Origin of the sequence: Salipiger pentaromativorans (genome assembly GCF_024721115.1) — a bacterium.
Classification (GTDB): Bacteria; Pseudomonadota; Alphaproteobacteria; order Rhodobacterales; family Rhodobacteraceae; genus Salipiger; species Salipiger pentaromativorans.
In genome coordinates this window covers 480,701-534,728 of the sequence record NZ_JAMDHK010000001.1, presented here as the reverse complement: position 1 = coordinate 534,728, position 54,028 = coordinate 480,701, and the positions used below count along the sequence as shown (strand labels likewise).

Annotated in this window: 60 protein-coding genes and 1 riboswitch (2 of these 61 cut by a window edge); of the genes, 34 read left to right on the top strand and 26 right to left on the bottom strand. The window is 66.7% G+C overall.

Going from position 1 to position 54,028, the window contains the following annotated elements; translation table 11 throughout:
- The 5 genes from M4578_RS02550 to ruvC form a co-directional block, all read right to left on the bottom strand.
- Positions 1–588, bottom strand: partial view of an O-acetylhomoserine aminocarboxypropyltransferase/cysteine synthase family protein gene (locus M4578_RS02550; RefSeq protein WP_258091862.1) — the 5' end (the start) only. 690 nt of this gene lie to the left of the window's left edge; only the first 588 of its 1,278 coding nucleotides appear in the window; the start codon lies at positions 586–588; its stop codon lies off the left edge, out of view.
- 168 nt (positions 589–756) lie between these two features.
- On the bottom strand, positions 757–1,899 hold the full coding sequence (locus M4578_RS02545; protein ID WP_258091861.1) for a sialidase family protein: 1,143 nt from the start codon (positions 1,897–1,899) through the stop codon (positions 757–759).
- Between the two features lie 76 nt (positions 1,900–1,975).
- Positions 1,976–3,001, bottom strand: a complete 1,026-nt coding sequence (gene ruvB, locus M4578_RS02540) for a Holliday junction branch migration DNA helicase RuvB (protein ID WP_258091860.1) — start codon at positions 2,999–3,001, stop codon at positions 1,976–1,978.
- 17 nt (positions 3,002–3,018) lie between these two features.
- Positions 3,019–3,687: a Holliday junction branch migration protein RuvA gene (gene ruvA, locus M4578_RS02535; RefSeq protein ID WP_258091859.1), complete on the bottom strand. Its 669-nt coding sequence runs from the start codon at positions 3,685–3,687 to the stop codon at positions 3,019–3,021.
- Complete coding sequence (gene ruvC / locus M4578_RS02530) at positions 3,684–4,172, bottom strand: crossover junction endodeoxyribonuclease RuvC (protein ID WP_258091858.1); 489 nt, start codon at positions 4,170–4,172, stop codon at positions 3,684–3,686. Before ruvC ends, ruvA begins: the two co-directional genes overlap by 4 nt.
- Positions 4,173–4,491: 319 nt before the next feature.
- Between ruvC and M4578_RS02525 the strand changes: the two genes are divergently transcribed.
- Complete coding sequence (locus M4578_RS02525) at positions 4,492–4,779, top strand: DUF1127 domain-containing protein (protein WP_258091857.1); 288 nt, start codon at positions 4,492–4,494, stop codon at positions 4,777–4,779.
- 158 nt (positions 4,780–4,937) lie between these two features.
- Here M4578_RS02525 and M4578_RS02520 read toward each other — a convergent pair whose 3' ends face one another.
- The 4 genes from M4578_RS02520 to M4578_RS02505 form a co-directional block, all read right to left on the bottom strand.
- The gene (locus M4578_RS02520) at positions 4,938–5,282 is read right to left on the bottom strand and encodes a hypothetical protein (protein ID WP_258091856.1); all 345 of its coding nucleotides are present in this window, start codon (positions 5,280–5,282) and stop codon (positions 4,938–4,940) included.
- Between the two features lie 105 nt (positions 5,283–5,387).
- The gene (locus M4578_RS02515) at positions 5,388–6,263 is read right to left on the bottom strand and encodes a 50S ribosomal protein L11 methyltransferase (protein ID WP_258091855.1); all 876 of its coding nucleotides are present in this window, start codon (positions 6,261–6,263) and stop codon (positions 5,388–5,390) included.
- Between the two features lie 130 nt (positions 6,264–6,393).
- Positions 6,394–7,629, bottom strand: a complete 1,236-nt coding sequence (locus M4578_RS02510) for an MFS transporter (RefSeq protein WP_258091854.1) — start codon at positions 7,627–7,629, stop codon at positions 6,394–6,396.
- Between the two features lie 72 nt (positions 7,630–7,701).
- On the bottom strand, positions 7,702–8,136 hold the full coding sequence (locus M4578_RS02505) for a cupin domain-containing protein (RefSeq protein WP_258091853.1): 435 nt from the start codon (positions 8,134–8,136) through the stop codon (positions 7,702–7,704).
- Between the two features lie 163 nt (positions 8,137–8,299).
- Between M4578_RS02505 and M4578_RS02500 the strand changes: the two genes are divergently transcribed.
- The 4 genes from M4578_RS02500 to M4578_RS02485 all read left to right on the top strand — a co-directional run bounded on the left by M4578_RS02500 (position 8,300) and on the right by M4578_RS02485 (position 12,119).
- Positions 8,300–9,361 carry a YeeE/YedE family protein gene (locus M4578_RS02500; RefSeq protein WP_258091852.1) on the top strand — a complete coding sequence of 354 codons (1,062 nt, stop codon included), beginning with the start codon at positions 8,300–8,302 and terminating at the stop codon, positions 9,359–9,361.
- 47 nt (positions 9,362–9,408) lie between these two features.
- Positions 9,409–10,383 (top strand): DMT family transporter, encoded by a 975-nt coding sequence (locus M4578_RS02495; protein ID WP_258091851.1) that lies wholly within the window; start codon positions 9,409–9,411, stop codon positions 10,381–10,383.
- A gap of 77 nt (positions 10,384–10,460) precedes the next feature.
- On the top strand, positions 10,461–11,087 hold the full coding sequence (locus M4578_RS02490; RefSeq protein ID WP_258091850.1) for a hypothetical protein: 627 nt from the start codon (positions 10,461–10,463) through the stop codon (positions 11,085–11,087).
- A gap of 51 nt (positions 11,088–11,138) precedes the next feature.
- Complete coding sequence (locus M4578_RS02485; protein WP_338054481.1) at positions 11,139–12,119, top strand: D-alanyl-D-alanine carboxypeptidase family protein; 981 nt, start codon at positions 11,139–11,141, stop codon at positions 12,117–12,119.
- 9 nt (positions 12,120–12,128) lie between these two features.
- On the opposite strand, the gene trpS is transcribed toward M4578_RS02485, so the two are convergent.
- Complete coding sequence (trpS, locus tag M4578_RS02480) at positions 12,129–13,169, bottom strand: tryptophan--tRNA ligase (protein WP_258091848.1); 1,041 nt, start codon at positions 13,167–13,169, stop codon at positions 12,129–12,131.
- A 76-nt stretch (positions 13,170–13,245) separates the two neighbouring features.
- On the opposite strand from trpS, the gene M4578_RS02475 reads away from it, so the two are divergent.
- Positions 13,246–13,932 (top strand): rhomboid family intramembrane serine protease, encoded by a 687-nt coding sequence (locus tag M4578_RS02475; RefSeq protein WP_258091971.1) that lies wholly within the window; start codon positions 13,246–13,248, stop codon positions 13,930–13,932.
- Positions 13,933–13,939: 7 nt separating this feature from the next.
- Here the strand turns inward: M4578_RS02475 and M4578_RS02470 are convergent, their stop codons facing one another.
- The 8 genes from M4578_RS02470 to M4578_RS02435 form a co-directional block, all read right to left on the bottom strand.
- Positions 13,940–14,941: a hypothetical protein gene (locus M4578_RS02470; protein WP_258091847.1), complete on the bottom strand. Its 1,002-nt coding sequence runs from the start codon at positions 14,939–14,941 to the stop codon at positions 13,940–13,942.
- A gap of 78 nt (positions 14,942–15,019) precedes the next feature.
- A complete protein-coding gene (locus M4578_RS02465; RefSeq protein ID WP_258091846.1) occupies positions 15,020–15,712 on the bottom strand; it encodes a metal-dependent hydrolase in 693 nt (230 codons plus the stop codon).
- 134 nt (positions 15,713–15,846) lie between these two features.
- The gene (locus M4578_RS02460) at positions 15,847–16,542 is read right to left on the bottom strand and encodes an N-acetylmuramoyl-L-alanine amidase (protein WP_258091970.1); all 696 of its coding nucleotides are present in this window, start codon (positions 16,540–16,542) and stop codon (positions 15,847–15,849) included.
- Positions 16,503–17,195: a hypothetical protein gene (locus M4578_RS02455; protein ID WP_258091845.1), complete on the bottom strand. Its 693-nt coding sequence runs from the start codon at positions 17,193–17,195 to the stop codon at positions 16,503–16,505. Before M4578_RS02455 ends, M4578_RS02460 begins: the two co-directional genes overlap by 40 nt.
- Positions 17,196–17,232: 37 nt before the next feature.
- Positions 17,233–18,720 carry an Asp-tRNA(Asn)/Glu-tRNA(Gln) amidotransferase subunit GatA gene (gene gatA / locus M4578_RS02450; RefSeq protein WP_258091844.1) on the bottom strand — a complete coding sequence of 496 codons (1,488 nt, stop codon included), beginning with the start codon at positions 18,718–18,720 and terminating at the stop codon, positions 17,233–17,235.
- Positions 18,717–19,004, bottom strand: a complete 288-nt coding sequence (gene gatC, locus M4578_RS02445; RefSeq protein WP_076696397.1) for an Asp-tRNA(Asn)/Glu-tRNA(Gln) amidotransferase subunit GatC — start codon at positions 19,002–19,004, stop codon at positions 18,717–18,719. Before gatC ends, gatA begins: the two co-directional genes overlap by 4 nt.
- A gap of 251 nt (positions 19,005–19,255) precedes the next feature.
- Positions 19,256–20,647, bottom strand: coding sequence for a helix-turn-helix domain-containing protein (locus M4578_RS02440; protein WP_258091843.1), 1,392 nt, complete (start codon positions 20,645–20,647; stop codon positions 19,256–19,258).
- 91 nt (positions 20,648–20,738) lie between these two features.
- The gene (locus M4578_RS02435; protein WP_258091842.1) at positions 20,739–21,965 is read right to left on the bottom strand and encodes a multidrug effflux MFS transporter; all 1,227 of its coding nucleotides are present in this window, start codon (positions 21,963–21,965) and stop codon (positions 20,739–20,741) included.
- A 174-nt stretch (positions 21,966–22,139) separates the two neighbouring features.
- Between M4578_RS02435 and M4578_RS02430 the strand changes: the two genes are divergently transcribed.
- The 8 genes from M4578_RS02430 to M4578_RS02395 all read left to right on the top strand — a co-directional run bounded on the left by M4578_RS02430 (position 22,140) and on the right by M4578_RS02395 (position 28,511).
- Positions 22,140–23,672: an acyl-CoA carboxylase subunit beta gene (locus M4578_RS02430; protein ID WP_258091841.1), complete on the top strand. Its 1,533-nt coding sequence runs from the start codon at positions 22,140–22,142 to the stop codon at positions 23,670–23,672.
- Between the two features lie 40 nt (positions 23,673–23,712).
- Positions 23,713–24,030 carry a hypothetical protein gene (locus M4578_RS02425; protein WP_258091840.1) on the top strand — a complete coding sequence of 106 codons (318 nt, stop codon included), beginning with the start codon at positions 23,713–23,715 and terminating at the stop codon, positions 24,028–24,030.
- Entirely contained in the window at positions 24,027–24,443 is a 417-nt protein-coding gene (locus M4578_RS02420) for a DUF6497 family protein (RefSeq protein ID WP_258091839.1), read from the top strand. The genes M4578_RS02425 and M4578_RS02420 overlap by 4 nt, the downstream gene beginning before the upstream one ends.
- 214 nt (positions 24,444–24,657) lie before the next feature.
- Positions 24,658–24,801, top strand: a complete 144-nt coding sequence (locus M4578_RS02415; RefSeq protein WP_258091838.1) for a hypothetical protein — start codon at positions 24,658–24,660, stop codon at positions 24,799–24,801.
- A 213-nt stretch (positions 24,802–25,014) separates the two neighbouring features.
- The gene (locus M4578_RS02410; protein WP_258091837.1) at positions 25,015–25,392 is read left to right on the top strand and encodes a hypothetical protein; all 378 of its coding nucleotides are present in this window, start codon (positions 25,015–25,017) and stop codon (positions 25,390–25,392) included.
- A 69-nt stretch (positions 25,393–25,461) separates the two neighbouring features.
- Entirely contained in the window at positions 25,462–25,824 is a 363-nt protein-coding gene (locus tag M4578_RS02405; RefSeq protein WP_258091836.1) for a hypothetical protein, read from the top strand.
- Positions 25,825–26,161: 337 nt separating this feature from the next.
- Positions 26,162–26,365: a hypothetical protein gene (locus M4578_RS02400; protein WP_258091835.1), complete on the top strand. Its 204-nt coding sequence runs from the start codon at positions 26,162–26,164 to the stop codon at positions 26,363–26,365.
- A 145-nt stretch (positions 26,366–26,510) separates the two neighbouring features.
- Positions 26,511–28,511 carry an acetyl-CoA carboxylase biotin carboxylase subunit gene (locus tag M4578_RS02395; protein ID WP_258091834.1) on the top strand — a complete coding sequence of 667 codons (2,001 nt, stop codon included), beginning with the start codon at positions 26,511–26,513 and terminating at the stop codon, positions 28,509–28,511.
- A 96-nt stretch (positions 28,512–28,607) separates the two neighbouring features.
- On the opposite strand, the gene M4578_RS02390 is transcribed toward M4578_RS02395, so the two are convergent.
- A complete protein-coding gene (locus tag M4578_RS02390) occupies positions 28,608–29,066 on the bottom strand; it encodes a DUF4174 domain-containing protein (RefSeq protein ID WP_258091833.1) in 459 nt (152 codons plus the stop codon).
- A 136-nt stretch (positions 29,067–29,202) separates the two neighbouring features.
- On the opposite strand from M4578_RS02390, the gene M4578_RS02385 reads away from it, so the two are divergent.
- The 6 genes from M4578_RS02385 to M4578_RS02360 all read left to right on the top strand — a co-directional run bounded on the left by M4578_RS02385 (position 29,203) and on the right by M4578_RS02360 (position 35,285).
- Positions 29,203–30,138, top strand: coding sequence for a hypothetical protein (locus M4578_RS02385; RefSeq protein ID WP_258091832.1), 936 nt, complete (start codon positions 29,203–29,205; stop codon positions 30,136–30,138).
- Positions 30,101–32,230: a methylmalonyl-CoA mutase gene (scpA, locus tag M4578_RS02380; protein ID WP_258091831.1), complete on the top strand. Its 2,130-nt coding sequence runs from the start codon at positions 30,101–30,103 to the stop codon at positions 32,228–32,230. Before M4578_RS02385 ends, scpA begins: the two co-directional genes overlap by 38 nt.
- Positions 32,231–32,446: 216 nt before the next feature.
- Positions 32,447–33,064, top strand: a complete 618-nt coding sequence (locus M4578_RS02375) for a VOC family protein (protein WP_258091830.1) — start codon at positions 32,447–32,449, stop codon at positions 33,062–33,064.
- A complete protein-coding gene (locus M4578_RS02370; protein ID WP_258091829.1) occupies positions 33,061–33,540 on the top strand; it encodes a GNAT family N-acetyltransferase in 480 nt (159 codons plus the stop codon). The genes M4578_RS02375 and M4578_RS02370 overlap by 4 nt, the downstream gene beginning before the upstream one ends.
- A gap of 41 nt (positions 33,541–33,581) precedes the next feature.
- Complete coding sequence (locus M4578_RS02365; protein WP_258091828.1) at positions 33,582–34,265, top strand: molecular chaperone DjiA; 684 nt, start codon at positions 33,582–33,584, stop codon at positions 34,263–34,265.
- 9 nt (positions 34,266–34,274) lie between these two features.
- Positions 34,275–35,285, top strand: a complete 1,011-nt coding sequence (locus M4578_RS02360) for an endonuclease/exonuclease/phosphatase family protein (RefSeq protein WP_258091827.1) — start codon at positions 34,275–34,277, stop codon at positions 35,283–35,285.
- A gap of 42 nt (positions 35,286–35,327) precedes the next feature.
- Here the strand turns inward: M4578_RS02360 and hisA are convergent, their stop codons facing one another.
- The 5 genes from hisA to fabA all read right to left on the bottom strand — a co-directional run bounded on the left by hisA (position 35,328) and on the right by fabA (position 39,529).
- Positions 35,328–36,050 carry a 1-(5-phosphoribosyl)-5-[(5-phosphoribosylamino)methylideneamino]imidazole-4-carboxamide isomerase gene (hisA, locus tag M4578_RS02355; RefSeq protein ID WP_258091826.1) on the bottom strand — a complete coding sequence of 241 codons (723 nt, stop codon included), beginning with the start codon at positions 36,048–36,050 and terminating at the stop codon, positions 35,328–35,330.
- Between the two features lie 203 nt (positions 36,051–36,253).
- On the bottom strand, positions 36,254–36,889 hold the full coding sequence (hisH, locus tag M4578_RS02350; protein ID WP_258091825.1) for an imidazole glycerol phosphate synthase subunit HisH: 636 nt from the start codon (positions 36,887–36,889) through the stop codon (positions 36,254–36,256).
- A 63-nt stretch (positions 36,890–36,952) separates the two neighbouring features.
- Positions 36,953–37,744, bottom strand: a complete 792-nt coding sequence (locus M4578_RS02345) for an enoyl-ACP reductase FabI (RefSeq protein ID WP_258091824.1) — start codon at positions 37,742–37,744, stop codon at positions 36,953–36,955.
- A 30-nt stretch (positions 37,745–37,774) separates the two neighbouring features.
- A complete protein-coding gene (gene fabB / locus M4578_RS02340; RefSeq protein WP_258091823.1) occupies positions 37,775–39,004 on the bottom strand; it encodes a beta-ketoacyl-ACP synthase I in 1,230 nt (409 codons plus the stop codon).
- A 15-nt stretch (positions 39,005–39,019) separates the two neighbouring features.
- Entirely contained in the window at positions 39,020–39,529 is a 510-nt protein-coding gene (gene fabA, locus M4578_RS02335; RefSeq protein ID WP_258091822.1) for a bifunctional 3-hydroxydecanoyl-ACP dehydratase/trans-2-decenoyl-ACP isomerase, read from the bottom strand.
- A gap of 178 nt (positions 39,530–39,707) precedes the next feature.
- Here fabA and irrA point away from each other — a divergent pair, with 178 nt between their 5' ends.
- Positions 39,708–40,127: an iron response transcriptional regulator IrrA gene (gene irrA / locus M4578_RS02330; protein ID WP_258091821.1), complete on the top strand. Its 420-nt coding sequence runs from the start codon at positions 39,708–39,710 to the stop codon at positions 40,125–40,127.
- Between the two features lie 197 nt (positions 40,128–40,324).
- Here the strand turns inward: irrA and M4578_RS02325 are convergent, their stop codons facing one another.
- Together M4578_RS02325 and M4578_RS02320 are read right to left on the bottom strand one after the other, a co-directional pair.
- A complete protein-coding gene (locus tag M4578_RS02325; RefSeq protein ID WP_258091820.1) occupies positions 40,325–40,825 on the bottom strand; it encodes a GNAT family N-acetyltransferase in 501 nt (166 codons plus the stop codon).
- Positions 40,816–41,685, bottom strand: coding sequence for a hypothetical protein (locus tag M4578_RS02320; RefSeq protein WP_258091819.1), 870 nt, complete (start codon positions 41,683–41,685; stop codon positions 40,816–40,818). Before M4578_RS02320 ends, M4578_RS02325 begins: the two co-directional genes overlap by 10 nt.
- Positions 41,686–41,890: 205 nt before the next feature.
- On the opposite strand from M4578_RS02320, the gene miaB reads away from it, so the two are divergent.
- The 13 genes from miaB to M4578_RS02255 form a co-directional block, all read left to right on the top strand.
- Entirely contained in the window at positions 41,891–43,198 is a 1,308-nt protein-coding gene (miaB, locus tag M4578_RS02315) for a tRNA (N6-isopentenyl adenosine(37)-C2)-methylthiotransferase MiaB (protein WP_258091818.1), read from the top strand.
- 240 nt (positions 43,199–43,438) lie between these two features.
- Positions 43,439–44,050, top strand: a complete 612-nt coding sequence (locus M4578_RS02310) for an OmpA family protein (protein ID WP_258091817.1) — start codon at positions 43,439–43,441, stop codon at positions 44,048–44,050.
- 10 nt (positions 44,051–44,060) lie between these two features.
- Positions 44,061–44,378, top strand: a complete 318-nt coding sequence (locus M4578_RS02305) for a hypothetical protein (RefSeq protein ID WP_258091816.1) — start codon at positions 44,061–44,063, stop codon at positions 44,376–44,378.
- Between the two features lie 149 nt (positions 44,379–44,527).
- Positions 44,528–45,505, top strand: a complete 978-nt coding sequence (locus M4578_RS02300) for a PhoH family protein (protein ID WP_258091815.1) — start codon at positions 44,528–44,530, stop codon at positions 45,503–45,505.
- A gap of 318 nt (positions 45,506–45,823) precedes the next feature.
- On the top strand, positions 45,824–46,312 hold the full coding sequence (ybeY, locus tag M4578_RS02295) for an rRNA maturation RNase YbeY (RefSeq protein ID WP_258091814.1): 489 nt from the start codon (positions 45,824–45,826) through the stop codon (positions 46,310–46,312).
- Positions 46,313–46,342: 30 nt separating this feature from the next.
- Positions 46,343–47,293 (top strand): hemolysin family protein, encoded by a 951-nt coding sequence (locus M4578_RS02290; RefSeq protein WP_258091813.1) that lies wholly within the window; start codon positions 46,343–46,345, stop codon positions 47,291–47,293.
- Entirely contained in the window at positions 47,283–48,815 is a 1,533-nt protein-coding gene (gene lnt / locus M4578_RS02285; RefSeq protein WP_258091812.1) for an apolipoprotein N-acyltransferase, read from the top strand. The genes M4578_RS02290 and lnt overlap by 11 nt, the downstream gene beginning before the upstream one ends.
- A 37-nt stretch (positions 48,816–48,852) precedes the next feature.
- Positions 48,853–48,901, top strand: a riboswitch (SAM-SAH riboswitch).
- Between the two features lie 3 nt (positions 48,902–48,904).
- Positions 48,905–50,086 carry a methionine adenosyltransferase gene (gene metK, locus M4578_RS02280; RefSeq protein WP_258091811.1) on the top strand — a complete coding sequence of 394 codons (1,182 nt, stop codon included), beginning with the start codon at positions 48,905–48,907 and terminating at the stop codon, positions 50,084–50,086.
- 138 nt (positions 50,087–50,224) lie between these two features.
- Positions 50,225–50,938 carry a tRNA (guanosine(46)-N7)-methyltransferase TrmB gene (gene trmB / locus M4578_RS02275; protein ID WP_258091810.1) on the top strand — a complete coding sequence of 238 codons (714 nt, stop codon included), beginning with the start codon at positions 50,225–50,227 and terminating at the stop codon, positions 50,936–50,938.
- 158 nt (positions 50,939–51,096) lie between these two features.
- A complete protein-coding gene (gene aroA, locus M4578_RS02270; protein ID WP_258091809.1) occupies positions 51,097–52,443 on the top strand; it encodes a 3-phosphoshikimate 1-carboxyvinyltransferase in 1,347 nt (448 codons plus the stop codon).
- The gene (locus tag M4578_RS02265) at positions 52,440–52,946 is read left to right on the top strand and encodes a hypothetical protein (RefSeq protein WP_258091808.1); all 507 of its coding nucleotides are present in this window, start codon (positions 52,440–52,442) and stop codon (positions 52,944–52,946) included. Before aroA ends, M4578_RS02265 begins: the two co-directional genes overlap by 4 nt.
- Before the next feature lie 61 nt (positions 52,947–53,007).
- Complete coding sequence (locus tag M4578_RS02260) at positions 53,008–53,613, top strand: (d)CMP kinase (protein WP_258091807.1); 606 nt, start codon at positions 53,008–53,010, stop codon at positions 53,611–53,613.
- Positions 53,614–53,820: 207 nt separating this feature from the next.
- Positions 53,821–54,028, top strand: the beginning of a protein-coding gene (locus M4578_RS02255) for an aldo/keto reductase (RefSeq protein ID WP_258091806.1). The gene runs 785 nt beyond the window's last position; only the first 208 of its 993 coding nucleotides appear in the window; the start codon lies at positions 53,821–53,823; the stop codon falls past the right edge of the window.

Below are 54,028 nucleotides of genomic sequence, written 5' to 3'. Positions count from 1 at the left end.
GCCATGCTCGATGGGCTTGCAGAGATAGGGCGTGGCCGAGGTGTTATCGACGATGAGCGGGATGCCGGCCTTGTCGGAGATCGCCGCGATGGCGTCGAGATCGGTCACATAGCCGCCCGGGTTGGCGATGCTTTCGCAGAACACCGCGCGGGTGTCGTCGTCGATGGCGGCCTCGACGGCGTCCAGATCGTCGAAATCGACAAAGGTGCAGGACCAGCCGAAGCGTTTGATCGTCTGGCTGAACTGGGTGATCGTGCCGCCGTAAAGCCGCGTCGAGGCGACGATATTGCGCCCCGGTGCCATCAGCGGGAACAGCGCCATGATTTGCGCCGCATGGCCCGAGGAACAGCAGACCGCGCCCGCGCCGCCCTCGAGCGTCGCCACCCGCTCTTGCAGCGCGGCGACGGTGGGGTTGGTCAGGCGGGAATAGATATAGCCCACTTCCTGGAGGTTGAAGAGCGCGGCGGCATGATCGGCGTCGCGGAAGACATAGGCGGTGGTCTGGTAGATCGGCACCTGCCGCGCGCCGGTGGCCGGATCGGGCCGGGCGCCGGCGTGCACCTGCAATGTGTCAAAGCCGTGTGTCATGGGATCCTCCCTGTTCGTGCAATTGGCCATAGGGGTATGTCATTGCGCGAGCGCTCACAACAGGCAGGGCGCGGGCGCGCGACAGGTTCGGATCGTGGAATGTATGCGCGGCGGGCCGGCGAAACCGCCGCGCGGGGGCGCCGCCATGCGCGGGGGAGGGGCGCGCGCTCAGGCGGGCTCCAGCACTTCCACGCAGAGGATCGTCGGCAGGTGCCGGGCAACCTCGCGCCAGCTCTCGCCCTCGTCGGCGCTGGCGAAGACCGAGCCGGAATTGGTGCCGAAATAGACCCCGGCCGGATCCCGCCGGTCGGTCGCCATCGCATGGCGCAGCACGGTGAAATAACAGCTCTCCTGCGGCAGCCCGTTGCGGCACTCCTCCCAGCTCTCGCCGCCATCGCGCGAGCGCCAGACCGCGGCGCGGGCCTCCGGCGGATAGCGCCCCGCCATGTCGCCGTTCAGTGGCAGCGTCCAGATCGTCTGCGGGTCGTGCGGATGCACCGCGATGGGGAAGCCGAAGGTCGAGGGCAGCCCCTCGGTGATGTCGTCCCAGCTTCGCCCGCCATCGCGCGAGCGATACACCCCGTGGTGGTTCTGCTGATATAGCAGATCGCCGTCGCCCGGCGCGCGCTGCATGTTGTGCACGCAATGCCCGGTCTCGACCCCGTCGCCCGCCGCCGGATGCGCGCAGGGCGTCGCTGGCGCGTTCGAGCGGCGGTTGCGCCGCTCCCAGCTCTGACCGCCATCCTCGCTGGCAAAGACCCCGGCCGCCGAAATCCCGACCCAGAGCTTTTCTGGCGCGTCCGGTGCCGTGACGATGCTGTGCAACGTCAGCCCGGCGGCGCCCGGCTGCCAGCTGTCCGAGGAGGGGTGCTCGCTCAGCCCGGTGACCTCCTCCCAGGTTTCGCCGCCGTCGGCGCTGCGCAGGAGCCGCGCGGGTTTGGCGCCGGCATAAAGCGCCTGCGGCGTGTGGCGGATCGACCAGAGCGCATCGGCCTTGCCGGTGAAAGGCGCCGGCGGTGCGGGCGAGAGGCCGAACTGCTCGGCCATGCCGGGATCGTTCTCGATCCAGCGGTCGAATTCTCCGTTTGAGAGCTTGGCCAGTTGCCAGTCCTGCCCGTCGGCGCTGCGCCAGACGCCCGCGCCGTGCCAGTCGCTGCCGCCCGCCGCCCAGAGCTGCCCCGTGACCGGATCGCCGGTCATGTGGTTGATCGGCCAGCCGTCGCAGAAGGGGCCGCTGACGGACCAGCCGTCGCAGGTGATCAGAAACGCACCCTTGGTGGTGCCGACAAGCAGACGGGCGGGCAAAGACATATGCGTGCTCCCAAATACGTTGATGTTAACGTATCATGCCGGAGAGAGTCGCCAAAGCGCCATTTTGAGGCGCCGGTCAGTCGAACAGCGTTGCCTGGCCGGGGGCCTTTGGCGCGGGCAGGCCGAGATGGGTCCAGGCGCGCTGTGCGAGCATGCGCCCGCGCGGGGTCCGCTGGATCAGCCCCTGTTGCAGCAGATAGGGTTCGATCACTTCTTCCAGCGCGTCGCGGCTTTCGCTGAGCGCCGCCGAGAGCGTCTCGATCCCGACGGGGCCGCCGGAATAATGCTCGGCGATGAGCTGAAGATAGCGCCGGTCGGCGCCGTCGAGCCCGAGCCCGTCCACCCCCAGCCGCGTCAGCGCCCCGTCGGCCAGCGCGCGGGTGACCACGCCATTGCCCTCGACCACGGCGAAATCCACCACCCGGCGCAGCAGCCGTCCGGCGATCCGCGGCGTGCCGCGCGACCGGCGCGCGATTTCGCGCGCGCCGTCGGGTTCGGCGCGCACGCCCAGCTTTTCGGCATTGCGGGTGACGATGCTGTTCAGCTCGTCCACGGTGTAGAATTGCAATCTTGTGGGGATGCCGAACCGGTCGCGCAGCGGTGTGGTCAGCAGCCCGAGCCGCGTGGTGGCGCCGACCAGCGTGAAGGGCTGCAACTCGATCCGCACGGTGCGCGCGGCGGGGCCTTCGCCGATCACCAGATCGAGCTCGTAATCCTCCATCGCCGGGTACAGCACCTCTTCCACCGCCGGGTTCAGCCGGTGGATCTCGTCGATGAAGAGCACGTCGCGGGATTCCAGATTGGTCAGGATCGCCGCCAGATCGCCGGCCTTGGCCAGCACCGGACCGGAGGTCATGCGAAAGCCGACCCCCAGCTCGCGCGCCATGATCTGCGCCAGCGTCGTCTTGCCGAGCCCCGGCGGGCCGTGGAACAGCGTGTGATCCATCGCCTCGCCGCGCGACCGGGCGGACTGGATGAAGACCCGCAGGTTCGCGCGCGCCTCCGCCTGCCCGACGAAATCGTCGAGCATCTGCGGGCGCAGTGCGCGGTCGCGATCCTCGGGCAGCGGCTCGGGGCGCAGGGTCGGGTCGGGTCCGGTCATGGCTCAGCCTTCTCGCGTCATCCCTTGGGGGCCAGCAGTTTCAGCGCGGCGCGGATCAGATCCGCGGTGCCCGCATCGGGCGTTTCGCCCGCCGCCTGTGCCACCGCCGCCGCCGCTTCGCCCGGGGCATAGCCGAGATTGCCGAGCGCCGAAAGCGCCTCGGCTTGGGCCGGGGCCGCGCGGGGCGCGCGCGCCGGGGCGGGGGATGCCGCCGGGGTCGGTTGAGCGTCGTCGATCACCTCGGGGCCGGGGCTGGCCACCGGTCCGGCGCCCATCGCCATCACCGCGGGCGCCTTGTCCTTCAGCTCGTTGACCACGCGCTGTGCGGTCTTGGGGCCGATGCCCCGCGCGGCCTTGATCGCGGTCGCGTCGCCAAGCGCGATGGCGCGGCTGACGCCGTCAGGCCCCAGCGTGCCGAGGATCGCCAGCGATGCCTTGGCGCCGACGCCCTGCACCGACATCAGCAGCCGGTGCCATTCCTTTTCCACCAGCGTGGGAAAGCCGAAGAGCTGCAAAAGATCCTCGCGCACCAGCAGATCGGTATAAAGCGCCGCCGCCTCGCCGGGGCCCGGCAGCGCGGCCAGCACACGGTCGGAGCAATAGACCACATAGCCCACGCCGCGCACGTCGATCAGCACGTGATCCTCGCCCTTGTATTCGATCCGCCCCGCGATCCGCCCGATCATGCCCGCACCTTCAGTCGCTGTCCGCCCAGATGATGCGCGTGGCAGATCGCGATGGCCAGAGCGTCGGCGGCATCGGGCCCGGCGATCTGCACGCCGGGCAGTTGCATCTTGACCATGTGATCCACCTGCCGCTTGTCCGCGTGGCCGACCCCGACCACGGTCTTCTTGACCGTGTTGGGGGCGTATTCGCCCACCTCCAGCCCGAACTGCGCCGGCACCAGCAGCGCGATGCCGCGTGCCTGACCCAGTTTCAGCGTGCCGGCCCCGTCGCGGTTGACGAAGGTCTGTTCCACCGCCGCGATCTGCGGCTGCCAGAGCGTGATCACCCGGGTGAGCTGTTCGTGCAGCGTCAACAGCCGCAGCGCCAGCGGGCCGGTGCCCGATTCGCAGATGCCGTTGGCAATGTGGCGAAGGCGGCTGCCTTCGGCCTCGATCACCCCCCAGCCGAGATGCCGCAGACCCGGATCGACGCCGAGAACCCTCATACTGCCCGCCTTTATGTTGCTTTTATACCTCGAATTAGCACGAAACGCGAACATCCGCCAAGCCCCGGCAACGGGGCAATATGGCTCGGTTTGCGGGAAATCGCGGGGGAAATAGCGGAAACCGACACGAATCCGTCTGTCAGCGACAGCAGAACGTGAGGTTTTGTAATTCTTTTACATACACTTAAGCCGGTGGCGAGCTATGTCCCCGCTGCATACGGCCATTGCGTTTTCGCGGTGTTGTCAGGATGAGCATGGGTGGCTATTTGCCGCGTATAAATTGTGCAATCTGAAAACTTCAGGACAAGGACACTGACCTATGTCGGCATATGACACCACCCGCTCGCAAGACGGCGCCGCCGGCCTGGCCGGTCGCATCGGGTCCGTCTTCGTTACCGGTTTCGGCGCGGCGCCCGAGCGCAGCGCTTCCGCTTCCGTCGCCATCGCGGCGCAGATCAGCCGTTTCGTTTCGTCCATCGCCGATGCGATCGCCGATTGGAACGACGCACGTCTGACTCGCAAGAGCCTTGAGGCGCTGACCGACCGCGAACTCGATGACATCGGCCTGACCCGCGCCGATATCTCCTATGTCTCCCGTGCCCGCTGAGGTGCCGCGAGACAGATCCGGAGCGTCCGCAGGGCGCCGCCGGGCCAGAAAAAGGGCCGCGTCTTTTCACTGAAAGACGCGGCCTTACTTTTTACGCACACCGGCTACGGAGATAGTCGGAGAGAGATAGCGGCCGGGCCGAGACCCGGCATGAAAACTCAGGAGAGGTAGGGCTGCAATTGCAGGGCGACCCAGAGAGTCGCCGGATCTGCGCCCATCAGCCAGGCGCCGATGCGCTCGATGGCGGTGCCGTCGGAGAGATGGCCGATGCGGGCGGCATAGCCCTCGGTTCCGAGGCTGGCCAGCAGGTAGCCCTTGAAGGCGAAGACCCCGGCAACCGCCAGCAGCAGACCCTTCATCGACAGAAACCGGACCCGCCGGATCGGCTTGTGCTCGATCGTGCCGTTGCGGTTGAGCTTCGTCGTATAGCCCTGCGCCAGCTTGCGATGTTTCGCGGTCACGGCACGTTGGCGTTTGTCGAAGTCGTGGATCGCACTATCCATGGCAGCCTCGTGTTACCCGGCCCCCACCGGATGGCGCCAGCTATGCGCGAAAATTGCGGCAAATTTGAGGCAATTGCCTTGGGTTCTCCTCAAACCCGATGGGTCTCACGCGGATTTCTGGAGGGTGAGCGTCACCCAGTCACCAATCTCTTCTCGGTGGGCGAGATTGATGCCGTTGCGTGCATAAACCTCGACGACCTCATCGGCCTGGCGGGTGAGAATGCCGGACAGAATCGCGTAGCCGCCAGCGCCAAGATTCTCCGCCATCGAAGGGGCGAGGTCGATCAGCGGCTGCTTGAGGATATTGGCGAAGACCAGATCGAAAGGCGCCCGCGCGGCGATCTCGGGGTTGTCGAACCCCGCCGCCTCGACGCAGGTCACCTTGCCCTCCAGCCCGTTGGCGCGGACATTGGCCTCGGCCACCTCGACCGCCACCTCGTCGATGTCCGAGGCGATCACCGGATCGGGCCAGATGCGCGCCGCGCCCATGGCCAGAACGGCGGTGCCGCATCCCACATCGGCGACGCTCTTGCCGATGAAGCCTTCGTTCGCCAGCCGGTCGAGCGCCCGCAGGCAGCCCAGCGTGGTGCCGTGATGGCCGGTGCCAAAGGCCATGGCGGCCTCGATCAGCAGCGGCTCGGCGCCCTCGGGGATCTTGTCGGCGTCATGGCTGCCATAGACAAAGAACCGCCCGGCCTCGACCGGGGTCAGCTCGCGCCGCACCTTGTCGACCCAGTCGGTATCGGGCACTTCGGAGACCACGAAATCCTGCGCGCCGAAAGCGGCGGCGAGCAGCGCCAGCTCGATCCCGTCGGGCTCTTCGGTGAAATAGCCGCCCACTTCCCAGGTGCCAGAGCCGTCCTCGATCTCGAAGACGCCGACGCCGGTGGGCATCGGATCGAGCTCTTCCATCGCCTCGCCAAGCGCCTCGGCGGAGTCTTTTGCGGAAAGTTTGGTGAAGGCGGTCCAGGTCTTGGGCATGGAAAATCTCCGGCAGGGTCGCGGCCCGATAGCGTGTTTGGCGCGGCTTGGGAAGGGGCGGGGCCGAAGCCCGGCCTTTCATCTTTCCCGATACACTCCCGCCGGAGGCATCCAACCTTGTGGCCGGGCGCTATTCCGCGGGGGCCGCCGCGACGAATTGCGAAAAGACCGTCTCGTTGCCCGGTTCGGGGTGGCGCGGGATCATCAGCGCCAACCCCAGCGAGGCCAGCGCCATCAGCGCGGCGAGGCCAAAGACCGCGCCGGGCGAGACCAGCCAGAGATAGCCCAGCAGAAACGGCAGGAAGACCGCCGCGATATGGTTGATGGTAAAGGCCACGGCGGCGGTGGGCGCCATGTCGCCGGGATCGGCGATCTTCTGGAAATAGGTCTTCAGCGCCATGCGCAGTGCAAAGAAGACATGGTCGATCACGTAAAGCACCGAGGCCAGCACCACACCCCAGCCGAACCAGTAGATTCCGCCGTAAAGGACAAAGACCACCGTCAGCCCGAGATATTCGAAGATCAGCATCGGGCGCTCGCCATAGCGGTGCACGGCCTTGCCCAGCAGCGGCGCGGCGACAAGGCTCACCACGAGGTTGATCAGGAACAGCCCCGTCACCTCATGCACCGAAAAGCCGAAGCGCTCGACCATCATGAACCCCGCGAAGACGATAAAGATCTGCCGCCGCGCGCCCGCCATGAATTGCAGCGCATAGTACAGCCAGTAGCGCTTGCGCAGGACAAAGCTCTTGCGCTGCGGGTTGGGGCTTTCGAACTGCGGAAAGGCCAGCGCGCAATAGGCCACGATCACCAAGGTCAGCCCGCCGGAGGCGAGATAGACCGTGTTGTAGGACAGGCCCAGCGACTCCCAGGTCATCACGATGGCCACATAGGCGACGAAGGTCGCGGCGCTCGCCGCCGAGAGCAGCCAGCCCAGCATCTGCGGCGCGCGGTCCTTGGGCAGCCATTGCAGTTGGAGGCTCTGGTTCACCGTCTCATAGTAGTGAAACCCGATGGAGCTGAGCATCGTGACGATCAGCAGCCCGGCCATGGAGGGGAACCAGGCGGTGACCGCCGTGGCTACGCCCAGCAGGGTCAGCGCCGCAAGCGCCAGAACCTGTTCGCGCATCACCAGCAGGATCAGGATCACGCCGATGGCGAGAAACCCCGGGATCTCGCGCACCGTGTGCAGCCAGCCGATATCCGACCCATCGAACTGCGCCGCCTCGATGACGAAATTGTTCAGCAGCGCCGACCAGGTCGAGAAGCTGAGCGGCATGGCGATGGCCATCAGGAACAGCAGGGTCACGGGGCGCCGCCAGATCGGCAGGGACCGCGCGGCGGCAAGGGGCACGATACGAGTCATGTTCTGTGCTTTACGCCGGAAATTACCCTGAGGCGAGCCGATACTCTGTGCGCCTGCGCGCAGAGCTCTTCGTCAGGCTTGCGAAAAGCGGTATTCCACATCCGCAAAGCGGTCGCGCGGGAAGATATAGAGAAAGCGCAACCCCTCGGGCCCGGCGACCGTGCCGTGTTCCGCATCGTCGGGGATATAAAGCGCGATCTCGGGGCCCAGCGGATGCGGCACGCCGTCGATGGTCACCACGCCCGAGCCCGACAGGCCGAAATAGATCTCCGCCGGGCCGTGGCGATGCGGCAGCAGCGTGCCCATGGGGCCGAATTCCGCAATGCCCAGAACCATGCCCTTGGTGGGGGTGCGGTCGGCGCAGAAGAGCGTCCGCCAGAGCACGCTGCCAAAAGCCGGGTCTTCGCCCCCCTCGAGCGGGGTCTGCGCGGCATCCGCCATCACCGCAAGCGACATCAGCGCGGCCAGCGGCGGCATGGTGGCGGCGTCGATCTCCGGCTGCGACATGGCGGTCCTCTCCCCGGCCTGTGGTTCCGACAGCCATGCGCTGACATCGGCCCCGCGTCGCGCCGAATTCCGACCTCGATGTCGCGAAGCGGCGCCCATGATCTGAATCAAGGCGCACATATTCGCATGCAGGCATGAGTCCGCGCCAAAAGGAGCCCCCGCCATGGATCTTATCGCCCTCGTCGAACGACTCGGAGAAAACCCGACCGCCGCGCTCTTCGGCCTGATCACCGGCACGGTCTTTGGCATCGCGGCGCAGCGGTCGCGGTTTTGCCTGCGCGCGGCGACGGTGGAATTCGCCCGCGGTGCAATGAAGGACAAGGTGGCGGTCTGGCTGCTGACCTTCTCAACCGCGCTGGTCTGGGTGCAGGGCGCGCAGCTGCTGGGGTTCTTCGATTCCGCCAACGCAAGGATGATGGCAGTGCCGGGCAGCTGGTCGGGGGCGATCATCGGCGGGCTGCTGTTCGGTGCGGGCATGGTGCTGGCCAATGGCTGCTCCGGACGGCTTCTGGTCATGGCGGCGACGGGCAACCTGCGCTCGGTGATCTCGGGGCTTATCTTCGCCGTGGTGGCACAGATGAGCCTCTCGGGCATCCTCTCGCCATGGCGCGACAAGCTGGCGGCGATCTGGGTCACCTCGGGCGGGCGCAACATGGATCTGCTGGCGGCGGCGCATCTGCCGCGCGAGGCGGGGCTGGTGATCGGCCTGATCATCGCCGCCATCGCGCTGGAGCTGTCGCGGCGCAACCGCATCGGCTTTTCCCGGCTGATCTTTGCGTCCGGCGTGGGCTTTGCCGTGGCGCTTGGCTGGGGGCTGACCTATGCGCTGGCGAACGTGGCGTTCGACCCGGTGCAGATCGAAAGCGCCACCTTCACCGGCCCCTCCGCCCATACGCTGATGTTCTTCCTCGACCGCAACGCGGTGCTGGAGTTCGACGTGGGTCTGGTGCCGGGCGTTTTCGTCGGCGCCTTCCTGGCCGCGGCCTGGGGGCGGGAGCTGAAATTCCAGGGCTTCGACGGCCCGACGCCGCTGCGCAACGCGATGATCGGCGCCGCGCTCATGGGGTTCGGCGGCATGCTGGCGGGCGGCTGCGCCATCGGCGCGGGGGTGACCGGCGGCTCGATCTTCGCCGGCACCGCCTGGCTGGCGCTTTTCTGCATGTGGATCGGCGGCATGACCATGGATGTGCTCATGGGCGGCCGGAGGCAATGCGCCACGGCCTGAGCGTTTTGCCCATGGCGCGGGCCGACGCGGCGGGCTAAGCCGTTTGCATGACAACGATCTCCGACCGCCCGGCGCTGGGCATCCTGTTCATCTGTCTTGGCGTCGCCGCGATCTCGGTGAACGACATGCTGATCAAGCTGCTCTCGGGCGGCTACCCGCTGCACGAGCTGGTGGCGGTGCGCGCGGGCCTTGGCCTGATCATCACGCTGAGCCTCTTGCAGCTGGAAGGCGGCTGGCGGCTTTTGCGCACCAGCACGCCGTTTCTGCACATCGCGCGCGGGCTGCTGGTGGTGCTCGCCAATATGACCTTTTACGCCGCCTTTTCCGTGCTGCCGCTGGCGCAGGTGACGGCGCTGTTCTTCGTTGCGCCGCTTTTTATCACGCTGCTGTCGATCCCGTTTCTGGGCGAAAAGGTCGGTCCGCTGCGCCTCGGTGCGGTGGTGGTGGGCTTTGCCGGCGTGCTGATCATGCAGCAGCCGTGGAAAGCCTCGCTCGAAACCTCGCGCATCGTGCTGTTTCTGCCGGTGATTGCCGCGTTTTTCTATGCTCTGTTGCAGGTGCTGACCCGGCGGCTAGGGCTGACGACGCGGGCCTCGGCGCTGGCGGTCTATCTTCAGGCGACCTTTCTGGTGGTGGCCTTCGGCTTCTGGCTGGTGGCGGGCGATGGCCGCTATGCCGACCGCGTCGAGAGCGAGGCGCTGCGCTTTCTGCTGCGTCCCTGGGTCTGGCCCGAGGGGCGCGATGTGCTGGTGTTCCTGGCGCTGGGCACGCTCTCGGGCTTTGTCGGCTATGCGCTGAGCGCCGCCTACCGGCTGGCGGCGGCGGCGGTGATTGCGCCGTTCGAATATATCGGCCTGCCGCTGGCGATTCTCTGGGGCTGGCTGATCTTCGGCGAATGGCCGGGCGCCAGCGTCTGGACCGGCTGCGCGCTGATCGTGGGCGCCGGGCTCTTCGTCTTCCTGCGCGAGCGGCAGAAGGACAGCCTCGCCCCCGGACGGCGGCGGCTCTGGGGACGGCGCTGAGCGGCGGTGCAATTTCCGCTTCAATCCGTCCGTGAGCGCCCGTTATAAGCGCCCCCGTCGCAAGCGAAGGAGCACCCATGCAGCCTCAGGATGTCGAGCCGCTGTTCACCCGCAGGGACGGCAGCTATTTCTGCGCCCGCTGGGGGCGGCCCCTCGTGCCCATCGTCTGCGGGGTCGAGGACGCCACGCTGAGCGTGGTTAAAGGCGCCTTCGAGGCGATCTGCGCGCTCTCGGGCCACAAGATGGCCGAGACCGACCCGGAATTCGGCGCCAATGTCATGGTCTTCTTCTTCCGTGACTGGGCCGAGCTTCTGGAGCTGCCCGATCTCGGCCGCATGATCGACGGGCTCGACGAGATTGTGGCGCGTTTGCAGGCGGGCGGGGCCAATCAGTACCGCGTTTTCCGTTTCGACCGGGAGGGCGCGATCAAGGCGGCGTTCGTCTTCCTGCGGATGGACAAGGCACTGGCGGCGCAACCCGCCGAAGAGCTGGCGCTGTCGCAGGTGGTGCAGGTGATGCTGGTCTGGTCCGAAGGGGCCTTTGCCGAACGCTCGCCGCTGGGGCGACTGGAGGACGGGCGCGTGGTGCTGCGCCCGGACATCGCCGGGGTGCTGCGCGCGGCCTATGATCCGGTGATGCCGGCGCTGGCGCAGGATCCGAGCCACGCGCTGCGGCTCGCGGCACGGGCCGGGCAGGGCGCCTGAGTTCACGCTTTTGAAAGGCCCGCCGGGCTAAAGCTGGTGTCGCAGAATGCGATGGCAGGAGAAACCGGCGGCCTCATGGGGCGATTTGGGAACAGGATCTGGGTTTGCGCTTGGGCGCTGTGGCTGGCGCTTGCAGCCGGGGGCGCTTGGGCGGCGCCCGAAGCGAGCTTTGTCATGGATGCCCGTACCGGGCAGGTCTACGCGGCGGACAACGCCGATGCGCGGCGGCATCCGGCCTCGCTCACCAAGATGATGACGCTCTATCTGGCCTTTTCGGCGGTGGAGCGGGGTGCGCTGGCGATGGAGGATGTGGTGCGCATCTCGGCCAGGGCGGCGCTGGAGCCGGGCTCGCGCCTCGGGCTGCGCGCGGGCGAACGGGTGACGGTGCGCGATCTCATCACCGCGACGGCGGTGCGGTCGGCCAATGACGCGGCCACGGCGCTGGCCGAGGCGGTGGCGGGCAGCGAGACGGATTTCGTCGCGCGGATGAACGAGGCGGCGCGGAGGATGGGCCTGCGCAACACGCGGTTTCGCAATGCCCACGGGCTGACGGCGGAAGGGCACTATTCCACCGCGCGCGATATGAGCCTGCTCGGGCGGCAGCTCGCCCTCGATTTCCCGCAGTTCTTCGATCTTTTCCGCCAGCAACAGGCACAGGCGGCGGGGCGCGAGATCCTGCACACCAACCGGCGCTTTCTGGGGGCCTATGAGGGCGCCGACGGGATCAAAACCGGCTACACAAGCGCGGCGGGCTACAACCTGACCGCCTCGGCCCGGCGCGGTGACAGATGGCTGATCGTGACGGTGATGGGGGCGGGTTCCTCGGTGGAACGTACCGCGCATGTGACGCAACTGATGGATATGGGTTTTGCCAAAGCGCCCGAGCGGGTCACCCCGGTGCCGCCGCGCCCCGCGCTACGCCCGTTGCTGGCAGACCGGGCGCCGCTTTTCACCGCCGCCGCAACCGACGCCGTGAAAGGGCAGAGCCCGCCACGGCGGGCGGGCTCGGTCGGTGTGTTTGCCTTGCGCTAGGCGCCGGGGTCAGGCCCCCGCGCCCACCATGCCGACGATCTCGTAGGTCTTCTTGAGGATCGGCGCGGCAATCGCGCGGGCGCGGTCGGAGCCGTCTTTCAGGATGCGGTCGATCTCCGCCGGATCTTCCATATAGCGCGCCATCTCCGACGAGATCGGCGCCAGCTTGGCCACCGCCAGATCGGCGAGCAGCGGCTTGAACTCGGAAAACGGCTTGCCGCCCATCTCGGTCATGACCTGCGCGGCGGGCATTTCGGCCAGGGCTGCGTAGATATTGACGAGGTTGCGCGCCTCGGGCCGCCCCTCCAGCCCGTCGAGATCGGAGGGCAGGGGCTCCGGGTCGGTCTTGGCCTTGCGGATCTTCTTGGCGATGGCATCCGCATCGTCGGTCATGTTGATGCGCGAGGCGTCCGACGGGTCGGATTTCGACATCTTCTTAGAGCCGTCGCGCAGCGACATGACCCGCGTCGCAGCCCCCTCGATCACCGGCTCGGTGATGGGGAAGAACTCGGTCTTGAAATCGTGGTTGAACTTGATCGCGATGTCGCGCGTCAGTTCCACATGCTGTTTCTGGTCCTCGCCCACCGGCACATGGGTGGCGTGGTAGATCAGGATGTCGGCGGCCATCAGCGCGGGATAGGCAAAGAGCCCCAGTGAGGCTTTCTCGGCATGTTTGCCCGCCTTGTCCTTCCACTGCGTCATCCGGTTCATCCAGCCCATGCGGGCGACGCAGTTGAAGATCCAGGCAAGCTGCGCGTGCTCGGCCACCTGGGACTGATTGAAAAGAATGGATTTCGCGGGGTCGAGCCCGGCGGCAAGGTAGCCCGCGGTCAGTTCGCGGGTCTGCCGGGTCAACGCCTCGGGGTCCTGCCAGACGGTGATCGCGTGCAGATCGACGACGCAATAGATCGTCTCGATTCCGCTGTCCTGCATGTCCACGAAGCGCTTGATCGCGCCGAGGTAGTTGCCGAGCGTCAGGCCTCCGGATGGCTGGATGCCGGAAAACACGCGCGGGGTGAAGGCGGGATTGTTCTGGGCCGCCTCGGACATGGGCCATACTCCGTCTGGATATTCGGGTGGCGCTGGCTTACCCATGCCCCGACATGCCGTCAAGAAAGAGCCCGCCATGGTGCATCCGCATAACGAACCGCCCCTGAACCCGATGCCGCCCGTGGTGATGGCGCTTTTCATCGTCATCGTGGGCGCGGAGGCGGTGTTGTCGCTGGGCGCCTACGGCTTTGTCGGCGGGCCGGGCGCCGTGGGATGGCGCATCGACGCGATGGAGCGCTTCGCCTTTTCCGCGCCGGTGCTGCAATGGATGATCCAGACCGGGCAGTTTCCGGTGCAGCATGTGATCCGGCTGTTCAGCTACCCGTTCGTGCACGGCAATTTCACCCATGCGCTCTTTGCCGGGGTGATGCTGCTGGCCATGGGCAAGATGGTGGCGGAGGCGCTGGGCGCGCTGCGCACGCTGGCGATCTTTTTCGCCGCGACGCTGGGCGGCGCGCTGGCGTATGGGCTGCTGCTCGAGACACGCATGCCGCTGATCGGGGCGTTTCCGCCGGTCTACGGGCTGATCGGGGCCTTCACCTATCTGCTCTGGCTGCGGCTCGGGCAGATGGGAGCGCAGCAGATCCGGGCGTTTTCGCTGATCGGAATGCTGCTGTTCATCCAGCTTGTCTTTGGCCTGATTTTCGGGGGCAGCCAGGACTGGGTGGCCGATCTGGGCGGCTTCGCCACCGGCTTCGCGCTGGCGCTGGTGCTGGTGCCCGGCGGCTGGACCCGGCTGCTAGGGAAGTTCCGGCGCGACTGAGCGGCGCTCAGCGCATCCAGAACCCCTCGCGTTTCAACGCATTGCGGATCGCCTGTTCGCGGCGCGGCAGGTCGTCGCGATCGAAAAGCGCGCGCGCCTTGTGGCCGCGGCCCTGATAGAGCATGCGCTTGATCGGCTCGTATTGCTTGAGCAGTTTCTTGATCTTGTTGGGCGCCGCGATCTCTTCGAGAAACGCCACCACCGCGTCGGGCTCGCGCGCGTAAAGCAGCGGCAGGGTGCGGTAATGGCAGGTGACCCGGCCGTCCAGCAGCCCTTCGGGCAGCGTGTGGCGCCCGCCGCCGAAGGAATGGATCACCAGCGGCAGGGCGATCTGGTCGAGCCAGGGGTCGAGGCTTTGGCAGATCAACTCGGGGGGCGGGTCGTCGCGGATCTCCAGCGCGTAATCGAGGAACCGCCGGCCGAACTTGCGCGGGCATTCGTAATAGAAGAACCCGGCGTTGAAATAGAGATAGCGCTGCCAGTATTCATCCGGCCAGGAGAGATCGAGCGAGCTTTCGAAATCGAGCCCGAAACGGTCGTAAAGCGCCTTCCAGGTCCGGGTGTAGCCGGGGCCGTAAAGCTCGATCTGCGGCCAGGTGCCTTCGCGTTTCATCGAGGCGGAGGGGCGTGCGAAATCGAAGGGCACCGCGCTCAGATCGTCCAGCACCAGCGTGTCGGTGTCGAAGAACACGAAGGGCGCGCCCTCGGGCAGTTCCAGCAGCGCCTCGATCTTGTTGCCATAGGGGTAATCCCCACCGAAATGCCGGCTTTCGAAGGGCAGGAACCGCACCCCCTGCGCTTCCAGCAATGCGCGGAGCTCGTCGTCCCGGATGCGCGGATCGCTCTGCCAGCGCGGGCCCGGTTGCGGCTCGGCGACATAGAGCTGCACCCGGCTCTTCGGCGTGGTGGCCGCCAGCGAGACCGCGAAGAGGATCGCCTCGTATTGCAGCCGCCCGGCCTGACCGACGATCATCACGTTGAGCGGGTGCGCCCGCGCCTTGTCTGTCATGCTCGCCTCTGCGCTTTTGGCAGCAGTATAGGCGGGCGGGCGCGGCTCCGGAAGCCGGGAAAGGCGCGGGCGCGGCGGTCAGAGGACGATGGGCGACAGCACCTGCGGTTCGATCACATCGACCCCGGGCAGCCCGGCGGCCAGCGCCTCGGCCGATTGCGCCAGCGCCGGGAAGGTGCGGTAATGGCCGGGGATCACCGTCTTGAAGTCGAAATAGGTTTTCGCCGCCCAGGCGGCCATCTCCATATCCATGGTGTAATAGCCACCGGCGGAGAGGATGCCGATGTCGGGTTTGAAATATTCCCCCATCCAGGCCATGTCCGCCATGATCGTGGTGTCGCCGGAGAAATAGAGCGTCTTGCCCTCGCCGCGGATCATGAAGCCGGTTTCCATGCCGGTATAGGTGGTCAGCCCGTCCACCTGCATGGACGAGCTGTGCGAGGCGGGGACCATCGTGACCGAAACGTCGCCGAAGCTGACGGTGCCGCCCTTGTTGAAGGCATGGCCCGCCTTGGCGCCCTGTGCGGTCAGCAGCCCGGCCAGTTCGAAGATGCCCGAAACCGGCAGGTCGGTCTTTTGCGAGAGCGCGACGATGTCCTTGGTGTGGTCGAAATGGCCATGGGTGACGAGAATCTGCGTCGCGCCGGCGAGCGCCTCGTCGTGACGGTCCTCGGGCATCATCGGGTTGCCGTCGAGCCAGGGGTCGATGAGCAGCACCTGATCCGCGATCTCGATGCGAAAGGAGCCGTGGCCGAGCCAGATGATCTTCATGGGGGAATCCTCCGGGTGTTGATGTCCGGGGCGACGGTAGCGCGTCCTCGGGCGGGGTAAAGGGGGCGCTGCCCCGCGCGCGCCGGGGCGCGCGGCCCCCCGGAGTATTTGGCGGAAAGATGAAAGGGGAAGCGTCAGACCGCCGGCGAGCGGGCGGCGAGCCCGGCCATGATTGCGCGGTCGGCGGTATCGAGCGGCCCGTCGGCGCCGGGGCGGAAGCGGGCGCGGAAGGCGGTCAGCAGTGCCGGGTGCTGGTCTTCGGTGAAGACATAGCCGAAGCGGCGCGCATCGGCGTGGAAATCGCCGGGGGCTGCCGCTTGTGGGCGGATCGCCAGGCCCCGGCGGGCGAGGCGCGCCCAGTCGAAGCGCGGGCCGGGGTCGATCTTGCGTCCCAGGGCCATGTCGGAATGGCCGATCACCCGGTCCGGCGGGATCCCCCAGCGAGCGAGGATGCCTGCGAGCAGTGTTTCCAGGGCGGCCATCTGCGGTTCGGGAAAGGGTTCGAACCCGGTATTGGCGATCTCGATCCCGATCGAGCGCGAGTTGACCTCCTCGACGCTGCCCCAGGCGCCGAGCCCGGCATGCCAGGCGCGCATATCCTCGCGCACGAGCTGCCAGCAGGTGCCATGGCGGCCCAGGACATAATGCGCAGAGACGTTGGAGGCAGGATCACAGAGCCAGTCGCGCGCCGCCTCGGCGCATTCCATGGCGGTGTAGTGCAGCACGACCAGATCCGGCCGCACGCCAAGCCGGCGCGGGCCGAAATTGTCGCTGGGATGCCAGAGCGGGGTCAGCCGCCGCGCGCCGCGCGGAACGGCGCGGGATCCCAGGCGCAGGCAAAGCCGTCGCCATCGGGGTCGAGCCCCTTGCGGTCCCGGTCGGGCCCGCCCATGGAGAGGAATGCCTCCTGCGCGAGATCGGAGGAGTTGTAGGCGCCGCAGGCCCGCGAGATGCGGTTGCCGTCATAGCGGCCCGAGCGCTTGTAGAGCGTCACGCCGACCGGGTTGGTCGTGCGCAGGGCGTATTCCACGATATTGGGCGCGTCGCTGTCCGGGCGCGGCGGCAGGTCGGTCGGGGTGATGAGCTGGTACTGCGCGCGGTTCTGCGCGATCAGCGCCGCGTCGGCCTGAATGTCGCGTTCGGCCGAGACCGCCTCGAAATTGTTCTCGTTCGAAATACCCGCGGCATTGGTCACCACCTGCGGCGCGGGGTTCGAGGGCGAGGCCTCGACCGGGGCCACGCCGGAGTTCTGCGCGGCGGCGGTCGCTGCGGCGCGCGTGTCTGCATCGTCGAGTGTCCGGCTTTCGACCGCGGTGGGCGGCTGCACGGTCATCTGACTGCTGGCCTGGCGCTGCGCGTCGAGCTGGCGTTGCGAATAGGTCCGGTAGTCTTCGAACCCGACCCCCGTACCGCTGTCCGGCACGGAGGGCGAACATGCCGACAGCGCCAGCGCTGCCACACCGCAAAGGAATACGTTTTTCATTGTTCTGTTCTGCCCGTCACCCTTGTTTTGAGCGGTCTTACCACCATTTCGCGGGTTTTTCCACAAACCCGGCGGCGCGCTCCAGCGCGTAGGCGGTATTCAGCAGATCGCCTTCCTCCCACGGGCGTCCGATCAGTTGCAGCCCCAGCGGCAGGCCCTGCTTGTCCAGACCCGCCGGAACGCTGACGCCCGGAAGCCCGGCGAGGTTCACGGTGACGGTGAACACGTCGTTGAGATACATCTGCACCGGATCGGCCTCCTGCATCTCGCCGAGCCCGAAGGCGGCGGAGGGCGTGGCAGGCGTCAGGATCGCATCGACGCCCGCGGCAAAGGCCTCCTCGAAGTCCTTCTTGATCAGCGTGCGGACCTTGCGGGCGCGATTGTAGTAGGCGTCGTAGAAGCCCGCCGACAGCACATAGGTGCCGACCATCACGCGGCGCTGCACCTCGTGGCCGAAGCCCTCGGCGCGGGTCTTTTCGTACATGTCGTTGATGCCCTCGCCCGAGGCGAGCCTGGCGCGATGGCCGTAGCGCACCCCGTCATAGCGCGCGAGGTTCGACGAGGCTTCGGCGGGCGCGATCACGTAATAGGCGGGCAGCGCGTATTTCGTGTGCGGCAGCGAGATATCGACGATCTTCGCGCCCGCATCGGCCAGCATCTCGCGGCCTCTGGTCCAGAGCGCCTCGATCTCCTCGGGCATGCCCTCCATGCGGTATTCGCGCGGGATGCCGATGGTCTTGCCCTTGATGTCGCCGGTGAGCATCGCCTCGAAATCCGGGACCGGAAGGTCGGCGGAGGTGCTGTCCTTGGCGTCGTGGCCGCACATGGCCTGAAGCAGAATGGCCGCGTCGCGCACGTCCTTGGTCATCGGGCCCGCCTGGTCGAGCGAGGAGGCAAAGGCCACGATGCCCCAGCGCGAGCAGCGCCCGTAGGTCGGCTTGATGCCGGTGATGCCGGTGAAGGCGGCGGGCTGGCGGATCGAGCCGCCGGTGTCGGTGCCGGTCGCCGCGAGGCAGAGATCCGCCGCCACCGCCGCCGCCGAGCCGCCCGAGGAGCCGCCGGGGGTGAGGGCGGTGTCGTCATTGCCGCGCCGCCAGGGGTTCACCGCGTTGCCGTAGCACGAGGTCTCGTTCGAGGACCCCATGGCGAACTCGTCCATGTTGAGCTTGCCCAGCATGACCGCGCCGGCGTCGAAAAGCTGCGTGGTGACGGTGGATTCGTATTCCGGCCGGAAACCTTCGAGAATGCGGCTCGCCGCCTGGCTGGCCACGCCCTTGGTGCAGAAAAGATCCTTGATCCCCATGGGGATGCCGCACATCGACGGCGCCTCGCCTTCCTTGATGCGGGCATCGGCGGCCCTGGCCTGCTCCAGCGCGATCTCGGGGGTCTTGTGCACAAAGGCGTTGAGCGCGCCCGCGCCCTCGATGGCCGCAAGGCAGGCTTCGGTCAGCTCGACCGAGGTCACATCGCCGGCGCGCAGCGCGTCGCGCGCCCCGGCCACTTTCAGCTTCGTCAGATCGCTCATTCCACCACCTTCGGCACGGCAAAAAAGCCCTCGCGGGCATCGGGGGCGTTGGACAGGATCTTGTCCTGCATGCCACCATCGGTCACCCCGTCCTGACGGCGCTTGAGCCGCATCGGCGTGACCGAGACCATGGGCTCGACGCCCTCCACATCCACCTCGTTCAGCTGTTCGATGAAATCGAGGATATTGGAAAACTCCTGCGCCAGCGCGGGAAGCTGGTCGTCCTCCACCCGGATCCGGGCAAGTTTCGCCACGCGGGCGGCGGTATCGGTGTCGATCGACATCGGGGGTCTCCGTTGTCCTGAATACGTCCCGCCCGCTTTACTCCGCCATGTCTGTGGTCGCAAGCGCCCGGCGGTCCCGCGCCGGTGTCGCAAGGTTTCTTTTGCGGATTTGCAAAGAGAAGAAGGGGCAGGGGCGCACCCTTGTGCTTCTTCTCTTTCCCAATACGCCCGCCGGAGGCATCCGCAAGCACGGCGCCTGTCATGCCGGGCAAGGTAGGGTGGGCAATTTGCCCACCGCGTCGCAAACCGGGCTATTCCAGCGAGTAGGGCACCACTTCACGCCGTTCGGGATGGATCGACAGCCGCTTTTCCAGCGGCGGCACCGAGCGCTGGTGGCAATCGGTGCGCTCGCAGATCCGGCAGGAGATGCCGATGGGTTCGAAGGCGCCGTCGCGGCCCAGGTCGAGCCCGTCCGCATAGACCAGCGCGCCCGCATGCTTCACCTCGCATCCGAGTGCCATGGCATAGCGCCGGACGGGGGCGCCGAAATGGCCGCCGCGCTTGGTGACGTCGCGGGCCAGCAGCACATAGCGCACCCCGTCCGGCGTCTCGGCGAGCTGGCGCAGGAAGCGGCCCGGCGTCTCGAAGGCGCGGTGCACGTTCCACAGCGGGCAGGCGCCGCCGAAGCGGGCGAATTGCAGCCGTGTGGCCGAGTGCCGCTTGGTGATCGTGCCCGCCTGATCGACCCGGGCGAAGAAGAAGGGGATGCCCTTGGCGCCGGGCCGCTGCAGCGTCGAGAGCCTATGCGCCACCTGCTCGATCGAGGCGCCGAAACGCGCGGCGAGCAGTTCCAGGTCGTGGCGCGTCTCCTGGGCTGCGGCAAGAAACCGGCCATAGGGCATCAGCGCGGCGCCGGCGAAGTAATTCGCCAGCCCCAGCTTGGCGATGGCGCGGGCGGCGTCGGACTGGAACCGGGCCAGATCCAGCGTCGCTTCCAGAAGGTCGTTCTGCCGCAGCAGAGCGATCTGTACCAGAAGCTGAAAGGTCTGGGTCTCGGGCGGCACCAGACCGGAGAGCGTGAGCTGCCGGCGCTCGGGATCGTAGGCGCGCAGCGTGGCGGTCTGGGTGATCTCGACCGCGATGCCGCGTTCGCGCAGGCGGGCGATCACCGCGGCGCGCATATCGCCGGCGAGGTGCTGCGCGTAATGCTCGGCCGCACGGTCCACCGCGTCGATGTAATTGTCGCAATAGTGAAAGAAATCGCGCACCTCTTCCCAGGGCGAGGGCTGGAGCTGCGCGCCTTCGCGCCCCAGCGCCTCGTCGAGCGAGGCCAGCCGTTCGTGGGTCTGGCGATAGGCGCGGTGCAGTTCGAGGAAGGCGCGGGCGAGGGCCGGGGCGTTTGACGCGGTGAGCCGCAGATCGGCCAGCGGCGGCGTTTCGCCGAAGACCGGGTCTGCCAGCGCCTCGCGCATGTCCGAGACCAGCCGCTCGCTGTCGCCCTGGCCCAGCTCGGTCACGTCGAAGCCGAATTCCTGCGCCAGTGCGAGCACCACCGTGGTCGAGACCGGGCGGTTGTTGTTCTCCATCTGGTTCAGATAGGGCAGCGAAATCCCCAGCTTGGCGGCAAAATCCTTTTGCGTCAGCCCGAGCCGTCCGCGCAGGTCGCGCAGCTTGGCGCCCGCATAGAGCTTGCGTGTGGCCATGATCCCCTCCGTGCCCGTTTGCAGATTAGCGTCGGGTGGGGAGCTACTTTGCAAATCCAGCGGGCGAGGTCCAGCCCTCATGTGGCGGAGGTCAGAGCGTTCCCAGGCCCCGCAGCCGGCGTTCGCGGCGGATCACCATGAGGATGGCGACGATGGAGGCGGCGCCGGTGGCGAACATCAGCCAGAGCAGCGGCCAGGCGCCGGTGCCGGGTTTCAGCAGTGCGCCCGCGAGCGCCGACAGCGCCGCGCCGCCGCCGATCATGATCGCGCCGCCGAGGCCCGAGGCGGTGCCCGCCAGATGCGGACGCACCGACAGCGAGCCGGAGGTGGCGTTGGGGATGGTCATGCCGTTGCCGAGCCCGACAAAGGCCATGAAGCCGAAGAAGGTCCATTCCGACTGGAAGCCGAAAGCGAAGGCCAGCAGCGCCATCCCCAGCCCGCCGGCATTGATCAGGCAGCCCCAGAGAATCATCCGGTTGATGCCGACCCGGGCCGAGAACCGCCCCGACAGCCCGTTGCCGGTGAAATAGCCCACCGCCGGCACGCCGAAGAAAAAGCCCAGCGTGGCGGGGTCGAGGCCAAACACCTGCGAGCCGACGAAAGGGGCGCCGCCGAGATAGGCGAAGAAGGCGCCCGAGCAGAAGGCGGCGGTCAGCGCATAGCCCCAGAACCGCGGGCTGCGCAGCAGTTCGGGATATTCGCGGAACTGCCGCGCGAGCGACAGGCTGCTGGCGCGCGAGGTCTCGCCCAGATCGCGCCAGCTCAGCCAGAGGATGAGGGCGCCAAGCACGAAGAGCATCCAGAAGCTGGCCTGCCACCCGAACATCTGGTCCAGCACGCCGCCGAAAACCGGGCCGACCATCGGCACCACGGCGACCCCCATGGTGACATAGCCGATCATCGAGGCGGCCTGATCCTGCGAAACCATGTCACGCACCACCGCGCGCGACAGCACCATGGCGGTGACGATCACCGCCTGACACATGCGGAAGGCGAGGAAAACCGCCACGTTGGGGGCAAAGATGCAGCCCAGCGTCGCCACCAGGAACAGCCCGAGCCCCCAGAGAATCACCGGGCGGCGCCCGAACTTGTCGGAGACGGGTCCGATGAGGATCTGCAGAACCGCGTTCACGCCCAGGTAGATCGCGACCGAAAGCTGCATCAGGCGATATTCGGTGTTGAAATGCGCCGTCATGTTGGGCAGCGAGGGCAAAAAGACGTTCATCGCAAGCGCGGATAAACCTGCCAGCAGGATAAGTGTGACAATATGCGGCGGAGTCGTGCGGTCCAGAAAACGGACCAGAGGCGCGGTTTGCATGGAGAAAGGGGTAGGGCCGAAACGGGGAAATGTCCATTCGGCGCACGCGGATGAGGTGATTTTGCGATTTTGCGTTTCGCAAATTTGACTCTTTCCACAATTTGCAAATTTGCCGAATTTGACTTGAGCGGCCATGCCGCCTCTGTATGGTCCTGCCAAACGAAAGGGACGGCCATGAAAGACATTCTGCACGAACTGGAAGAGCGCCGCAGCGGGGCGCGGCTCGGAGGGGGCCAGAAGCGGATTGATGCGCAGCATGCCAAGGGCAAGCTGACCGCGCGCGAACGGATCGAGCTCTTGCTCGACGAGGGCAGTTTCGAAGAATACGACATGTTCGTCGCCCATCGCTGCACCGATTTCGGCATGGAAAAGAACCGTCCCTATGGCGATGGCGTGGTCACCGGCTGGGGCACGATCAATGGCCGCATGGTCTATGTCTTCAGCCAGGACTTCACCGTTCTGGGCGGCTCTGTCTCGGCCACCCATGCGATGAAGATCTGCAAGATCATGGATATGGCAGTGCAGAACGGCGCCCCGGTGATCGGTCTCAACGATTCCGGCGGTGCGCGGATCCAGGAGGGCGTCGACTCGCTGGCCGGTTATGCCGAGATCTTCCAGCGCAATATCGAGGCCTCGGGCGTGATCCCGCAGATCTCGGTCATCATGGGCCCCTGCGCCGGCGGCGCGGTCTATTCGCCCGCCATGACCGATTTCATCTTCATGGTGAAAGACACCTCTTACATGTTCGTCACCGGCCCCGACGTGGTGAAGACCGTGACCAACGAGGTGGTGACCGCCGAGGAGCTGGGCGGGGCCTCCACCCACACCAAGAAATCCTCGGTCGCCGACGGCGCCTTCGAAAACGATGTCGAGGCGCTGGCCGAGGTGCGGCGCCTGGTCGATTTCCTGCCGCTCAACAATCGCGAAAAGCCGCCCGTGCGACCCTTCTTCGACGATGTGGACCGGGTGGAAAATTCGCTCGACACGATCATCCCGGAAAACGCCAACCAGCCCTATGACATGAAGGAACTGATCCTGAAGGTCGCGGACGAGGGCGATTTCTACGAGATCCAGGAAGAGCACGCCAAGAACATCATCACCGGCTTCATCCGCCTGGAAGGCCAGACCGTGGGCGTGGTGGCGAACCAGCCGATGGTGCTGGCGGGCTGTCTCGACATCGACAGCTCGAAAAAGGCCGCGCGGTTCGTGCGGTTCTGCGACTGTTTCGAGATTCCGATCCTGACCTTTGTGGACGTGCCGGGCTTCCTGCCGGGCACCGGCCAGGAATACGGCGGCGTCATCAAGCACGGTGCCAAGCTGCTCTTCGCCTATGGCGAGGCGACGGTGCCGAAGGTGACGGTGATCACCCGCAAGGCCTATGGCGGGGCTTATGACGTGATGGCCTCCAAACATCTGCGCGGCGATGTGAACTATGCCTGGCCGACGGCCGAGATCGCGGTGATGGGCGCCAAGGGCGCGACCGAGATCATCCACCGTGCCGATCTGGGCGATGCCGAGAAGATCGCCAAGCACACGCAGGATTACGAAGATCGTTTCGCCAACCCCTTCGTGGCGGCCGAACGCGGGTTCATCGACGAGGTGATCCAGCCGCGCTCGACCCGTCGCCGGGTGAGCCGTGCCTTTGCCATGCTGCGCAACAAGAAGCTCAGCAATCCGTGGAAGAAGCACGACAATATCCCGCTCTGAGCCGGTCCGGGGAGGAGTGATGGGCCACAGGGGCTGGCATATGCAGCGGGACGGCGAGGCGCTGACCCTTGCCCGGCGCTGGCCGCCGCGTTTCGACCTGAGCGTCGAGACCCGGCTGCCGCGTGTCGCCCGCAAGGGGAGGCTGGCGCATCAGGTGCGCCAGGATCTCTGGCGCGCGTTGCAGGATCTGCGGGGGTTCTCGCCCTGCGTGTCGCTGCGCGAGACACCGGAGGGGCTCGTACTGCGCGCCGGCGGGCAGCTCGACGGCGCCGCGCCGCGCGCGGTGGCCGAAGCGCGCATCGCGGCGGTGCTGGAAGATCGCGGCAACCGCGCCCGCTGGATCGGGTGGGCGGCATGACGATGCGGGTCGGGAAGGGGCCCAGGGCGCTGATGCTGGCGCTTTGCCTGGCTGGCCCTGCGTCTGCGCTGGCGCTGGATGAGACGGTGACCGTGCCCTCGGGCATGCCGGTCGCCTTTCACGAGATGCTGTGGGACGATCCCGGCGGCGGGGCGATCTACCGGTTCCGCTTTCTCGCGCCTGAAATCGGCGGCGCGCAGCCGCGCCCATATGAGGAGGTGGCGGCAGATATGGATTTTCTCTGCCAGGACATCGCCGCGCCGGAGCTTGCCGAGGCCACGCCCGCAGCCGCGCGGATCGTGATCTCGCTCATGGCGGAGCCGGTCGAATTCGGCGATCCTTCGCCGAGTGTCCGGCAATATTTCGAGGCCTACAGCCTTCGGGACGGTCTCTGCATCTGGGAGGCTTTCTGATGTTTCCACAACATCTTGCGAGCCGTTTCTCATGTGGACAAGTGAATGCGGCTTTCGAGTCACAGGTTGGCGTCTGCGTGCGGGCCCAATATCTTTCACGCCCTGTTTCGGATATGGTCGAAAACGATTGCACCCAAGCAATCGTTACCTCGGAACGAGGACAGGCAGGGCCGACAGGTCCTGTCGGTTTCGTTGAACCTGACAGGAGAAAGAGATGTCCAAGAGCATCAAAGTTCTTGCCATGCTGGGCCTTTACTTCGGCCTCACCGCTTGCGGCGGTCAGCAGGAAGAAGAGTTCGTCGTGGTCGATCCCGAGCCGATCAGCGTCGAGCCCGTCTACACCGGTAAGTACAAGTAACCGGACTTCGGGACGGGCCCTTCGGCCCGTCCCCCTTTCGGGCGCCGTGGCGCCGCTGCGGGCTGGGCGTGTCTTCGTCCCCTCAGCTCGTGTTTTTCCGTCTGTAAGAGACGGACTTCATGACATTTTCTCACGACCCGGTTACCATGGTCCCCGATCCTGCGCAGAATGCGCTGAATCGCTCTCATCCACGATTGTCGCGGGGACAGTGACATGCACGCACGTAACATCCTTCTCACATTGCTCGCCTCGGGCGGGCTGCTCGCCTGTACGCAAAGCGAGCCCGTTCCGGTGCCGGTCGGGCCGGAGCCCATCGCCGACAAATTCGGCAATGCGCTTTATTGCCCCGGCGATTACGTTCTGCAGGGCGAGGTCTGCGTTCCCGTGGCCTATGCGCCCGCGGCAACCGGAATGGCCGCCGGCGGCGACGGCAGCACATCGGGCGGTGCCGGTGGCGGCAGTGACGACGGCGGTGACGATACCGACACCGGCACGGGCTCCGGCAACCAGAACCAGAACCGTGAAAACACCCAGAACCAGAACAACAATCAGAATAACAACCAGAACAACAATCAGTCTCAGGGGAGCTGAGCGCCGGTTCCCTGACGGGGTCACCCACAGCGGTGCCGGGGGCTTTGGTCCGGCCGGGGAGAGCGTGTCATGCTGAAGCATCGCGGTTTCCCCGGGCGCCTTCCCGGCACCGACTTCCAGTTCACCATTCGCCGGGCCAATCCCAAGGGGGTCACCCCGCTGGTCCGGCGCGAGCGCTATCGCGACCGCAAATCCGTGGACAAGCGCGCGGATCTTGCCTTCATGGCGTCGCTCTGGGCCTATTTTGGCACCGAACCCTTTGAACGCGGCAATCTCGACGCCGGGCGGCTGAGCTGGCTCTTCGGGCGCGAAGTGCTGCCCTATGACGATCCGTTCGATCCCGAAAGCTATGACGCGCTGCTGATCATCGACGAGCAGGCGGCCCGCGCGGCCTTTCCCGATGCGTTCGAGGAGGGCGAGGAATGGGCGTGATCTTGCCACCGGAAGGCGAGTTTGCGCGAAACCGCGCCGATGTCTCTGCGGCGGCCAGCTTCTTCTATGCGGGGTCGGGCGACTCGGGCAATCTAACCGTGTTGCGAGTTGTTCGGTGTCTCCGTAGGGCACCTTTCATTCACCGTTACCCTTCCCCTTGCGGACGACGTGGTACATCCCCTGGCCCGTCGTCCGTTTTTCCCGTTTCAGACCGGAAAATCCTTGATCGGCAAAGGCTTGCCGATCACGCTCTGTGGCGGAAATCGGGCTGGAACCCGAGGGTCGTTCTGTGGGTTATGGCTGCATCGGCAGTCAAATCCATTAGGGACGGAGAACAATGCAGATCGTCAAATTCCTCACTCTCGGCGCGGCGCTGGCCGGGCTCTCGGCCTGCGGCGACACGCTGGGCGAACAGGCGCTCATCGGCGCAGGGGCCGGTGCGGCCACCGCTGTCGCCGTCGATGGCGACCTCGCGACCGGCGCCGTTGTCGGCGCGGCCGGCAACATCGCCTATTGCCAGCGCTACCCGTCGCGCTGCTGAGACGCTGATCCATCGCGCGGCCGCGTGCCGCGCGCATTTTTCTGAACCGGCCACCGGGGCGATGCGCCCCGGTGGCCGTTTTCGTGTTCATGCCGCGTGCGCCCGGGCGTCCGCAGGCCGCAAGATGCAATGAAAGGGACAGAGTATGTTCGATAAGATCCTGATCGCCAACCGTGGCGAGATCGCCTGCCGGGTCATCAAGACCGCGCGCAAGATGGGCATCAAGACGGTGGCCGTCTACTCCGATGCCGACAAGCACGCGCTGCATGTCGAGATGGCCGACGAGGCGGTGCATATCGGCCCGCCGCCCGCGAACCAGTCCTATATCATCATCGACAAGATCATGGACGCCATCAAGCAGACCGGCGCACAGGCGGTACACCCGGGCTATGGCTTCCTGTCCGAGAACCCGAAATTCGCCGATGCGCTCGAGGCCGCCGGCGTCGCCTTCATCGGACCGCCCAAGGGCGCCATCGAGGCGATGGGCGACAAGATCACCTCGAAGAAGCTGGCTCAGGAAGCCGGTGTCAGCACCGTGCCCGGCTATATGGGGCTGATCGAGGATGCGGACGAGGCGGTGAAGATCTCGAACGACATCGGTTATCCGGTGATGATCAAGGCCAGCGCCGGCGGCGGCGGCAAGGGCATGCGGATCGCCTGGAACGACACCGAGGCGCGCGAAGGCTTCCAGTCGTCCAAGAACGAGGCGGCCAGCTCCTTCGGCGACGACCGGATCTTTATCGAGAAATTCGTCACGCAGCCGCGCCACATCGAAATCCAGGTGCTTTGCGACGCGCATGGCAACGGGCTGTGGCTGAACGAGCGCGAATGCTCGATCCAGCGGCGGAACCAGAAGGTGGTGGAAGAGGCGCCGTCGCCCTTCCTCGATCCCGAGACCCGCAAGGCGATGGGCGAGCAGGCCGTCGCGCTGGCCAAGGCGGTGGATTACACCTCTGCCGGCACGGTGGAATTCATCGTCGATGGCGACAAGAACTTCTACTTCCTGGAAATGAACACCCGCCTTCAGGTGGAACACCCGGTGACCGAGCTGATCACCGGCATCGACCTGGTGGAGCAGATGATCCGCGTCGCCAATGGCGAGCCGCTGAGCATCACCCAGGACGATGTGACCATCAACGGCTGGGCCATCGAGAACCGGCTTTACGCCGAGGATCCCTACCGCAACTTCCTGCCCTCCATCGGCCGTCTGACCCGCTACCGCCCGCCTGCCGAGGGCGCGCTGGGCGAGGGCATCGTGCGCAACGATACCGGCGTCTACGAGGGCGGCGAGATCTCGATGTATTACGACCCGATGATCGCCAAGCTCTGCACCTGGGCACCGACCCGCGAGGCAGCGATCGAGACCATGCGCAACGCGCTGGACAGTTTCGAGGTCGAGGGCATCGGCCACAACCTGCCCTTCGTCGCGGCGGTGATGGACCACGAGCGCTTTGTCACCGGCAATATCTCGACCGCCTTCATCGCCGAGGAATATCCCGAGGGGTTCGACGGGGTGACGCTTTCCGAGCCCAAGCTGCGCGACATCGCGGCGGCGGCGGCGGCGATGAACCGGGTTGCCGAGATTCGCCGTGCGCGGATTTCGGGGACGCTCGACAACCACGAGCGCAAGGTCGGCACGGTCTGGAACGTGACGCTTCAGGGCGAGAGCTTTGATGTCACCATCGACGCCGACAAGGCGGGCGCCACCGTGACCTTTGCGGACGGGGCCGCGATCCGGGTCGATGGCGATTGGACGCCGGGCAAGTCTCTGGCCCATATGTCGGTGGACGGGCGTCCGCTGGTTCTGAAGGTCGGCAAGATTTCGGGCGGGTTCCGCATCCGCAGCCGCGGCGCCGATCTGAAGGTCAACGTGCGCACGCCGCGTCAGGCCGAACTGGCCCGTCTGATGCCCGAAAAGCTGCCGCCGGACACGTCCAAGCTGCTGCTCTGCCCGATGCCGGGTCTGATCGTGAAGGTCGATGTGGCCGAGGGCGACGAGGTGCAGGAGGGTCAGGCGCTCTGCACCGTCGAGGCGATGAAGATGGAGAACATCCTACGCGCCGAGCGCAAGGGCGTGGTCAAGAAGATCAACGCGGGTCCGGGCGACAGCCTGGCCGTGGACGATGTGATCATGGAGTTCGAATAACGCCATGACGGCCGTGCCGGGATATAGGGCTGTTTCGCTGCCGCCGTTCAGGCGGCGGCGGAGCTGTCGCCCGTCCGGCGCGGCAGCCGCGCCGCGCTACTGCCGGAGCTGGTCGCGCCGGTCGCGCACCTCTTGCTGGCGCAGCGGCTGCTTGTCGATCGAGCGCGAGATTTCCCGCACATCCCAGGGAGCCGGCTTGCGCAGGATGACCGTGCCGTCCTTGGCGATGAGCACGAACATGAAGCCGCGCGCCCGCAGCGCCTGGCGGATCGGCGAGCGTGCCGCCGGATCGGTGTCGGTGATCACCACCACATCGCGTTCGGTCAGCGCATCCAGCCGTTCTGTGACGAGCTGCATCTGCTGCACATACCGGGGGTCGGCGGGATTGTCGGCGAAGACCACCAGCGGGCGGTTGATCCAGAGGAACTCTTCCAGCGTCGCCTCGCCGGCGGGACGGATCGCACCGGCCTCGGGCGCCTCGGCGCTCTGGGCGGCGCCGAAACTGGCCGTCAGGGTGAAAAATCCAAGCGCGACAAGGGGGATCCAGCGGGTCATGCCCTCAGATATAGGGGCGCGACCGGGCTCTGCACAGCGTTTCGCGCGGGCCGCGACGAATTTTTCCGCTCTTAACCGCTTTCTCATGGAGAGGCGCGCATGATGCCGCGTCTGTCCCATATGAGGAGCGTCCGCCATGGACATTGTCCTGCACCTTGGGGCCCATCGTGCGGGCTCGACCAGCTTTCAGACCTACCTGCGCGGGGCCGAGGTGCCGCTGGCGGGGCAGGGGATCGGTTTCTGGGGGCCGTGGCGCACGCGCAAGGGGCTGCTTCACGGGCTGATGGAACCAGCGCTGCGCCCGGGGGCAGAGCGGCACGCCAGGGGGCGGGTCCGTCTGGCGGCAGAGGCCTCGGCGCGGCGCGGGCTAGCGGTGCTGCTGGTCTCGGACGAGAACATGCTGGGCAGTCCGCGCGGCTGCCTGCGGGCGCGGCGGCTCTATCCCGACGCGGGCGCACGGGTGGCCCGGGTGTTGGGGGGCTTCGGCAGTGTGCGGCGCGCGGTGCTGCAGATCCGCTCGCCCGAGATGTGGTGGGCCTCGGCGCTGGGCTATCTGGTCGCGCGCGGCGGGGCGCTGCCCGACGCCGCGCTGCTGAAGGCGCTGGCGGCGCAGACGCGCGGCTGGCGCGAGGTGATCGCAGACATTGCCTGCGCCTTGCCGCGAACCGAGCTGCTGGTCACGCCCTTCGAACGCTTCGTTTCGCGCCCGGACCGGCTGCTGCGGCGGGCGGCGGCGCTGCGCTTTGCGCCGCCGATGCCGCCGGGCGGCATCTGGGCGCATCGCGGCCCCGATCTTGCGGGGCTGCGGGCACTGCTGGCGGACCGGGGCGAGGATCCGCGCGTGCTGCCCGAGGGCGAGGGCCGCTGGATGCCGTTTTCCGCCGAGCAGGCCGCCTGCCTGCGCGAGAGCTATGCCGACGATCTGTTCTGGCTGCGTGCCGGGGCGGATGGTCTGGCCCGACTGACAGAAGACCCGGAGCCCGGGCAGGACAGGATCAACTGGCCGCCGGCTCCCAGAGAGAGAGGACAAACCGATGACAGCCAAGACGGACGATTGGCGCAATCTCGCTGAGAAAGAGCTGCGGGGCCGCCCGCTGGAGGATCTGACCTGGGACACGCTGGAAGGCATCGAGGTCAAGCCGCTCTATACCGCCGCAGACGTGGAAGGGTTGCCGCAGATCGGCGAGCTGCCGGGGTTCGAGCCGTTCACGCGCGGCGTCAAGGCGACGATGTATGCCGGGCGCCCCTGGACGATCCGGCAATATGCCGGCTTCTCCACCGCCGAGGAATCGAACGCCTTCTACCGCAAGGCGCTGGATGCCGGGCAGCAGGGCGTGTCGGTGGCGTTCGACCTTGCCACCCACCGGGGCTATGACAGCGACCACCCGCGCGTGGTGGGCGATGTCGGCAAGGCGGGCGTGGCCATCGACAGCGTCGAGGATATGAAGATCCTGTTCGACGGCATCCCGCTCGACAAGGTCTCGGTCTCGATGACGATGAACGGCGCGGTGATCCCGGTGCTGGCCAACTTCATCGTCACCGGCGAAGAGCAGGGCCATGACCGCGCGTTGCTCTCGGGCACGATTCAGAACGACATCCTGAAAGAGTTCATGGTGCGGAACACCTATATCTATCCGCCCGAACCCTCGATGCGGATCATCTCGGACATCATCGAATACACCTCGAACGAGATGCCGAAATTCAACTCGATCTCGATTTCCGGCTATCACATGCAGGAGGCCGGCGCGAACCTGGTACAGGAGCTGGCCTATACGCTGGCGGACGGCAAGGAATACGTGAAGACGGCGATGGATGCCGGCATGGATATCGACAAGTTCGCCGGGCGGCTGTCGTTCTTCTTTGCCATCGGCAAGAACTTCTTCATGGAGATCGCCAAGCTGCGCGCCGCGCGCATGCTCTGGAGCCGGATTATGACCGAGCTCGGGGCCAAGAACGCACGCTCCAAGATGCTGCGTACCCACTGCCAGACCTCGGGCGTGTCGCTGGCCGAGCAGGATCCGTATAACAACGTGATCCGCACCGCCTATGAGGCGATGAGCGCGGTTCTGGGCGGCACCCAGTCGTTGCACACCAACGCGCTGGACGAGGCGATCGCGCTGCCGACCGAGTTCTCGGCGCGGATCGCGCGGAACACCCAGCTCATTCTCCAGCAGGAGACCGGCGTGACCAAGGTGGTCGATCCGATGGCGGGGTCCTACTATGTCGAAAAGCTGACCGCCGATCTGGCCGAGGCGGCGTGGAAGCTCATCGAGGAAGTCGATGAGATGGGCGGCATGACCAAGGCAGTGGCCTCGGGCATGCCCAAGCTGCGCATCGAGGAGACGGCGGCCAAGCGCCAGGCCGATATCGACCGGGGCGATGATGTGATCGTGGGCGTGAACAAGTACCGTCTCGCCAAGGAAGATCCGCTCGACATTCTCGATATCGACAATGCCAAGGTGCGCGAGGGGCAGATCGCCTCGCTTGAGAAAATCCGCGCGACCCGCGATCAGGCGGCCTGCGACGCCGCGCTGTCCGAGCTGGAGCGGCGCGCGAAAGAGGGCGGCAACCTGCTGGACGCCGCGGTGGAAGCGGCCCGCGCCCGGGCCTCGGTTGGGGAAATCAGCATGGCGATGGAAAAGGTGTTCGGCCGTCACCGGGCCGAGGTGAAGACGCTCGCCGGGGTCTATGGCGCCGCCTATGAGGGCGATGAGGGCTTTGCCGCGATCCAGAAGGCGGTGGACGATTTCGCCGAGGAAGAAGGCCGCCGCCCGCGCATGCTGGTGGTCAAGATGGGCCAGGACGGCCACGACCGGGGCGCCAAGGTGATCGCGACGGCCTTTGCCGATATCGGTTTCGACGTGGATGTGGGCCCGCTGTTCCAGACCCCGGACGAGGCCGCGCAGGACGCCATCGACAACGACGTGCACATTGTCGGCATCTCGTCGCAGGCGGCGGGCCACAAGACGCTGGCGCCGCAGCTTGTCGAGGCGCTGAAGGCGCAGGGCGCCGAGGACATCATCGTGATCTGCGGCGGGGTCATCCCGCAGCAGGATTACCAGTTCCTCTACGATGCCGGCGTGAAGGCGATCTTCGGCCCGGGCACCAATATCCCCGAAGCGGCGCAGGACATCCTCAAGCTCATCCGCGAAGCGCGGAGCTGAGCGGCGTCCGGCGCGTCCGGATCTTGGGATCCGGCGCCGGGATCTTTGCAAGCGCCGGGCCCTTTGGGGCCCGGCGTTTTGCCGTGCTGGGCCGCTGCTCCGGGGCGGATCCGCGCGGTGGCGGGCCCGGTTGGGGCGACGTGGCGCATTTTTGCCATTTGCTTAGCGATTACCGTACCCTATCGTAATCCGGACCGGTCACGGAACGGGCGGAACATGAAGCTGCAGCTTGATCACATCGCGGTGCTGGGTGAGAGCCTGGAAGAAGCGGTCGCCCATGCCGAGGCGGCGGCGGGAGTGCCTCTGCTGCCGGGCGGCACGCATCCGCGCTACGGCACGCATAACCAGCTTCTGGGGCTGGGGCGCGGCCTTTATCTCGAAGCGCTGGCCATCGACCCGGCGGCCCCGCCCCCCGAGGGCGCGCGCTGGTTCGGGCTCGACCGTTTCGCGGGGCCGGCGCGGCTCGACAAGTGGATCTGCCGGGTGAGCGACATGGAGGCGGCGCTGAAGCTGCTGCCGATGGCCGGAAAGCCGGTGACGCTGTCGCGCGGGCGGCTGCGCTGGATCATGTCGGTGCCCGAGGACGGTATGCTGCCCTTCGACGGCGTGTTTCCGGCGCTGATCCAATGGCTGAGCCCGGTGCCCGCCGGGGCGGTCCTTTCGGCCTCGGGCACGGTGCTGGAGCGGCTGGCCGTCGTCCACCCCGAGGCCGCCGCGCTGGAGGCGCTTCTGGCGCCCGTGCTCGACGCGCCGCTGGTGTCCTTCCAGAGCGGCCCCGCCGGGCTGCGCGCCGAGCTGCGCACGGCGCAGGGCCATCTGAGGGTGCTGCAATGATCGTCCGCCCGGCGCGGGCCGAGGATGCCGCCCCGCTGGTGGCGCTGTGGAACCCCTGGATCGCGGAGACCGCCATCACCTTCTCGACTGCGCTCAAGACCGAAGCGGGGGTGGCCGCCGATATTGCCGCGCGCGGGGCGGGTTTTCAGGTGGCCGAGGAGGCCGGAGAGCTTCTGGGCTTTGCCACTTTCTTTCCCTTCCGCTCGGGGCCCGGCTATGCCCGGACCAAGGAGCACACGGTGATTCTGTCGCCCCGGGCGCGCGGGCGCGGCGCCGGTCGGGCGCTGATGACGGCGATCGAGGCCGAGGCGCGGGGGCAGGGGGTGCATTCGCTGTTTGCAGGGGTCTCGGCGGAAAATCCCGACGGCGTGGCATTCCACGCCGCCATCGGGTTCCGCGAGGCGGCGCGGCTGCCGCAGGTCGGCTACAAGTTCGGGCGCTGGATGGATCTGGTGCTGATGCAGAAATTTCTCTGATCCGCCCTGACAGCGCCGCAGAGAGCGCGTAAGATTCCCCCATGTCGATCTGGACCCGCATCACCGAAGCGCTTTCCGCGCTGGCCAATGGCGAGGGGCTCGCCGCCGTTTTCGAACGGCTGCGGCAGCCGCCCGAGCGCAGCGTGGGTTTTACCATCGCGGTGATCGCGCTTTCCGCGAAGATGGCCAAGGCCGACGGCCGTGTGACGCGCAACGAGGTCGCGGCCTTCCGCGAGGTGTTCCGAATCGCACCCGAGGACGAGAAGGCGGCGGCCCGGGTCTTTAACCTGGCGCGTCAGGACGTGGCGGGGTTCGAGGAATACGCCCGCCGGATCCGGCAGATGTTCGACGACACCCAGGGGCCGATCTGCGATCTGATGGAAGGGCTGTTTCACATCGCCATGGCCGACGGCCATTACCACCCCGGAGAGGACCAGTTTCTGGAGCGGGTGGCGACCATCTTCGGTCTGCCCGATCCCGAATTCCGCGCGCTGCGGGCCCGTTTCGTGCCCGACGCGCCGCCCGATCCCTATGCGGTGCTTGGCGTCTCTCCGGACGCGCCCCTGGACGAGATCCGCCGCCACTGGCGCCAGCTCGTGCGCGACAGCCATCCCGATGTGATGCAGGCACGCGGCGTGCCCGTGGAAGCGGTGAAGCTCTCCGAAAAACGGCTCATCGACATCAACCGCGCCTGGACCGAGATCTCGGCGCGGCAGGACGCCTGAGCGCGGGGGATGCGCCTGGCCACCTATAATATCGAGTGGTTCGACGCGCTGTTCGACGATGCCGGCCAGCTTCTGGCCGATGGCGGCTGGTCGGCGCGGCACGATATCACCCGCGCGCAGCAGACCGAGGCGCTGGGGATCGTCTTTACCGCGATGAACGCCGACGCGGTGATGATAGTCGAGGCGCCCGACAGCAATTCCCGACGCGACACCGCCCGTGCGCTCAAGAGCTTTGCCGCAGCCTTCGATCTGCGTACTCGCGAGGTGCTGACCGGGTTTCTGAACGGCACCCAGCAGGAGATCGCGCTGCTTTACGATCCGGCGGTGCTGACCGTGCGCCATGCCCCCGAGGGGGACCCCAGGAGCGGCGATGCCCCGCGCTTCGACGGGGTGTTCCGGATCGACCTGGACATCGACGCGACCGAGGACAAGGTGACGTTCTCGAAGCCGCCGCTGGAGGTGGAGGCGGTGACCGCGCAGGGCCATGTGCTGCGGCTGATCGGGGCGCATCTGAAATCCAAGGCGCCGCACGGGGCGCAGACCCGCGACCAGATCATGCGGCTGGCCATCGCCAATCGGCGCAAGCAGCTTGCCCAGGCGATCTGGCTGCGCCGCCGGGTCGATGCCCATCTGACGGGGGGCGACAGCCTGATCGTGCTGGGCGATCTGAACGACGGTCCCGGGCTCGACGAATACGAGGATCTGTTCGGGCGCAGCTCGGTGGAGATCGTGCTGGGCGACGGCGGGCCGCGGCTTTTCGATCCGCATGCCTATCTGGCGCTGCACCCGCGGCTCGGGCCGCAGCCGACCACGGCGCGATTCTATCTGGCGCCCGAAAAGCGCTATATGCAGGCGATGCTGGATTACATCATGGTCTCGCCGGATCTGCGGGCGCGCGCGCCGGAATGGCGAATCTGGCATCCGTTCGACGATCCGGTCTGCTGGAAGACGCCGGAACTGCGCGAGGCGCTGCTGACCGCCTCGGATCATTTCCCGGTGACGCTGGACATCGACATCTAGCGCCGCGCCGGCCTGAGGCGACGGGCAGCACGCGCCGCCGCCTCAGTCGCGCAGCAGCTTCAGCGCATCCTTGAGGTCGATGGCGCCGTCATAGAGCGCCCGGCCCGAGATCGCGCCGTTCAGCGAGGCACCGCAATCGCGCAGGGCGCGCAGGTCTTTCAGCGAGGATACCCCGCCCGAGGCGATCACCGGGATCGTCACCGCGCGGGCCAACGCTGCCGTGGCCTCGACATTCGGCCCCTGCATCGCACCGTCGCGGTTGATGTCGGTGTAGATGATGGCGGCCACGCCCGCGTCCTCAAAGCTCCGGGCCAGATCCACCGCGTCGACATCGGTGACCTCGGCCCAGCCCTTGGTGGCGACGCGCCCGTCCTTGGCGTCGATCCCCACGGCGATCTTGCCGGGGAACTTGGCCGCCGCCTCGCGCACCAGCGCGGGGTTCTCCACCGCCACGGTGCCCAGGATCACGCGGGCGAGCCCCTTGTCCAGCCAGCGCTCGATCGTGGCCATGTCGCGAATGCCGCCGCCAAGCTGCGCCGGGGTGTTGGTGGTCTTGAGGATCGCCTCGACCGCAGCGGCATTGACCGGCTCGCCGGCGAAGGCGCCGTTGAGATCCACCAGATGCAGCCATTCGCAGCCGGCGGCGACGAATTCCAGCGCCTGCGCGGCGGGATCGTCGTTGAACACGGTGGCTTTGTCCATGTCGCCGCGAAGCAGGCGCACGGCCTTGCCGTCTTTCAGGTCGATGGCGGGGTACAGGATCATGGCGTTTTGCTCGATACAGTCTTTTGTGGATAATTTCATGACGTGCGGGGCGATGCAATCCGACCTTGGGTCATTGCCGAATGGAAACGGGCATTTGACGCCCGCCGGTGATGCAGAAATGCGGCGATTTCACACCTCTGGATTGCGTTTCATGCCCTCCATGCGGCTTTGGCGCGAAAAAGCTCTTGCGCGGGCATCGCCGGTCACGGGCGCCAGCGCAGGAAATTGGCGATCATGCGCAGGCCGGTGGCGGCGCTTTTCTCCGGGTGGAACTGCAAGCCGAGCACCGTGTCGCGCCCGACGATGGCGGTGACGTCGCCGCCATACTCCACATGCGCGAGGCGCTGCGCGGGATCGGACATGCGCATCTGATAGGAATGCACGAAATAGGCGTGATCGCCGGTCGCGATGCCGTCGAGCACCGGGTGGGGCATGTCGATCACCAGATCGTTCCAGCCCATATGCGGCACCTTCAGCGACGGGTCGGAGGGGACGATCCGCTCGACCTCGCCGTCGATCCAGCCGAGCCCGTCGGTTTCCTCGTATTCATGTCCCTTGCGGGCAAGCAACTGCATGCCGACGCAGATGCCGAGGAAGGGCACGCCGCGCGTCTCCACCGCCTCGACCATGGCCTGAAAGCAGCCCGAGCGCCAAAGCGCCGCGGCGCAGGCCGGAAAGGCGCCGTCGCCGGGCAGCACGATGCGGTCGGCATTGGCCACGGTCTCGGGATCGGTGGTCACCACGACCTCGCCGGCATCGGTTTCCCGCGCCATGCGCTGGAACGCCTTTTCGGCGGAGTGCAGATTGCCGCTCTCGTAATCGATGATCGCCGTCAGCATCGCCGCGCTCCTGTCTTCAATGTCGTCCGGAAGAGGCGGGCGGCCCGGAAGGCGGCGCCGGCCTCAGAGGTTTTCGTATTGCGGCATGCCGAGCACATGGAAGCCACCGTCCACATGCAGGATCTCGCCCGTGGTGCAGGCGCCGGCATCCGAGACCAGATAGACCGCCGTGCCGCCCACCGCGTCGAGCGTCGCGTTGGCGCGCATCGGGGCGTTCTGGTCGGTATGCTTGTAGGTCTTGCGCGCCCCGCCGATGGCCGCGCCGGCCAGCGTCTTCATCGGGCCGGGAGAGATCGCGTTGACGCGGATGCCCTCGGGGCCGAGGTCGTTGGCCAGATAGCGCGTCGCCGATTCCAGCGCCGCCTTGGCCACGCCCATGACGTTGTAGTTCGGCACCACGCGCTGGCTGCCCTCATAGGTCAGCGTCAGCAATGTGCCGCCGTTCTCCACCATCAGAGGATGCGCGCGGCGGGCGACCTCGATGAAGCTGTAGCACGAGATGTCGAGCGAGTTCTTGAAGTTCGCCCGGCTGGTGTTGAGGATCCGCCCGGTCAGCTCGGACTTGTCGGAAAACGCGATGGCGTGAACCAGAAAGTCGATCGTGGGCCAGCGCGACCCGAGCTCGGCAAAGGCCGTTTCGAGCGAGGCGTCGTCGGTCACATCGACATCGACCATGAAATCGCTGCCCACCGAGGCGGCCAGGGGTTCCAGGCGCTTGCCGAAGGCTTCGCCCTGATAGGTGAAGGCCAGCTCGGCCCCCGCCTCGTGCAGCGCCTTGGCGATGCCCCATGCGATGGAGCGGTCATTGGCCACGCCCATGACCAGCCCGCGCTTGCCCTTCAGAAGCTCCGACATGTACCTATAACCCGTTGTTTTTATTGTTGATCAATCGCGGTAACGGCTCAGAAGCATGGAGCCGTTGGTGCCGCCGAAGCCGAAGGAATTGGTCATGACCGTATCCAGTTCGGCGTTTTCCACGAGCGTGGTGGCGATCTCTTCGGGCTTCAGCGCCGGATCGAGGGTCTCCACGTTGATCGAGGGGATGATGAAATCGTTTTTCAGCGCCAGCAGGCAGTAGATCGCCTCCTGCGCGCCAGTGGCGCCCTGGCTGTGGCCGGTCATCGACTTGGTCGAGCTGACCGGCGGTGTGCTGCCGTCGCCAAAGACCCGGCGCACCGCTTCGATCTCGCCCACGTCGCCGACCGGAGTCGAGGTGCCATGCGCGTTGATATAGCCGACCTTGCGGTCTTCGGGCAGGGTGGAGAGCGCCAGCCGCATGGCGCGCTCGCCGCCCTCGCCGGAGGGGGCGACCATGTCGTGCCCGTCGGAGGTGGCGGCATAACCGGTGACCTCGGCATAGATCTTGGCGCCGCGCGCCTTGGCATGTTCCAGCTCTTCCAGCACGACGATGCCGCCGCCGGCCGAGATCACGAACCCGTCACGGCCCGCGTCGAAGGCGCGCGAGGCGGTCGCGGGCGTGTCGTTGTATTTCGAGGACATGGCGCCCATCGCGTCGAAGAGGCAGGACAGGGTCCAGTCCAGCTCCTCGCCGCCACCGGCGAACATCACGTCCTGCTTGCCCATCATGATCTGTTCGGCGGCATTGCCGATGCAATGCAGCGAGGTCGAGCAGGCCGAGGTGATGGAATAGTTGATGCCCTTGATCTTGAAGGCGGTCGAGAGGTTCGCCGAGATCGTCGAACACATCGCCTTGGGCACCGCGAAGGGGCCGACGCGCTTGGTGGCGCCGGTGGTCAGCACGGTCTGATGCGCGGTGAGCAGCGCCGAGGTCGACGGCCCGCCCGAGCCCGCCACCAGCCCGGTGCGCGGGTTCACGACGTCGGACCCCTCGAGCCCGCTATCGGCGATGGCCTGGCTCATGGCGATATGGGCATAGGCAGCGCCCGGTCCCATGAAGCGCAGGGTACGCTTGTCGACATGTTCGGACACGTCGAGATTCACGGCTCCGGCGATCTGGCTGCGGAAGCCGTGCTCTTTCATCTGTTCGTTTGCGGTAATGCCCGACCGGCCCGCTTTCAGCGAGGCCAGCACTTCTTCGGCATTGTTTCCGATGGAGGATACGATCCCCAGTCCCGTGACGACGACGCGGCGCATGGGCATTCTCCTGGTTCAGCTTTCGGACAGGGCGACCTTCATGTCCTTGACTTGATAGATGACCTCGCCATCCGCCTCCACGCGGCCATCGGCCACGCCCATGGTCAGGCGGCGGGTCTGAACCGCCTTGGTGAAATCCACGTAATAGGTCAGCATCTTGCGGTCGGGCCGCACCATGCCGGTGAGCTTGACCTCGCCCACACCCAGAGCATAGCCGCGCCCGGGCCATCCGCGCCAGCCCAGATTGAAGCCGGTGAGCTGCCAGAGCCCGTCAAGGCCGAGACAGCCCGGCATGATCGGGTTGCCGGGGAAGTGGCAGGCAAAGAACCAAAGATCGGGGGTGATGTCGAATTCGGCCACCACATGCCCCTTGCCATGGGCGCCGCCGTCACTCGAAATATCGGTGATGCGGTCCATCATCAGCATGGGCGGTTCGGGAAGCTGCGCATTGCCGGGGCCGAACAGCTCGCCACGGGCGCATTTCAACAGGTCTTCCTTGCCAAAGCTGGTGGGGTAGTCGGCCATATGCGCGGGGCCCTTCGTTCCTTGGGTTGCGGTTCGCGCCCCCTCTATCACCGTGAAAGCGCGGCTTGCAAGCCTGCCGAATCCTGGGCGCTTGGCATGTGATGCCGGGTTTTTCATTTGAAATTGCAGGCAGGCTTCCTTTATATATGTCGGCACCTTGAAACAGGCGGAAGATGCAATGACCTCAGAGGCCGTTCAGAGAGGCACAGAGTGGCTGGGACATGCCGGGCTGCGCCCGACGCGACAGCGCGTCGCGCTTGCCGCATTGCTGGTGGGCGACGGCAACAACCGTCACGTCACCGCCGAAAGCCTGTTCGCCGCCGCCAAGGACCAGGGCGAAAGCGTGTCGCTGGCCACCGTCTACAACACCCTGCGCGCCTTCTGCGACGCCGGGCTGATGCAGGAAGTGACGGTCGACGGCACCCGCAGCTATTTCGACACCAACACCCACGAGCATCCGCATTTCTTCTGGGAAGAGGATGGCCATCTCACCGATGCGCCCGCCGATCAGATGGTGATCTCGCGTCTGCCCGACGCGCCCGAAGGGGCCGAGATCGCGGCGGTCGATGTGGTGATCCGCCTGCGCAAGCGGAGCTGACCGGTCGCAGAGCGGGGTTCCCGAAAGGTCCATTGTCGTATGTGCCGATCCGCCGCCGCGCGCGGAGAAGGATCTGTGCGGGCGTGGCACACGGCGATCTTCCGGTCGCATGGAGCGAGGCCGAGCGGCGCGCGGAGAGGGGCTGTCGCGGATGTCCGGACCGTGATCCGGAGGACCGGCGCATCCGGGTCTTTGCGTCAGCCGCGCAGATCGCGCGTATAGAAAAGATCGGTCTCTGGCCCGTCCGGGCCGATCACGGTGTTCGGCATCCGGCCCTGTCGCGCAAAGCCGTGGCGCTCGTAGAAGCGGATCGCGCGGGGATTCTTCTCGGCGACGCAGAGCTCGAGCTGCCAGACCCCGAGCGGCGTGACATGCGCCACGATTCCCTGCATCAGCGCGTCCGCCGCGCCCTGACCTTGCAGCGCGGGACGGATATAGAACCCGCCGATCTCGCAGCGGTGGGCGGCGCGGGCAAAGGGCAGGCGGCGCAACCCGGCCATGCCGGTCAGCGCGGCGCCGTCGAACAGCCCCAGCGTCATGCCGGCGGCCAGCATCCCGGTCACTGTCTCCAGCGTCATCGCGCGGACCTCTTCGGTGCCGGCGAGAAAGGCGGCGGGATAGGTCTCGACCGCCTCGATCCGCAGCGTTTTCCAGGCGCCGGCATCCGGCGCGCCAAGCGGCCGGACGGTCAGAACCATTGTCCGGGCTCCATCAGTCCGAGGTCGAGCAATTGCCGCGAATGCCATTCGAACCGGGCCGAGTTGTGCCAGTGGAAGCTGGGGATCTCGAAGGTGCTGCCCGGGTTGCGTTTCAACGCCTTCGCGGTGCGGAACGACGCCAGCGCCGCCGTCAGGTTGCTGTGCCAGGGGCAGGCATAGGTGTTGTATTCCTCGTCGTCGAAGGTGTGATCCTCGCGCAGATGCAAGCCGGGCTTGGCGCGGAAGATCGCAATCCGGTCGATCTTGCGGCGCTCGGTCGGGATATGCTCTTCGTAGCGCCAGCGCAGCCCGCCGAAGAAATCCAGCTGCCGCTCCTTGGGGTGGTTGTGGTTCGCGGGATCGTTGCGCGCCAGCGCGTAATAGCCCGACCGGTCGAGCCAGGCCTCGTCCAGCGAGACCGCATCGGGGTTGCGGTCGAGGTCGCGCGCATAGAGGTCGATCACATAGGTCAGCATCGCATCGCGCCGCTCTTCGGCGTGAAAGGCCAGCATTTCCGAGATCGAGCGCGTTTCGCAGAACGGGTAGAACAGATATTCCGCGTTGTAGCAGTAGAACATCCACAACCCGGGGCCCGCCGCGCCGACCGCGTTCACCGCGCGCGGCACCGCCCCTTCGCTGTTCAGGTCATAGTCGATGCGGTGGATGCGCTCGCGCACGTCCGGAGCGACAGCAAAATGCGCGGGCATGAAGGCGAGGGTGGATTTGAACCCCAACTGCATGTGATGGCGCAGGGTGGTGTCGATCTCGGTCTCGTCCTCGCAAAAGACCATCGCCACGGGGCCCTTGCCAAGCGCGGGGTTCGCCTCTTTCAGAAACGCGTCGAGTCCGGAATACTGCATGGCCCGCCTTTGGTGCTGTCGGGTGCAGATTCGGTGAAAAATCCGGGCATTGCAAGGCGCCCGTCCGGCGGAGACGGGGGCGAAACCGGCGCTGGCCGTGGCGCGCGGCGCGGCGCCTCCGGGCCTTGCCGGCGCCTTGCCCTTTTCACGCGGGCGGTTTTGCGCTATCCGCCCGCCCTTGAACCGCGCGACCGGGAGTCTCTCTATGACCCAGCCCAAGAAGCTCTTCATCAAGACCTATGGCTGCCAGATGAACGTCTACGACAGCGAGCGCATGGCCGAAGCCATGGGCGGGCAGGGCTATGTCCAGACCGACCGGCCGGAAGACGCGGACATGATCCTGCTCAACACCTGCCACATCCGTGAGAAGGCGGCGGAAAAGGTCTATTCCGAGCTGGGCCGCTACAAGGGGCTGAAGGCCGAGCGTCCCGATCTCAAGATCGGCGTGGCGGGCTGCGTGGCCCAGGCCGAGGGCGAAGAAATCATGCGCCGTCAGCCGCTGGTCGATCTGGTGGTCGGCCCGCAAAGCTATCACCGGCTGCCGGATCTGATGGCGCGCACCAGCAACGGTGCCAAGGCGCTCGACACGGATTTCCCCGAGGAAGACAAGTTCGAGCATCTGAAAGCCCGCCCCAAGGCCAAGCGCGGCCCCACCGCCTTTCTCACTGTGCAGGAAGGCTGCGACAAGTTCTGCGCCTTCTGCGTGGTGCCCTATACCCGCGGCGCCGAGGTCTCGCGCCCGGCGGATCGTGTGCTGGCCGAGGCGCGCGATCTGGTTGAGCGCGGGGTGCGCGAGATCACCCTGCTGGGGCAGAACGTCAACGCCTATCACGGTCACGAAAAGGGGCTCGCCGGGCTGATCCGCGAACTGGCCAAAATCGACGGGCTGGCGCGCATCCGCTTTACCACCTCGCATCCGAACGACATGGATGACGACCTGATCGCCGCCCATGGCGATTGCGACAAGCTCATGCCCTATCTGCACCTGCCGGTGCAGGCGGGCTCGGACAAGATCCTCAAGCGGATGAACCGCCAGCACACCGCCGAGCAATATCTGCGGCTGATCGAGCGGCTGCGCGCGGCGCGCCCCGATCTGCACATGTCGGGCGATTTCATCGTCGGTTTCCCGGAGGAGACCGAGGAAGATTTCCAGGCGACGCTGGATCTGATCGCGGCGGTGGAATACGGCTCGGCCTTCTCGTTCAAGTATTCCGAACGCCCCGGCACCCCCGCCGCCGAGCGCCCGCAGGTGCCCGAGGCGGAAAAGGACGACCGGCTCCAGCGGCTTCAGGCGCTGCTCACCCGCCAGCAGCGGGCCTTGCAGGATGCCATGGTGGGCCGTGAGGTGGGGGTGCTCTTCGAGAAACCGGGGCGGATGCCGGGGCAGATGGTGGGCAAATCCGATTATCTGCACGCGGTGCATGTGGCCGCCGAGGGGCTGGCCCCCGGCGATTTGCGCCGGGTCCGGATCGTCGAGAGCGGCCCCAATTCGCTCAAAGCTGTGCTGGTCTGACCAAAGCGCGGTCACAGACCCGCCGAAAAAACGGCTTCATTCCCGGTATTTGCAAGAGATCCCGGGACAATTGCGGCAATTGGGGTGGTTTGTTACGCGATTAACCACAATATCTGGTGGTTTTCGCTTCACAGACCGGATTTGTCTGTTAATGTCTTGGATTATAGTAACTTTGCGCCGCGAGCCCGATTCCGCTGGCGACGCATCTGGGGGAAACACCAAGTAAAAGGGACAGAGGCTGTGGCGAATCGCATTACCAAAGCTCTCCGCGGCGTCGTCGGCGCGGTAGCGCTGGCCACCCTCGCTGCCACTGGGGCCATCGGCCCCGCCGCTGCCGGCAGCGACGGCTTTAACGAACCGATCATTTCCACGCAGAACACGCGCACCATCCGGGGCGAGCGTTACATTCCGGGCATCTCGATCTCGCCCGATGGCTGCGAGATCTGGGTCATGGACGACGGGGTCGAGGGCTATGCCGTGTCGCGTGTCACGCCCGACGGTCGCCCGGTCTGCCGCGACATCAACGTGTGCGGCACGATCAACACCGATCAGTATTTCGCCACCGACAGCTACAAGATCTGGTCCAAGAGCCGCGGCCGGCTTGAGGATTTCTTCCGCAATTCCTCGGCCTTCGGCTACATCATCGTCGGCCACACCGACGCGCGGGCCAGCCAGGAATACAACATGCGGCTGAGCTACAACCGTGCCAATTCGGTGGCTTCGGTCGCCCGGTCGGTCGGCGCCCGGATCATCGACGTGCGCGGCTATGGCGAGGATTACCCGATCGCGACCAACCGCACCTCCGAGGGCATGGCGAAGAACCGCCGCGTCGAAATCCTGTGTGTGCGCTGAGGAGACCGATATGAAACTCGTGAAACTCGCTTTCGTTCTCGGCGCCGTGGCCACGCTTTCGGCCTGTGCCACCGATGTGCCGATCGGTCCCGACAAGAGTGTCGACCGCAACACCATCGACCGCAAGGATCTCAGCCAGATCAAATGGGGCGTCTGGGTCGATCCGGACGGCTGCGACAACTGGATCGCGGATGACGGCGTCGAGGGCTATCTGGCCCGCCGTCTCGACAAATACGGCAAACCGATCTGCTCCGGCGTCGCGCCGCCGACGGTCGCCACCGGCGACTTCAAGAACGGCTCGACCTCGGTCATCGGCGACCCGCTCTGACCCTTGGCAGAGCCAGCATCTTTCCCGGCCGCGCGGTTGCCCACCGCGCGGTCGTTTTGCATTTTGCGGCCGTCTTCGGCGCAGGCAGGGCTTGCTCTCGGACCGGTCGCTTGGCACCATGAACGTGATCTCAAGCGCAGGAGACATGCGTGAGCACAGGCACTCTCACCGAAGCCATCCTTGAATTCCCCGACAACCGTCTTCTGATCGACCTTTGCGGCGAATTCGACCGTAACCTCACCGACATCGAGACCCGCACCGGCGTGCAGATTCTCCGACGCGGCAACCAGCTCGCGATTCACGGGCCGGAAGAGGCCCAGGCAGCCGCGCGCGAGGTGCTCTCGGCGCTCTATGCGCGGCTGGAGCAGGGGCGGACCGTGGGGCGCGGCGACATCGACCGCGAATTCCGTCTGGCGCCGGAAGAGGCGGGCCCCGATGCCCAGCTCGAGATGTTCGAGGGCGGCAAGGTCGAGATCAAGACCCGCAAGAAGCTCATCGAGCCGCGCACCGACGCGCAAAAGGCCTATGTGCGCTCGCTCTATCAGAACGAGATGTGTTTCGGCATCGGGCCCGCGGGCACCGGCAAGACCTATCTCGCCGTGGCCGTCGGCGTGAACATGCTGATCACCGGAGCGGTGGACAAGATCATCCTCTGCCGTCCCGCCGTCGAGGCGGGCGAGCGGCTGGGCTTTCTGCCCGGCACGCAGGAGGAAAAGGTCGACCCCTATATGCAGCCGCTCTACGACGCGCTGAACGATTTCCTGCCGGGCAAGCAGCTTGCCAAGATGCGCGAGGAAAAGACCGTCGAGATCGCGCCACTGGCTTTCATGCGCGGGCGTACCCTGTCGAACGCCTTCGTGGTGCTGGACGAGGCGCAGAACGCCACCACCATGCAGATGAAGATGTTCCTCACCCGTCTGGGCGAGGGGAGCCGCATGGTGATCACCGGCGACCGCACCCAGATCGACCTGCCGCGCGGCGTGCCTTCGGGGCTGCAGGACGCGGAGCGGCTGCTGAAGAGCATCGAGAAGATCGGGTTCAACTATTTCACCTCCGCCGATGTGGTCCGCCACCCGCTCGTCGCCGCGATCATCGAGGCCTATGAGAAGGATGCGGAGGGGGCCTGAGACGGTCTGTTCGGTCGCCAGCTCGATCCCCGCACCTTTGGTCCGGAAGCAAGGCGCAGAGCGCCGCCGGGCCAGCGGCTGCCCGTCCCGGCGGGCGGCCGCTCTGGTGACATAGGCGCCTCGTTGAGAGGCCCTTCGGATGTGGCTGGGATAAATCGCGGAATTCCGTGCTTGCTGCGGCCCCCCTCGGGCCGTCGCTGGGCCCGGCGCCCGTGGCGCCAGCGACTGGACATTTGCGGCCCTGCGTTGCAGAGCGCAGGGCGCAGGCCCCAAAACGCCGGGCCGCCGCGCGACGCTCCCTTTGCCACGGATCCCCGAATGCTGACCGACACGATCATCGAAGACGACCGCTGGGACGAGGCCGGGCTCGAATCGCTGGCCGAAACCGCCGCATGCGCGGCGCTGACGCATCTGGCGCTCGATCCCGAGCGCTTCGAAATCGCGATCCTCGCCTGCGACGATGCCCGGATCGCCGGGCTGAACGCCGAATTCCGCGAAAAGCCCACACCCACCAATGTGCTTTCCTGGCCGTCGGAAGAGCGCAGCCCCGAGGAGCCGCCGCAAGGCGGCGAAGAGGGGCTGCCCGAAGAGCTGGGCGACATCGCCATCGCCTACGAAACCTGCATCCGCGAGGCCGAAGAGCAGGGCAAGCCCCTGGCCGATCATCTCACCCATCTGATCGTGCACGCCACGTTGCATCTTCTGGGCTACGACCATATCCGTGACGCGGATGCCACGCTCATGGAAACTCTCGAGGTCGAAATACTTGGCAAACTGGGGGTCGCGAACCCATATTCGCAGGGCTAGGGGCATGGTCCCCGTCAACGGATAGGAACAATGGGCGATAGTGACGGCTCGTCTACGGCAGCGCAAAGCGCGCAGCCGACGGCAGATTCGGATCAAGGCGAAGGTTTTTTTCGCCGTATTTTCAAGACTTTCATACCGGCGCCCGTCGAGGGCGCCCCGGTGAACGGCACATCCGTGACGACACCCCAGCCCAGCCCGCCCAGCATGATGAACCTGCGTCGCATGCGGGTCGAGGACGTGGCGATTCCCAAGGCCGACATCGTCGCGGTGCCCGACACGATCACCAAACCGGAGCTGGTGAAGGTGTTCCGCGAAAGCGGCATGACCCGGCTGCCGGTCTATTCCGGCACGCTCGACACGCCGGTGGGCATGGCGCATCTGAAGGATTTCGCGCTCAAGCACGGGTTCAACGGATCGGGCCAGCGCTTCGATCTCAAGAAGATGCTGCGCCCGCTGGTCTTCGTGCCGCCCTCGATGCCTCTGGGCGTTCTGCTCACCAAGATGCAGACCGAACGGCGGCACATGGCGCTGGTGATCGACGAATATGGCGGGGTCGACGGGCTGGTGACCATCGAGGATCTGATCGAACAGGTCATCGGCGAGATCGAGGACGAGCACGACATTGCCGAGGGGCGCAATTTCTCGCGTGAGAAATCCGGAAGCTGGCTGGCGCTCGCCAAGACCCCGCTCGAGGAATTCGAGGCCGAGACCGGGCTGGCGCTGACCGAGGATGACGAGATCGACGAGGAAGAGATCGACACGCTGGGCGGGTTGGTCTTCATGCTCGCGGGCCATGTGCCCGCGCGCGGCGAGGTGATCCCGCATCCGGCGGGCATCGACTTCGAGGTGGTCGATGCCGACCCGCGCCGCATCAAGCGGCTGCGCGTGCGTCCGCACGCCGCAGCCGGGGCCCCGTCGCCGAAACCGGCAGTGCCTGCGGCGGTTCGGTCCGAGGCGGCGCCGGAGGCCCATGGTGCCTGACAGCGCCGGTGCCGGGCCGGACCGGCTGCCGCGCTGGGCGCGGCTGCCGCTGGCCATCTTAGCCGGGGCGCTGATGGGGCTGGGGCAGGCGCCCTACGACCTGCCCTGGCTGGCCTTCCCGGGGCTGGTCGGTGCCTTTCTGCTGTTTTCCACCGCGCGCAGCCCGCTTTACGCGGTGGGGGCGGGCTGGGGCGTGGGGCTGGGCTATTTCGGCCTGGTGCTCGGCTGGGTGATCGAACCGTTCCAGGTCGATGCTGCCACCACCGGCTGGATGGCCCCCTTCGCCCTCTTCGGCCTCGCCGGCGGGCTGGCACTGTTCTGGGCGCTGGCCTTCTGGGGCGCGGTACATGCGCCGGGGCGGCGGCGGCTCTTTGCGCTGGCGGTCTGCTGGGCCGCGGCCGAGCTGGCGCGGGCCTATGTGTTCACCGGCTTCGCCTGGGCGATGCTGGGCTATCTCTGGGCACCGGTCGCGGCGATCCAGTGGGTTTCGGTGATCGGGCCGCACGGGCTCACCTTTGTGACCCTGGCCACCGCGGCGCTTGTCGCCGCCGCGCTGCGGCGCGGGCGGCGGGGGCTCTGGCCGGGGCTGGCGGGCGGCGGGCTGCTGGCGGCGCTTCTGGCGGGCGGCGCGGCGCTGGTGCCGCCGCTTCAGGATCTGGGCGGCCGCCCGGTGGTGCGGCTGATCCAGCCCAACGCGCCGCAGCATCAGAAATGGGACCGCGCCTTCGTGCCGATCTTCTTCGAGCGGCAGGTGGATTTCACTGCCGCACCCTCGCAGGACGGGCTGCCGCGTCCGGTGCTGACGGTCTGGCCAGAGACGGCGCTGCCGATGCTGCTGAACCACGCGGACGAGGCGCTGGGCATTGTCACCGACGCGGGCTTTCCGGGCAAGGTGGTGGTCGGCATCCAGCGCGAAGAGGATGGCGGCTATTTCAACTCGCTGGTGCTGGCCGAGCAGGGACCACGGGTGCTGCAGGTCTATGACAAGCACCACCTCGTGCCTTTCGGCGAATACATGCCCGCGGCAGAACTGTTCGAGCGCTGGAACATCATCGGCCTCGCGCAGCGGGCGGCGGGCGGCTACACGCCCGGCCCCGGTCCGCAGCTTCTCGATCTGGGGCCGGAGCTGGGGCAGGCGCTGCCGCTCATCTGCTACGAGGCGGTGTTTCCGCAGGATCTGCGCGGGCCGGGACGGCCCGCCCTCCTGCTGCAGATCACCAACGATGCCTGGTTCGGCACGTTTTCCGGGCCTTATCAGCATCTTGCTCAGGCACGCATCCGCGCGATCGAACAGGGGCTGCCGCTCTTGCGCGCGGCCAACACAGGGGTTTCGGCGGTGATCGACGGGGCCGGGCGGGTGCTGGACGAACTGCCGCTGGGCGAGGCGGGCTATCTCGACACCCGGCTGCCGCCGCCTCTGCCGCCGACACCCTACAGTCGGATGGGCGATCTTCCGGCCTGGGGATTGTTCCTGTTGCTGGGCCTGGCGGCATTCTGGCGCCGCCGCCGGGTTTCGCATTGACGCGCTGTTAGCAACCTCCTAGCTATGGTCCGTTACATCCCCGTCACAACGGCTTCCTGGCGTGACGGCAGGTACCCAATGGAGCGCTCATGTCCCGCCAAAACTATATCTTCACTTCGGAATCCGTCTCCGAAGGCCACCCCGACAAGGTCTGCGACCGTATTTCCGACGCCGTGCTCGACGCGCTGCTCGCCGAGGATCCGCTGGCCCGCGTCGCCTGCGAAACCTTTGCCACCACCAACCGCGTGGTGATCGGCGGCGAGATCGGGCTCACCGATCAGGACAAGCTCGCCGAGTATATGGAGGCGATCCCGGACATCGTGCGCGCCTGCATCAAGGACATCGGTTACGAGCAGGACAAGTTTCACCACGCGACCTGCGAGATCACCAACCTGCTGCACGAACAATCGGCGCATATCGCGCAGGGCGTGACCGGGCAGGGCAACCGCGACGAGGGCGCGGGCGATCAGGGCATCATGTTCGGCTATGCCACCAACGAGACGCCCGAGCTGATGCCCGCGCCGATCCTCTACGCCCATGCGGTGCTCAAGCGGCTGGCAGAGGTGCGCAAATCCGGGGTCGAGCCGCTGCTGGGCCCGGATGCGAAATCGCAGTTCTCGGTGCGCTACGAGGGCGGCAAGCCGGTCGGCGTGACCTCGGTCGTGCTGTCGCATCAGCATCTCGACCCGAGCCTCGAATCCGAGGATGTGCGCGCCATCGTGGAGCCCTATATCCGCGAGGTGCTGCCCGAGGGCTGGCTGAGCGCGGCGACCGAATGGTGGGTGAACCCCACCGGCACTTTCGTGATCGGCGGGCCCGATGGCGACGCCGGCCTCACCGGGCGCAAGATTATCGTGGACACCTATGGCGGCGCAGCGCCCCATGGCGGCGGCGCGTTTTCCGGCAAGGATCCGACCAAGGTGGACCGCTCGGCGGCCTATGCGGCGCGCTATCTCGCCAAGAACGTGGTCGCCTCGGGCATGGCCGAGCGCTGCACGGTGCAGCTTTCCTATGCCATCGGCGTGGCCAGGCCGCTGTCGATCTATGTCGATGCCCATGGCACCGGCCAGGTGGACGAGGCGGCGATCGAGGCGGCGATCCCGCAGGTGATGGATCTCACCCCGCGTGGCATCCGCACCCATCTCGATCTCAACAAGCCGATCTATGCCCGCACCGCGGCCTATGGCCATTTCGGCCGCGCGCCGGATGCCGAGGGCGGCTTCTCCTGGGAGAAGACCGATCTCGCCGAGGCGCTGAAGACCGCGGTCTGAGCGGGGCAAAACTCTTCGAAGAGTTATGCAAATTCCTCCGAAGGAATTTGCCGCCCCCGATCGAAACGACGGCAGAGGGGCGATGTCGCCAAGCTGCGGCATTGCCCCGCGCGGAGCTTGGCGCTAAACGCCCCGCCCATGACCACATCGAACAAACATCCCGATGCCCCCTGGCGCAATTTCTATGGCCGCGTGCGGGGCAAGACGCTGAACGCGGCGCAGGAAGCCTATCTCGACGAAGATCTGGCAAAGCTTTCGCCGGGGCCGGTCGATTGGGAGGTGAACCCCGAGCGCCATCCGCTGGATCCGGGCGCGCTCTTCGGCGGGCGCCCGGTCTGGCTGGAAGTGGGGTTCGGCGGCGGCGAACACATGGTGCATCAGGCCGCGACTCATCCGGATATGGGGATCATCGGCTGCGAGCCTTTCATGAACGGCGTGGCCATGCTGCTGGGCAAGATCCGTCAGGCGGGGGTGGAGAACGTGCGGGTCCATCCGGGCGATGTGCGCAACCTCTTCGACGTGTTGCCCGAGGCGAGCATCGCCAAGGCCTTTCTGCTCTACCCCGATCCCTGGCCGAAAAAGCGCCACCACAAGCGCCGTTTCGTCACGCAGGAGCATCTGGCGCCGCTGGCCCGCGTGCTGAAACCCGGCGGCGAATTCCGCGTCGCCACCGACATCCCCGACTACGTGCGCCAGACGCTGCTGGAGGTGCCGAAAGCCGGGTTCGACTGGCTGGCCGAGCGGCCCGAGGACTGGCGGGAGCCCTGGGACGACTGGCTCTCGACCCGCTACGAGCAGAAGGCGCTGCGCGAGGGACGGGTGCCGCATTATCTGACCTTTCGCAGGCTCTGAGCTTTTTTGAGTATTTGGAGAAAGATGAAGGGCAGGGGGCGGCGTTCTGCTTTCATCTTTCCGGCAAATACTCAAACGGCCTCGGGGTCCGCGCGGGCGATGGACGGGGCACGAGGCGGCTGCTATCAGGCGCGCGAGCGATAACACGAGGGGGCGTCATGTCGAGCCACGGGGAAGCCATTCCGATGATTGCGCGCCGGTCCACGGGGCTGAGCGGCGAGGCGCATGTGCCGGGGGACAAGTCGATCTCGCACCGGGCGCTGATCCTGGGCGCGCTGGCGGTGGGCGAGACCCGCGTGACCGGGCTGCTGGAGGGGCAGGACGTGCTCGACACCGCGAAGGCGATGCGCGCGTTCGGGGCCGAGGTCGAGAAACGCGGCGACACCTGGCATGTGCAGGGCGTGGGTGTGGGCGGGTTCGCCGAGCCCGATCAGGTCATCGACTGCGGCAATTCCGGCACCGGGGTGCGGCTCATCATGGGGGCGATGGCGACGACGCCGATCGCCGCCACCTTCACCGGGGATGCCAGCCTCAACAAGCGGCCCATGGCGCGGATCACCGATCCGCTGGCGCTCTTCGGGGCGCAGGCTTATGGGCGCTCCGGCGGGCGGCTGCCGATGACCATTCTCGGCGCGCGCGATCCGCTGCCGGTGCGCTACGCCACGCCGGTGCCGTCGGCGCAGGTGAAATCCGCCGTGCTGCTGGCGGGGCTCGCCGCGCCGGGCGAGACCGTGGTGATCGAGCGCGAGGCGACGCGGGACCATTCTGAGCGCATGCTGGCGGGGTTCGGCGCGACGGTGACGACCGAGGAGACCAATGAGGGCCGGGTGATCACGCTGACGGGCCAGCCCGAGCTGGCCCCGCAGGACATCGTGGTGCCGCGCGATCCGTCTTCGGCGGCCTTTCCGGTCTGCGCCGCGCTGATCTGCGAGGGCTCGGATGTGCTGGTGCCCAATATCGGGCTCAACCCGACGCGGGCGGGGCTGTTCTTTACGTTGCGGGAGATGGGCGCGGATCTGACATTCGAGAACGAACGCGAGGAGGGGGGCGAGCCGGTTGCCGATCTGCGCGCGCGGTTCTCGCCCGACCTCAAGGGCGTCGAGGTGCCGCCCCATCGCGCCGCCAGCATGATCGACGAGTATCCGGTGCTGTCGGTGGTGGCCGCCTTTGCCGAGGGCAAGACCTATATGCCCGGCGTCAAGGAGCTGCGGGTCAAGGAAAGCGACCGGATCGACGCCATGGCCGTGGGGCTGCGCGCGAACGGCGTGGCGGTCGAGGAGGGCGAGGACTGGTGGACGGTGCATGGCCGCGGCCACGGCAATGTGCCGGGCGGGGCGGAGGTGCAGAGCCATCTCGACCACCGCATCGCCATGTCCTTTCTGATCCTGGGGCTGGCCACGAAAGATCCGGTGCGGGTAGATGACGGCGGGCCCATCGCGACCTCCTTCCCGATCTTCGAGGGGCTGATGGCGGGGCTGGGGGCTGAGATCGGCCGCGTGGAATGACCCGGCTCGCCACCCTTGCGGGGGCGCTGTCCCTGGCGCTGTTCCTGATCATGGCGTGGTATTCTCATATGGTGCTGGTGCCGGCGGCGGGCGGGCTCCTGCCCTTCGATGCGCGCGCCTGGGGCTATGCGCCGGAGGCGGCGCAGTCCTATCTGCAGGCGCTGGATGGCGCCGGGCGGGCGGTTTATCTGCTTGAGATGCGCTGGCTCGACGGGGTCTTCATGCTGAGCTTTGCCCTGACGCTGGGTCTGGGGATGCTGTTCCTGGCACGGCCCCTGCCGGTCTGGGTACGGAGCGTGCTTCTGCTGCCGGTGCTGGCCTATCTGGCGGCGGACTGGGCGGAAAACGCCTCGGTCGGCGAACTGCTGCAACGCGGACCCGAAGGTTTTGTCCCTTTGCTGGCGACCTGGGCCAGCCTGTTTACCAGACTGAAATTCGCGCTCCTGTTGCTTTGTCTGCTGATCCTGGCCGGTCTCTGGCAGCGCAGCCGGCGCGAGGGTTGAAGCGGCGCGCAGGGCTCGCCATAACCCGGTCAAGACATTTGCAGCAAAGGAAGAGATGCCCATGACGTTCACCATCGCCATCGACGGGCCGGCAGCCGCGGGCAAGGGGACGATCAGCAAGGCCGTTGCCGCGCATTACGGGTTCGGGCATCTGGATACCGGGCTGCTCTATCGCGCGGTCGGCAAGCGCATGCTGGACGGGACCGAGCCGGTGGCCGCCGCCCGCGCGCTGGTGGCCGAGGATCTCGAGGTGGACGGGTTGCGCACGCCGGAGGTGGCACAGGCGGCCAGCAAGGTCGCGACGATTCCCGAGGTGCGCGCGGCGCTGGTGGATTTCCAGCGCGCCTATGCGCGGCGCGCGGGCGGCGCGGTGCTTGACGGGCGCGACATCGGCACGGTGATCTGTCCGGAGGCCGAGGCCAAGCTCTTTGTCACCGCGAGCCCCGAGGTGCGCGCGCGGCGCCGCTTCGACGAGCTTTGCGGCAAGGGCGTCGAGACGGATTACGAGACGGTGCTGGCCGAGACCCGCGAGCGCGATCACCGCGACGCAACCCGCGCCGATGCGCCGCTGCGCCCGGCGGAGGATGCGCTGCTGCTCGACACTTCCGCGCTGGACATCGCCGCGGCGGTCGCGGCGGCCATCGCCGCGGTGGATGCGCGCCGCTGAACACGCCGGAAAGGACCTGCCTCGAGCGTTGCGATCGCCCGGCCTGAGGCCGCCGTGGCGCGTGCGAGGGCAGGGGCGTCCTTGCGCGAAGGCGGGCCAGAAGAATTGGGGTGCCGGGCGGACAGCCGCTTTCCGGCGCCGGAAGACAGGACCGGGGGTTCCGAATGTCGGGCCCGTCCGGTCGGCCAGGAACGGGAGTACCGAAAGATGAAAAAGCGGATGATCGGCGGGGCAGAGGTGTCTTGCCTGGGGATTGGGGCGATGTCCTTTGCCGATTTCTACGGCGCCACCACCGAGGAAGCCTCCTTCGCGATTCTGGATCTCGCCCGTGACTGCGGCGTGACCCATATTGATACCGCGAACATCTACGGTCAGGGCCGATCCGAGAATGCCATCGGGGCGTGGCTGGCGGCCA

What these genes read in the sequence shown, in the direction of transcription:
- M4578_RS02385 (WP_258091832.1), top strand. Translation starts at nt 29,203, where the DNA reads ATGGACATTGTCCTGCACCTTGGGGCCCATCGTGCGGGCTCGACCAGC.
- aroA (WP_258091809.1), top strand. Translation starts at nt 51,097, where the DNA reads ATGTCGAGCCACGGGGAAGCCATTCCGATGATTGCGCGCCGGTCCACG.
- M4578_RS02465 (WP_258091846.1), bottom strand. Translation starts at nt 15,712, where the DNA reads ATGAAGATCATCTGGCTCGGCCACGGCTCCTTTCGCATCGAGATCGCG.
- metK (WP_258091811.1), top strand. Translation starts at nt 48,905, where the DNA reads ATGTCCCGCCAAAACTATATCTTCACTTCGGAATCCGTCTCCGAAGGC.
- fabB (WP_258091823.1), bottom strand. Translation starts at nt 39,004, where the DNA reads ATGCGCCGCGTCGTCGTCACGGGACTGGGGATCGTATCCTCCATCGGA.
- M4578_RS02500 (WP_258091852.1), top strand. Translation starts at nt 8,300, where the DNA reads ATGGATCTTATCGCCCTCGTCGAACGACTCGGAGAAAACCCGACCGCC.
- M4578_RS02290 (WP_258091813.1), top strand. Translation starts at nt 46,343, where the DNA reads ATGGGCGATAGTGACGGCTCGTCTACGGCAGCGCAAAGCGCGCAGCCG.
- M4578_RS02265 (WP_258091808.1), top strand. Translation starts at nt 52,440, where the DNA reads ATGACCCGGCTCGCCACCCTTGCGGGGGCGCTGTCCCTGGCGCTGTTC.
- scpA (WP_258091831.1), top strand. Translation starts at nt 30,101, where the DNA reads ATGACAGCCAAGACGGACGATTGGCGCAATCTCGCTGAGAAAGAGCTG.
- M4578_RS02485 (WP_338054481.1), top strand. Translation starts at nt 11,139, where the DNA reads ATGGCAGGAGAAACCGGCGGCCTCATGGGGCGATTTGGGAACAGGATC.
- M4578_RS02420 (WP_258091839.1), top strand. Translation starts at nt 24,027, where the DNA reads ATGACGATGCGGGTCGGGAAGGGGCCCAGGGCGCTGATGCTGGCGCTT.
- M4578_RS02455 (WP_258091845.1), bottom strand. Translation starts at nt 17,195, where the DNA reads ATGAAAAACGTATTCCTTTGCGGTGTGGCAGCGCTGGCGCTGTCGGCA.
- ruvA (WP_258091859.1), bottom strand. Translation starts at nt 3,687, where the DNA reads ATGATCGGGCGGATCGCGGGGCGGATCGAATACAAGGGCGAGGATCAC.
- M4578_RS02520 (WP_258091856.1), bottom strand. Translation starts at nt 5,282, where the DNA reads ATGGATAGTGCGATCCACGACTTCGACAAACGCCAACGTGCCGTGACC.
- M4578_RS02440 (WP_258091843.1), bottom strand. Translation starts at nt 20,647, where the DNA reads ATGGCCACACGCAAGCTCTATGCGGGCGCCAAGCTGCGCGACCTGCGC.
- gatA (WP_258091844.1), bottom strand. Translation starts at nt 18,720, where the DNA reads ATGAGCGATCTGACGAAGCTGAAAGTGGCCGGGGCGCGCGACGCGCTG.
- M4578_RS02305 (WP_258091816.1), top strand. Translation starts at nt 44,061, where the DNA reads ATGAAACTCGTGAAACTCGCTTTCGTTCTCGGCGCCGTGGCCACGCTT.
- trpS (WP_258091848.1), bottom strand. Translation starts at nt 13,169, where the DNA reads ATGTCCGAGGCGGCCCAGAACAATCCCGCCTTCACCCCGCGCGTGTTT.
- lnt (WP_258091812.1), top strand. Translation starts at nt 47,283, where the DNA reads ATGGTGCCTGACAGCGCCGGTGCCGGGCCGGACCGGCTGCCGCGCTGG.
- M4578_RS02470 (WP_258091847.1), bottom strand. Translation starts at nt 14,941, where the DNA reads ATGACAGACAAGGCGCGGGCGCACCCGCTCAACGTGATGATCGTCGGT.
- M4578_RS02405 (WP_258091836.1), top strand. Translation starts at nt 25,462, where the DNA reads ATGCTGAAGCATCGCGGTTTCCCCGGGCGCCTTCCCGGCACCGACTTC.
- M4578_RS02320 (WP_258091819.1), bottom strand. Translation starts at nt 41,685, where the DNA reads ATGCAGTATTCCGGACTCGACGCGTTTCTGAAAGAGGCGAACCCCGCG.
- M4578_RS02475 (WP_258091971.1), top strand. Translation starts at nt 13,246, where the DNA reads ATGGTGCATCCGCATAACGAACCGCCCCTGAACCCGATGCCGCCCGTG.
- M4578_RS02400 (WP_258091835.1), top strand. Translation starts at nt 26,162, where the DNA reads ATGCAGATCGTCAAATTCCTCACTCTCGGCGCGGCGCTGGCCGGGCTC.
- M4578_RS02375 (WP_258091830.1), top strand. Translation starts at nt 32,447, where the DNA reads ATGAAGCTGCAGCTTGATCACATCGCGGTGCTGGGTGAGAGCCTGGAA.
- gatC (WP_076696397.1), bottom strand. Translation starts at nt 19,004, where the DNA reads ATGTCGATCGACACCGATACCGCCGCCCGCGTGGCGAAACTTGCCCGG.
- trmB (WP_258091810.1), top strand. Translation starts at nt 50,225, where the DNA reads ATGACCACATCGAACAAACATCCCGATGCCCCCTGGCGCAATTTCTAT.
- hisA (WP_258091826.1), bottom strand. Translation starts at nt 36,050, where the DNA reads ATGATCCTGTACCCCGCCATCGACCTGAAAGACGGCAAGGCCGTGCGC.
- M4578_RS02365 (WP_258091828.1), top strand. Translation starts at nt 33,582, where the DNA reads ATGTCGATCTGGACCCGCATCACCGAAGCGCTTTCCGCGCTGGCCAAT.
- hisH (WP_258091825.1), bottom strand. Translation starts at nt 36,889, where the DNA reads ATGCTGACGGCGATCATCGATTACGAGAGCGGCAATCTGCACTCCGCC.
- M4578_RS02260 (WP_258091807.1), top strand. Translation starts at nt 53,008, where the DNA reads ATGACGTTCACCATCGCCATCGACGGGCCGGCAGCCGCGGGCAAGGGG.
- M4578_RS02345 (WP_258091824.1), bottom strand. Translation starts at nt 37,744, where the DNA reads ATGTCGGAGCTTCTGAAGGGCAAGCGCGGGCTGGTCATGGGCGTGGCC.
- fabA (WP_258091822.1), bottom strand. Translation starts at nt 39,529, where the DNA reads ATGGCCGACTACCCCACCAGCTTTGGCAAGGAAGACCTGTTGAAATGC.
- M4578_RS02435 (WP_258091842.1), bottom strand. Translation starts at nt 21,965, where the DNA reads ATGCAAACCGCGCCTCTGGTCCGTTTTCTGGACCGCACGACTCCGCCG.
- ybeY (WP_258091814.1), top strand. Translation starts at nt 45,824, where the DNA reads ATGCTGACCGACACGATCATCGAAGACGACCGCTGGGACGAGGCCGGG.
- M4578_RS02425 (WP_258091840.1), top strand. Translation starts at nt 23,713, where the DNA reads ATGCAGCGGGACGGCGAGGCGCTGACCCTTGCCCGGCGCTGGCCGCCG.
- M4578_RS02395 (WP_258091834.1), top strand. Translation starts at nt 26,511, where the DNA reads ATGTTCGATAAGATCCTGATCGCCAACCGTGGCGAGATCGCCTGCCGG.
- ruvC (WP_258091858.1), bottom strand. Translation starts at nt 4,172, where the DNA reads ATGAGGGTTCTCGGCGTCGATCCGGGTCTGCGGCATCTCGGCTGGGGG.
- M4578_RS02545 (WP_258091861.1), bottom strand. Translation starts at nt 1,899, where the DNA reads ATGTCTTTGCCCGCCCGTCTGCTTGTCGGCACCACCAAGGGTGCGTTT.
- ruvB (WP_258091860.1), bottom strand. Translation starts at nt 3,001, where the DNA reads ATGACCGGACCCGACCCGACCCTGCGCCCCGAGCCGCTGCCCGAGGAT.
- M4578_RS02515 (WP_258091855.1), bottom strand. Translation starts at nt 6,263, where the DNA reads ATGCCCAAGACCTGGACCGCCTTCACCAAACTTTCCGCAAAAGACTCC.
- M4578_RS02510 (WP_258091854.1), bottom strand. Translation starts at nt 7,629, where the DNA reads ATGACTCGTATCGTGCCCCTTGCCGCCGCGCGGTCCCTGCCGATCTGG.
- irrA (WP_258091821.1), top strand. Translation starts at nt 39,708, where the DNA reads ATGACCTCAGAGGCCGTTCAGAGAGGCACAGAGTGGCTGGGACATGCC.
- M4578_RS02495 (WP_258091851.1), top strand. Translation starts at nt 9,409, where the DNA reads ATGACAACGATCTCCGACCGCCCGGCGCTGGGCATCCTGTTCATCTGT.
- M4578_RS02430 (WP_258091841.1), top strand. Translation starts at nt 22,140, where the DNA reads ATGAAAGACATTCTGCACGAACTGGAAGAGCGCCGCAGCGGGGCGCGG.
- M4578_RS02370 (WP_258091829.1), top strand. Translation starts at nt 33,061, where the DNA reads ATGATCGTCCGCCCGGCGCGGGCCGAGGATGCCGCCCCGCTGGTGGCG.
- M4578_RS02490 (WP_258091850.1), top strand. Translation starts at nt 10,461, where the DNA reads ATGCAGCCTCAGGATGTCGAGCCGCTGTTCACCCGCAGGGACGGCAGC.
- miaB (WP_258091818.1), top strand. Translation starts at nt 41,891, where the DNA reads ATGACCCAGCCCAAGAAGCTCTTCATCAAGACCTATGGCTGCCAGATG.
- M4578_RS02415 (WP_258091838.1), top strand. Translation starts at nt 24,658, where the DNA reads ATGTCCAAGAGCATCAAAGTTCTTGCCATGCTGGGCCTTTACTTCGGC.
- M4578_RS02360 (WP_258091827.1), top strand. Translation starts at nt 34,275, where the DNA reads ATGCGCCTGGCCACCTATAATATCGAGTGGTTCGACGCGCTGTTCGAC.
- M4578_RS02525 (WP_258091857.1), top strand. Translation starts at nt 4,492, where the DNA reads ATGTCGGCATATGACACCACCCGCTCGCAAGACGGCGCCGCCGGCCTG.
- M4578_RS02390 (WP_258091833.1), bottom strand. Translation starts at nt 29,066, where the DNA reads ATGACCCGCTGGATCCCCCTTGTCGCGCTTGGATTTTTCACCCTGACG.
- M4578_RS02325 (WP_258091820.1), bottom strand. Translation starts at nt 40,825, where the DNA reads ATGGTTCTGACCGTCCGGCCGCTTGGCGCGCCGGATGCCGGCGCCTGG.
- M4578_RS02505 (WP_258091853.1), bottom strand. Translation starts at nt 8,136, where the DNA reads ATGTCGCAGCCGGAGATCGACGCCGCCACCATGCCGCCGCTGGCCGCG.
- M4578_RS02410 (WP_258091837.1), top strand. Translation starts at nt 25,015, where the DNA reads ATGCACGCACGTAACATCCTTCTCACATTGCTCGCCTCGGGCGGGCTG.